This window comes from Pseudomonas sp. GW821-FHT12A04, from assembly GCF_058807755.1.
Genome location: NZ_JBXAQZ010000022.1, coordinates 1 through 56,361 on the forward strand (window position 1 = coordinate 1; position 56,361 = coordinate 56,361).

At 59.9% G+C, this 56,361-nt stretch carries 53 protein-coding genes and 1 riboswitch (1 of these 54 only partly in view); of the genes, 40 read left to right on the forward strand and 13 right to left on the reverse strand.

From position 1 onward, the window contains the following. The first annotated feature begins 221 nt into the window (after positions 1-221). Positions 222-533 (forward strand): DUF485 domain-containing protein, encoded by a 312-nt coding sequence (locus tag AC1RS8_RS26730; RefSeq protein ID WP_057715832.1) that lies wholly within the window; start codon positions 222-224, stop codon positions 531-533. Next, positions 530-2,188 (forward strand): cation acetate symporter, encoded by a 1,659-nt coding sequence (locus tag AC1RS8_RS26735; RefSeq protein WP_154909967.1) that lies wholly within the window; start codon positions 530-532, stop codon positions 2,186-2,188. Before AC1RS8_RS26730 ends, AC1RS8_RS26735 begins: the two co-directional genes overlap by 4 nt. 1,132 nt (positions 2,189-3,320) lie before the next feature. Here AC1RS8_RS26735 and gltA read toward each other — a convergent pair. Next, the gene (gltA, locus tag AC1RS8_RS26740; protein WP_493164071.1) at positions 3,321-4,610 is read right to left on the reverse strand and encodes a citrate synthase; all 1,290 of its coding nucleotides are present in this window, start codon (positions 4,608-4,610) and stop codon (positions 3,321-3,323) included. A 364-nt stretch (positions 4,611-4,974) separates the two neighbouring features. Here gltA and sdhC point away from each other — a divergent pair, with 364 nt between their 5' ends. The 12 genes from sdhC (at position 4,975) to AC1RS8_RS26800 (ending at position 19,457) form a co-directional block, all read left to right on the forward strand. Next, positions 4,975-5,349: a succinate dehydrogenase, cytochrome b556 subunit gene (gene sdhC, locus AC1RS8_RS26745; protein ID WP_057715829.1), complete on the forward strand. Its 375-nt coding sequence runs from the start codon at positions 4,975-4,977 to the stop codon at positions 5,347-5,349. Further along, positions 5,343-5,711, forward strand: coding sequence for a succinate dehydrogenase, hydrophobic membrane anchor protein (sdhD, locus tag AC1RS8_RS26750; RefSeq protein WP_008049683.1), 369 nt, complete (start codon positions 5,343-5,345; stop codon positions 5,709-5,711). Before sdhC ends, sdhD begins: the two co-directional genes overlap by 7 nt. A gap of 3 nt (positions 5,712-5,714) precedes the next feature. Beyond that, entirely contained in the window at positions 5,715-7,487 is a 1,773-nt protein-coding gene (gene sdhA / locus AC1RS8_RS26755; RefSeq protein ID WP_057715828.1) for a succinate dehydrogenase flavoprotein subunit, read from the forward strand. An 11-nt stretch (positions 7,488-7,498) separates the two neighbouring features. Beyond that, positions 7,499-8,203: a succinate dehydrogenase iron-sulfur subunit gene (locus AC1RS8_RS26760; RefSeq protein ID WP_008063297.1), complete on the forward strand. Its 705-nt coding sequence runs from the start codon at positions 7,499-7,501 to the stop codon at positions 8,201-8,203. Positions 8,204-8,456: 253 nt separating this feature from the next. Then, complete coding sequence (locus AC1RS8_RS26765) at positions 8,457-11,288, forward strand: 2-oxoglutarate dehydrogenase E1 component (RefSeq protein ID WP_090453893.1); 2,832 nt, start codon at positions 8,457-8,459, stop codon at positions 11,286-11,288. A 42-nt stretch (positions 11,289-11,330) separates the two neighbouring features. Further along, positions 11,331-12,551: a 2-oxoglutarate dehydrogenase complex dihydrolipoyllysine-residue succinyltransferase gene (gene odhB, locus AC1RS8_RS26770; protein WP_489340032.1), complete on the forward strand. Its 1,221-nt coding sequence runs from the start codon at positions 11,331-11,333 to the stop codon at positions 12,549-12,551. A 98-nt stretch (positions 12,552-12,649) separates the two neighbouring features. Next, the gene (gene lpdA / locus AC1RS8_RS26775) at positions 12,650-14,086 is read left to right on the forward strand and encodes a dihydrolipoyl dehydrogenase (protein ID WP_007998079.1); all 1,437 of its coding nucleotides are present in this window, start codon (positions 12,650-12,652) and stop codon (positions 14,084-14,086) included. Positions 14,087-14,282: 196 nt separating this feature from the next. Beyond that, a complete protein-coding gene (gene sucC / locus AC1RS8_RS26780; protein ID WP_007919879.1) occupies positions 14,283-15,449 on the forward strand; it encodes an ADP-forming succinate--CoA ligase subunit beta in 1,167 nt (388 codons plus the stop codon). Beyond that, a complete protein-coding gene (gene sucD / locus AC1RS8_RS26785; RefSeq protein WP_007919877.1) occupies positions 15,449-16,330 on the forward strand; it encodes a succinate--CoA ligase subunit alpha in 882 nt (293 codons plus the stop codon). The genes sucC and sucD overlap by 1 nt, the downstream gene beginning before the upstream one ends. A gap of 402 nt (positions 16,331-16,732) precedes the next feature. Beyond that, entirely contained in the window at positions 16,733-18,046 is a 1,314-nt protein-coding gene (gene brnQ / locus AC1RS8_RS26790) for a branched-chain amino acid transport system II carrier protein (RefSeq protein ID WP_057715825.1), read from the forward strand. A gap of 272 nt (positions 18,047-18,318) precedes the next feature. Then, positions 18,319-19,056: a DUF599 domain-containing protein gene (locus AC1RS8_RS26795; RefSeq protein WP_150814889.1), complete on the forward strand. Its 738-nt coding sequence runs from the start codon at positions 18,319-18,321 to the stop codon at positions 19,054-19,056. Next, the gene (locus AC1RS8_RS26800; protein WP_150814888.1) at positions 19,056-19,457 is read left to right on the forward strand and encodes an MAPEG family protein; all 402 of its coding nucleotides are present in this window, start codon (positions 19,056-19,058) and stop codon (positions 19,455-19,457) included. The genes AC1RS8_RS26795 and AC1RS8_RS26800 overlap by 1 nt, the downstream gene beginning before the upstream one ends. Positions 19,458-19,524: 67 nt before the next feature. Here the strand turns inward: AC1RS8_RS26800 and AC1RS8_RS26805 are convergent, their stop codons facing one another. Next, positions 19,525-19,788, reverse strand: coding sequence for a hypothetical protein (locus AC1RS8_RS26805; RefSeq protein ID WP_090457778.1), 264 nt, complete (start codon positions 19,786-19,788; stop codon positions 19,525-19,527). A gap of 158 nt (positions 19,789-19,946) precedes the next feature. On the opposite strand from AC1RS8_RS26805, the gene AC1RS8_RS26810 reads away from it, so the two are divergent. The 4 genes from AC1RS8_RS26810 (at position 19,947) to AC1RS8_RS26825 (ending at position 23,654) form a co-directional block, all read left to right on the forward strand. Beyond that, a complete protein-coding gene (locus AC1RS8_RS26810; RefSeq protein ID WP_057715822.1) occupies positions 19,947-20,423 on the forward strand; it encodes a PaaI family thioesterase in 477 nt (158 codons plus the stop codon). Beyond that, entirely contained in the window at positions 20,420-20,872 is a 453-nt protein-coding gene (locus tag AC1RS8_RS26815) for a PaaI family thioesterase (protein ID WP_090453899.1), read from the forward strand. Before AC1RS8_RS26810 ends, AC1RS8_RS26815 begins: the two co-directional genes overlap by 4 nt. Positions 20,873-20,953: 81 nt before the next feature. Beyond that, a complete protein-coding gene (gene htpG / locus AC1RS8_RS26820) occupies positions 20,954-22,858 on the forward strand; it encodes a molecular chaperone HtpG (protein WP_489340033.1) in 1,905 nt (634 codons plus the stop codon). A gap of 67 nt (positions 22,859-22,925) precedes the next feature. Then, positions 22,926-23,654: a dienelactone hydrolase family protein gene (locus AC1RS8_RS26825; protein ID WP_489340034.1), complete on the forward strand. Its 729-nt coding sequence runs from the start codon at positions 22,926-22,928 to the stop codon at positions 23,652-23,654. Between the two features lie 283 nt (positions 23,655-23,937). On the opposite strand, the gene AC1RS8_RS26830 is transcribed toward AC1RS8_RS26825, so the two are convergent. From AC1RS8_RS26830 to purM, 5 genes are all read right to left on the reverse strand, one after another. After that, the gene (locus AC1RS8_RS26830; RefSeq protein WP_057715819.1) at positions 23,938-24,798 is read right to left on the reverse strand and encodes a pirin family protein; all 861 of its coding nucleotides are present in this window, start codon (positions 24,796-24,798) and stop codon (positions 23,938-23,940) included. 62 nt (positions 24,799-24,860) lie between these two features. Next, positions 24,861-25,277, reverse strand: a complete 417-nt coding sequence (locus tag AC1RS8_RS26835; RefSeq protein WP_057715818.1) for an OsmC family protein — start codon at positions 25,275-25,277, stop codon at positions 24,861-24,863. A gap of 202 nt (positions 25,278-25,479) precedes the next feature. Then, the gene (locus AC1RS8_RS26840) at positions 25,480-26,193 is read right to left on the reverse strand and encodes a DUF3108 domain-containing protein (protein WP_057715817.1); all 714 of its coding nucleotides are present in this window, start codon (positions 26,191-26,193) and stop codon (positions 25,480-25,482) included. Between the two features lie 8 nt (positions 26,194-26,201). Next, positions 26,202-26,852 (reverse strand): phosphoribosylglycinamide formyltransferase, encoded by a 651-nt coding sequence (gene purN, locus AC1RS8_RS26845; RefSeq protein WP_489340035.1) that lies wholly within the window; start codon positions 26,850-26,852, stop codon positions 26,202-26,204. Next, positions 26,852-27,910 carry a phosphoribosylformylglycinamidine cyclo-ligase gene (gene purM / locus AC1RS8_RS26850; protein ID WP_057716649.1) on the reverse strand — a complete coding sequence of 353 codons (1,059 nt, stop codon included), beginning with the start codon at positions 27,908-27,910 and terminating at the stop codon, positions 26,852-26,854. The genes purN and purM overlap by 1 nt, the downstream gene beginning before the upstream one ends. A gap of 383 nt (positions 27,911-28,293) precedes the next feature. Between purM and AC1RS8_RS26855 the strand changes: the two genes are divergently transcribed. The 6 genes from AC1RS8_RS26855 (at position 28,294) to AC1RS8_RS26880 (ending at position 33,626) form a co-directional block, all read left to right on the forward strand. Then, positions 28,294-29,352: a DUF2066 domain-containing protein gene (locus AC1RS8_RS26855; protein ID WP_057715815.1), complete on the forward strand. Its 1,059-nt coding sequence runs from the start codon at positions 28,294-28,296 to the stop codon at positions 29,350-29,352. Positions 29,353-29,388: 36 nt separating this feature from the next. Then, complete coding sequence (locus tag AC1RS8_RS26860; RefSeq protein ID WP_090453906.1) at positions 29,389-30,462, forward strand: AI-2E family transporter; 1,074 nt, start codon at positions 29,389-29,391, stop codon at positions 30,460-30,462. A gap of 230 nt (positions 30,463-30,692) precedes the next feature. Then, entirely contained in the window at positions 30,693-31,397 is a 705-nt protein-coding gene (hda, locus tag AC1RS8_RS26865; RefSeq protein ID WP_007984552.1) for a DnaA regulatory inactivator Hda, read from the forward strand. Positions 31,398-31,619: 222 nt separating this feature from the next. Next, entirely contained in the window at positions 31,620-32,252 is a 633-nt protein-coding gene (locus AC1RS8_RS26870; protein ID WP_057715813.1) for a C40 family peptidase, read from the forward strand. 165 nt (positions 32,253-32,417) lie between these two features. Then, positions 32,418-32,954 (forward strand): C40 family peptidase, encoded by a 537-nt coding sequence (locus tag AC1RS8_RS26875; RefSeq protein WP_057715812.1) that lies wholly within the window; start codon positions 32,418-32,420, stop codon positions 32,952-32,954. 18 nt (positions 32,955-32,972) lie between these two features. After that, positions 32,973-33,626 carry an O-methyltransferase gene (locus tag AC1RS8_RS26880; RefSeq protein WP_489340036.1) on the forward strand — a complete coding sequence of 218 codons (654 nt, stop codon included), beginning with the start codon at positions 32,973-32,975 and terminating at the stop codon, positions 33,624-33,626. A 141-nt stretch (positions 33,627-33,767) separates the two neighbouring features. Here AC1RS8_RS26880 and AC1RS8_RS26885 read toward each other — a convergent pair whose 3' ends face one another. Together AC1RS8_RS26885 and AC1RS8_RS26890 are read right to left on the reverse strand one after the other, a co-directional pair. Then, complete coding sequence (locus tag AC1RS8_RS26885) at positions 33,768-35,081, reverse strand: PQQ-dependent sugar dehydrogenase (RefSeq protein WP_489340037.1); 1,314 nt, start codon at positions 35,079-35,081, stop codon at positions 33,768-33,770. A gap of 66 nt (positions 35,082-35,147) precedes the next feature. After that, the gene (locus AC1RS8_RS26890; protein ID WP_489340038.1) at positions 35,148-35,732 is read right to left on the reverse strand and encodes a hypothetical protein; all 585 of its coding nucleotides are present in this window, start codon (positions 35,730-35,732) and stop codon (positions 35,148-35,150) included. Between the two features lie 153 nt (positions 35,733-35,885). Then, positions 35,886-36,119, forward strand: a riboswitch (cobalamin riboswitch). A gap of 82 nt (positions 36,120-36,201) precedes the next feature. On the opposite strand from AC1RS8_RS26890, the gene cobO reads away from it, so the two are divergent. From cobO to AC1RS8_RS26960, 14 genes are all read left to right on the forward strand, one after another. Then, a complete protein-coding gene (gene cobO / locus AC1RS8_RS26895; RefSeq protein ID WP_057715808.1) occupies positions 36,202-36,813 on the forward strand; it encodes a cob(I)yrinic acid a,c-diamide adenosyltransferase in 612 nt (203 codons plus the stop codon). Further along, positions 36,810-38,192, forward strand: a complete 1,383-nt coding sequence (locus tag AC1RS8_RS26900; RefSeq protein ID WP_489340039.1) for a cobyrinic acid a,c-diamide synthase CobB — start codon at positions 36,810-36,812, stop codon at positions 38,190-38,192. Before cobO ends, AC1RS8_RS26900 begins: the two co-directional genes overlap by 4 nt. After that, positions 38,189-38,839: a 5,6-dimethylbenzimidazole synthase gene (gene bluB / locus AC1RS8_RS26905; RefSeq protein WP_489340040.1), complete on the forward strand. Its 651-nt coding sequence runs from the start codon at positions 38,189-38,191 to the stop codon at positions 38,837-38,839. Before AC1RS8_RS26900 ends, bluB begins: the two co-directional genes overlap by 4 nt. Further along, positions 38,836-39,744: an adenosylcobinamide-phosphate synthase CbiB gene (gene cbiB, locus AC1RS8_RS26910; RefSeq protein ID WP_154909977.1), complete on the forward strand. Its 909-nt coding sequence runs from the start codon at positions 38,836-38,838 to the stop codon at positions 39,742-39,744. The genes bluB and cbiB overlap by 4 nt, the downstream gene beginning before the upstream one ends. Further along, on the forward strand, positions 39,737-40,729 hold the full coding sequence (gene cobD, locus AC1RS8_RS26915) for a threonine-phosphate decarboxylase CobD (protein WP_057715804.1): 993 nt from the start codon (positions 39,737-39,739) through the stop codon (positions 40,727-40,729). Before cbiB ends, cobD begins: the two co-directional genes overlap by 8 nt. Then, on the forward strand, positions 40,726-42,177 hold the full coding sequence (locus AC1RS8_RS26920; protein WP_489340041.1) for a cobyric acid synthase: 1,452 nt from the start codon (positions 40,726-40,728) through the stop codon (positions 42,175-42,177). Before cobD ends, AC1RS8_RS26920 begins: the two co-directional genes overlap by 4 nt. 148 nt (positions 42,178-42,325) lie before the next feature. Beyond that, positions 42,326-42,847 carry a bifunctional adenosylcobinamide kinase/adenosylcobinamide-phosphate guanylyltransferase gene (gene cobU / locus AC1RS8_RS26925; RefSeq protein WP_489340042.1) on the forward strand — a complete coding sequence of 174 codons (522 nt, stop codon included), beginning with the start codon at positions 42,326-42,328 and terminating at the stop codon, positions 42,845-42,847. Then, positions 42,844-43,899, forward strand: a complete 1,056-nt coding sequence (gene cobT, locus AC1RS8_RS26930) for a nicotinate-nucleotide--dimethylbenzimidazole phosphoribosyltransferase (protein WP_489340043.1) — start codon at positions 42,844-42,846, stop codon at positions 43,897-43,899. The genes cobU and cobT overlap by 4 nt, the downstream gene beginning before the upstream one ends. After that, the gene (gene cobC, locus AC1RS8_RS26935) at positions 43,896-44,471 is read left to right on the forward strand and encodes an alpha-ribazole phosphatase family protein (protein ID WP_489340044.1); all 576 of its coding nucleotides are present in this window, start codon (positions 43,896-43,898) and stop codon (positions 44,469-44,471) included. Before cobT ends, cobC begins: the two co-directional genes overlap by 4 nt. A gap of 2 nt (positions 44,472-44,473) precedes the next feature. After that, positions 44,474-45,205, forward strand: a complete 732-nt coding sequence (locus tag AC1RS8_RS26940; protein ID WP_154860729.1) for an adenosylcobinamide-GDP ribazoletransferase — start codon at positions 44,474-44,476, stop codon at positions 45,203-45,205. A 173-nt stretch (positions 45,206-45,378) separates the two neighbouring features. Beyond that, positions 45,379-45,783 carry a MarR family winged helix-turn-helix transcriptional regulator gene (locus tag AC1RS8_RS26945; protein ID WP_046037619.1) on the forward strand — a complete coding sequence of 135 codons (405 nt, stop codon included), beginning with the start codon at positions 45,379-45,381 and terminating at the stop codon, positions 45,781-45,783. A gap of 52 nt (positions 45,784-45,835) precedes the next feature. Beyond that, positions 45,836-47,044: an MFS transporter gene (locus AC1RS8_RS26950; protein ID WP_057715797.1), complete on the forward strand. Its 1,209-nt coding sequence runs from the start codon at positions 45,836-45,838 to the stop codon at positions 47,042-47,044. Beyond that, the gene (locus AC1RS8_RS26955) at positions 47,041-47,163 is read left to right on the forward strand and encodes a hypothetical protein (RefSeq protein WP_008051054.1); all 123 of its coding nucleotides are present in this window, start codon (positions 47,041-47,043) and stop codon (positions 47,161-47,163) included. Before AC1RS8_RS26950 ends, AC1RS8_RS26955 begins: the two co-directional genes overlap by 4 nt. A 55-nt stretch (positions 47,164-47,218) precedes the next feature. After that, positions 47,219-47,785 (forward strand): glutathione peroxidase, encoded by a 567-nt coding sequence (locus tag AC1RS8_RS26960; protein ID WP_407515237.1) that lies wholly within the window; start codon positions 47,219-47,221, stop codon positions 47,783-47,785. A gap of 180 nt (positions 47,786-47,965) precedes the next feature. Here AC1RS8_RS26960 and AC1RS8_RS26965 read toward each other — a convergent pair whose 3' ends face one another. The 3 genes from AC1RS8_RS26965 to AC1RS8_RS26975 all read right to left on the reverse strand — a co-directional run bounded on the left by AC1RS8_RS26965 (position 47,966) and on the right by AC1RS8_RS26975 (position 50,376). Then, complete coding sequence (locus AC1RS8_RS26965) at positions 47,966-49,246, reverse strand: OmpP1/FadL family transporter (RefSeq protein ID WP_057715795.1); 1,281 nt, start codon at positions 49,244-49,246, stop codon at positions 47,966-47,968. Positions 49,247-49,392: 146 nt separating this feature from the next. After that, entirely contained in the window at positions 49,393-49,875 is a 483-nt protein-coding gene (locus tag AC1RS8_RS26970) for a hypothetical protein (RefSeq protein WP_057715794.1), read from the reverse strand. A 276-nt stretch (positions 49,876-50,151) separates the two neighbouring features. Continuing rightward, positions 50,152-50,376 (reverse strand): hypothetical protein, encoded by a 225-nt coding sequence (locus AC1RS8_RS26975; protein ID WP_008051046.1) that lies wholly within the window; start codon positions 50,374-50,376, stop codon positions 50,152-50,154. Positions 50,377-51,383: 1,007 nt separating this feature from the next. Here AC1RS8_RS26975 and AC1RS8_RS26980 point away from each other — a divergent pair. Beyond that, positions 51,384-51,707 carry an SEL1-like repeat protein gene (locus AC1RS8_RS26980; RefSeq protein ID WP_079246787.1) on the forward strand — a complete coding sequence of 108 codons (324 nt, stop codon included), beginning with the start codon at positions 51,384-51,386 and terminating at the stop codon, positions 51,705-51,707. A gap of 175 nt (positions 51,708-51,882) precedes the next feature. Beyond that, entirely contained in the window at positions 51,883-53,247 is a 1,365-nt protein-coding gene (locus tag AC1RS8_RS26985) for a DNA recombination protein RmuC (protein WP_162252406.1), read from the forward strand. 171 nt (positions 53,248-53,418) lie between these two features. Here the strand turns inward: AC1RS8_RS26985 and AC1RS8_RS26990 are convergent, their stop codons facing one another. Further along, positions 53,419-56,361 carry the 3' portion of a hybrid sensor histidine kinase/response regulator gene (locus AC1RS8_RS26990; RefSeq protein ID WP_489340045.1) on the reverse strand. Its footprint extends 528 nt past the window's final position, so the window shows 2,943 of its 3,471 coding nt (coding positions 529-3,471); its start codon lies off the right edge, out of view; its stop codon occupies positions 53,419-53,421.

The window sequence follows — 56,361 nt, forward strand, 5'->3', positions numbered from 1 at the left end:
GTGGAGAAGAGACAGTGCTCGCGAAGCGTTCTGCCAGTTGACTGAAATGTCGACTGGCATGACGCCTTCGCGAGCAGGCTCGCTCCCACAGTTGTTTGGTGCATGCTGGAAATTGGCGAATACGTCATGGGGTTCTAAGACTAAGGTCGTCTGGAACCTGCCCCGCAGCCGCATAGAGTGGATACCGTTCCAACTAAATCTGTGCTGCGAGGATAAAAACAATGAACGACAGCATTTACCTCTCGATTCAAAACAGCCCGCGCTTCAAGGAGCTGGTTAGCAAGAGGGAACGATTCGCCTGGATTCTTTCGGCGATCATGCTAGGGCTTTACTCCGGATTCATCCTTCTGATTGCCTACGGGCCGCAGGTGCTGGGGGCGAAAATCAGCCCTGAGTCCTCGATTACCTGGGGCATACCGATCGGTATCGGGCTGATCATTTCGGCTTTCATCCTGACCGGTATCTACGTACGACGCGCCAACGGCGAGTTCGACGACCTGAACAATGCGATTCTCAAGGAGGCTCAGCAATGATCCGCCGTCTAATGGCTCTTTTGAGCATCGCAGCTTTCGCACCTGGCGCCTGGGCGGCTGACGCCCTGACCGGTGCCGTGCAGAAGCAACCGCTTAACGTGTCCGCGATCGTGATGTTTGTCGCCTTCGTCGGTGCCACCCTGTGCATCACCTACTGGGCTTCCAAGCGTAATAATTCGGCAGCCGACTACTACGCCGCTGGCGGCAAGATCACCGGTTTCCAGAACGGTCTGGCGATTGCCGGTGACTACATGTCGGCTGCGTCCTTCCTGGGTATTTCCGCGCTGGTGTTCACCTCTGGCTACGACGGCCTGATCTACTCGATCGGCTTCCTGGTGGGCTGGCCGATCATTCTGTTCCTGATCGCCGAGCGTCTGCGTAACCTGGGCAAATACACCTTTGCCGACGTGGCGTCCTATCGCCTGGGGCAAACCCAGATCCGCTCGCTGTCCGCTTGCGGTTCGCTGGTGGTGGTGGCGTTTTACCTGATCGCGCAAATGGTCGGTGCCGGCAAGCTGATCCAACTGCTGTTCGGTCTCGATTACCACGTTGCGGTGATCCTGGTCGGTATTCTGATGTGCCTTTACGTGTTGTTCGGCGGCATGCTGGCGACCACCTGGGTGCAAATCATCAAGGCTGTCCTGCTGCTGTCCGGCGCTTCCTTCATGGCGCTGATGGTGATGAAGCACGTCAACTTCGACTTCAACATGCTGTTCTCCGAGGCGATCAAGGTCCACCCGAAAGCTGATGCGATCATGAGCCCTGGCGGCCTGGTGAAAGATCCGATCTCGGCGTTCTCCCTCGGTCTGGCGCTGATGTTCGGTACCGCTGGCCTGCCACACATCCTGATGCGCTTCTTCACCGTGAGTGACGCAAAGGAAGCTCGCAAGAGCGTGTTGTACGCAACCGGTTTCATTGGCTACTTCTACATCCTGACCTTCATCATCGGCTTCGGCGCGATCCTGCTGGTCAGCACCAACCCGGCTTTCAAAGACGCTGCTGGCGCCTTGCTGGGCGGTAACAACATGGCGGCGGTGCACCTGGCCAACGCGGTTGGCGGCAGTATCTTCCTGGGCTTCATCTCGGCAGTAGCGTTTGCGACCATTCTGGCAGTGGTTGCCGGTCTGACCCTGGCCGGTGCTTCGGCGGTGTCCCACGACCTGTATGCCAGCGTGATCAAGAAGGGCAAGGCCAATGAGAAGGACGAGATTCGCGTCTCGAAAATCACCACCATCGCGCTGGCGGTGTTGGCGATCGGTCTGGGCATTCTGTTCGAAAGCCAGAACATCGCGTTCATGGTGGGCCTGGCGTTCTCCATCGCGGCGAGCTGTAACTTCCCGGTGCTGCTGCTTTCCATGTACTGGAAAAAGCTGACCACTCGCGGTGCGATGATCGGTGGCTGGATGGGGCTGGTCAGTGCCGTGGGCCTGATGGTGCTTGGTCCGACCATCTGGGTGCAGATCCTGCATCACGAGAAAGCTATCTTCCCGTATGAGTACCCGGCGCTGTTCTCGATGATGATTGCCTTTGTCGGGATCTGGTTCTTCTCTATCACTGACAAGTCCACTGCTGCGGATAATGAGCGGGCGTTGTTCTTCCCGCAGTTTGTTCGTTCGCAGACGGGGTTGGGGGCGAGTGGGGCGGTTTCGCACTAAGCGTTTGGGTTTGACTGTTTAAGTTGTGTTGAATGGAAATGCCCCGGTCGAGAGATCGGGGCATTTTTTTATTGGGCGGTAATCGACCCGGTTTTTTGGATTTGCCCGTTTTACTGTAGGAGCGAGCCTGCTTGCGAAGACTTTGTGCCAGTTGGAGTGTTTTTTGAGGGTGTACATATCCATTCCTTCGGTAACGGCGACTTATGGTTTCGCCCTTACGGCGAGTCACTTTTTTTACAAACGCCTAAAAAAAGTAACCAAAAAAACGCTCGCCCCGAACGTACGGCCCCTCGCTAAGGCTCGGCGTTCCTTCGCTCCGGCATTCATCCGGGGGCATTGCCCTCCGGTCGGCTTCGCTTCGACCTACATGCAATGAGTTCGACTGCGTCGAACGGCGCTGCGCGCCAATCCCCGGATAAACACCTCCGCTCAGCCTGCCGAGGGGGCGGGTGGATCAAGATCAAGAGCTGCAGGCGAGCTAACGCTCGGCCTGATGAGTGGTGAAGAGCAGTGGTGTACGTCGATCTGCCTTTGTTCTTCTGTGGGAGCGAGCTTGCTCGCGATGGCGGTCTGCTAGCCAGCATCAATGTCGGATGTACTGGACTCTTCGCGGGCAAGCCCGCTCCCACAGGGTTGGTGTCATTCGAATAATTTATGTTCGACGCAAATACTGTGGGAGCGAGCCTGCTCGCGAAGGTGGCCTGCCGGCTGACCGAAATTTTGCAGTGAGCTACACCAGCAAACAGGCCGGCCGGTAGGCCGCCTCGGGTGCTGTTGCGGTGTACGCCCCCTCGTGAGGCCGAGTGCAGGTTCTGCGCAGTGGGCAACCCGGCATGGATGCCGGGTTAGCCGCCCCCGGCCATGGATGGCCGATGGCGGCGGGCCCACGGAGCAGGATCGGAGCGAGGGCATGCCGAGCCTAGGCGAGGCACCGAATGTCAGGGGCAAGAGCGTTTGGTTACTTTGCGCTTTTCAAAGTGACCCGCTGTAAGAGCGGAACCATAAGCCGCCGTTACCTAAATAATGGATACGTACCCGACCAAAGCGCATAAACAAAAACGGCCTCCTGCTCTTTATATAAAAAGCAGAGGCCGTTCCCGGTACAACTCAACACGCTACAGCAAGACAGATCTTACTTGCGGTCTTCCAGCTTGGTGATGTCACGCGACTCGTAGCCGGTGTACAACTGGCGCGGACGGCCGATCTTGTACGGGCTGGAGAGCATCTCTTTCCAGTGGGAGATCCAGCCGACGGTCCGCGCCAGGGCGAAGATCACGGTGAACATGCTGGTTGGAATGCCGATCGCCTTGAGGATGATCCCCGAGTAGAAATCGACGTTCGGGTACAGCGAGCGTTCGATGAAGTACGGGTCGGTCAGGGCGATCTCTTCCAGGTGCATGGCCAGTTCGAGTTGCGGATCGTTCTGGATGCCCAGTTCCTTCAATACTTCGTCGCAGGTCTGCTTCATGACCGTGGCGCGCGGGTCGCGGTTTTTGTAAACGCGGTGACCGAAGCCCATCAGTTTGAACGGATCGTTCTTGTCCTTGGCCTTGGCGATGAACTTGTCGATGTTCGAAACATCGCCGATTTCATCGAGCATGGTCAGTACGGCTTCGTTCGCACCGCCGTGGGCAGGGCCCCACAGTGCAGCGATACCGGCGGCGATACAGGCGAACGGGTTGGCGCCCGAAGAGCCTGCCAGGCGCACAGTGGACGTCGAGGCGTTCTGCTCGTGGTCGGCATGGAGGATGAAGATCCGGTCCATGGCCTTGGCGAGTACCGGGCTGATCGGTTTGATCTCGCACGGGGTGTTGAACATCATGTGCAGGAAGTTTTCCGCGTACGACAGGTCGTTGCGCGGGTACATCATGGGTTGGCCCATGGAGTACTTGTAAACCATCGCGGCCAGGGTCGGCATCTTGGCAACCAGGCGGATCGCGGAGATTTCGCGATGCTGCGGGTTATTGATGTCCAGGGAGTCGTGGTAGAACGCCGAGAGGGCGCCGACTACGCCGCACATGACGGCCATCGGGTGGGCGTCGCGACGGAAGCCGTTGAAGAAGGTCTTCAGCTGCTCGTGAACCATGGTGTGGTTCTTCACGGTGCTGACGAACTGGGCCTTCTGTTCTGCGGTCGGCAGTTCGCCGTTGAGCAGCAGATAGCAGGTTTCCAGGTAGTCCGACTTTTCAGCCAGCTGTTCGATCGGGTAGCCGCGGTGCAGCAGAATGCCGTTGTCGCCGTCGATATAGGTGATCTTCGACTCGCACGAGGCGGTCGACATGAAGCCTGGGTCAAAGGTGAAACGGCCCGTGGCCGTCAGGCCCCGAACATCGATAACATCGGGACCAACGGTGCCGGTTAAAATGGGCAGCTCGACGGGGGCTGCGCCCTCGATGATCAACTGCGCTTTTTTGTCAGCCATGTGGCCTCCTATTTATGCTTGAAATCATCAGACAGACCCCCCACGCAGGGCCCGCACCACTATAGTGAGATAAATTCGAATGTCAATTTGCCTAAAGTCTTGCTCCAGAAGGCTTTAACCGGACTTTTTTCTCGAAATTGGCTGCCATTTACGCCTTTTATGTCAGTTGCGCAATCAGCTGTTTGGGTTAGGTGTTTGCGTTGTCATTAGTAGCCTAACTGTCTATACTCGGCCACCGACCGCCAAGGGCTTTTGGGCTTGCTTTCATTGGGGGTCGCATCCCTGGGTGGTGGTTACCTGACCAGTGCACTCCCCAACAACTTTGCCCTGATTGTTAGGGGCTCTTCAGTGTGAAAAAAAAGCCGTGAAAAGCCAACGACCTGTAAACCTAGACCTAAGGACCATCAAACTCCCAGTCACTGCTTACACGTCCATCCTTCACCGAATCTCCGGTGTCATCCTCTTCGTGTGCCTTGCCATCATGCTTTACGCATTGGACAAGTCGCTGAGCTCCGAGGAAGGCTTCGGTCAGGTGAAAGCGTGTCTGACCAGTCCGCTAGCCAAGCTAGTGACATGGGGCATCCTGTCCGCTCTGCTTTATCACCTGGTAGCCGGTGTGCGCCATTTGATGATGGACATGGGCATCGGTGAGACGCTGGAAGGCGGCAAGCTGGGCTCGAAAATCGTTATCGCCGTTTCCGTGGTGGTAATCGTTCTGGCAGGAGTTTGGATATGGTAACTAACGTCACGAACCTGTCGCGTTCGGGCCTCTATGACTGGATGGCGCAACGTGTGTCTGCGGTCGTTCTCGCGGCTTACTTCATCTTCCTGATCGGATACATCGTGGCCAACCCTGGCCTCGAGTACGCCCAGTGGCATGAACTGTTCGCCCATAACGGAATGCGTATTTTCAGCCTCCTGGCCCTTGTTGCCCTCGGCGCTCACGCCTGGGTCGGCATGTGGACCATCGCGACCGACTACCTGACGCCAATGGCGTTCGGCAAGTCCGCGACCGCTATACGTTTCCTTTTCCAGGCAGTCTGCGGCGTTGCGATGTTCGCTTACTTCGTCTGGGGCGTGCAGATTCTCTGGGGTATCTGAGTCATGGCTAACATTCCAACGATTTCTTTCGACGCCATCATTATTGGTGGTGGCGGTGCCGGCATGCGCGCAGCGCTGCAACTGGCACAGGGCGGTCACAAGACTGCCGTGATCACCAAGGTTTTCCCGACCCGTTCGCACACTGTATCCGCCCAGGGCGGCATCACCTGCGCGATCGCGTCCGCTGACCCGAACGATGACTGGCGCTGGCACATGTACGATACCGTCAAGGGTTCCGACTACATCGGTGACCAGGACGCTATCGAATACATGTGTCAGGAAGGCCCGGCTGCCGTTTACGAGCTGGACCACATGGGTATGCCATTCTCGCGTACCGAGCAAGGTCGTATCTACCAGCGTCCATTCGGCGGTCAGTCCAAGGACTACGGTAAAGGCGGCCAGGCTGCGCGTACTTGCGCTGCGTCCGACCGTACCGGTCACGCTCTGCTGCACACCCTTTATCAGGGCAACCTGAAAGCCGGTACCGTGTTCCTGAACGAGTACTACGCTGTCGATCTGGTGAAGAACGGCGAAGGCGAGTTCGTCGGCGTGATCGCCATCTGCATCGAAACCGGCGAAACCACCTACATCCGCGCCAAGGCCACCGTACTGGCCACCGGCGGCGCAGGTCGTATCTACGCTTCGACCACCAACGCCCTGATCAACACCGGTGACGGCGTTGGCATGGCGCTGCGTGCTGGCGTACCGGTACAAGACATCGAAATGTGGCAGTTCCACCCGACCGGTATCGCCGGCGCGGGTGTACTGGTTACAGAAGGTTGCCGTGGTGAAGGTGGATACCTGATCAACAAGCACGGCGAGCGTTTCATGGAGCGTTATGCTCCGAACGCCAAAGACCTTGCCGGTCGTGACGTTGTTGCCCGTTCGATGGTTAAAGAGATCATCGCCGGCAACGGTTGCGGTCCGAACGGCGACCACGTGATGCTCAAGCTCGACCACCTGGGCGAAGAAGTGCTGCACAGCCGTCTGCCAGGCATCTGCGAACTGTCGAAGACTTTTGCGCACGTTGACCCGGTTGTTGCTCCGGTTCCGGTTGTTCCGACCTGCCACTATATGATGGGCGGCGTTGCCACCAACATTCATGGTCAGGCAATCACCCAGAACGCCGAAGGCGTGGACGAGATCATTCCTGGTCTGTTCGCTGTAGGTGAAGTGGCTTGCGTATCGGTTCACGGTGCCAACCGTCTGGGCGGCAACTCGCTGCTCGACCTGGTGGTATTCGGCCGTGCTGCCGGCCTGCACCTGGAAAAGGCACTGACCGACGGTATCGAATACGACGAGGCCACCGACGCCGACATCCAGGCTGCCCTGGCGCGCCTGTCCGCCCTGAACGAGCGTACCGAAGGCGAAGACGTGGCAACCCTGCGTCGCGAGCTGCAAAACTGCATGCAGAACTACTTCGGTGTATTCCGTACCGGCGAATACATGCAGAAGGGTATTGCCCAGCTGGCTGACCTGCGCAAGCGCATCGCCAACGTGAAGATCAACGATAAGTCGCAGGCGTTCAACACTGCACGTATCGAAGCTCTGGAACTGCAGAACCTGCTGGAAGTGGCCGAAGCCACCGCCATCGCTGCAGAAGTACGTAAAGAGTCCCGTGGTGCTCACGCCCGTGAAGACTTCGAAGATCGTGACGACGAAAACTGGCTGTGCCACACCCTTTACTTCCCGGGTGACAAGCGCGTGACCAAGCGCGCCGTGAACTTCTCGCCGAAGACTGTTCCGACTTTTGAACCTAAGATTCGGACTTATTAAGGGTGGCCGCCATGTTGCAAGTCAGCGTTTATCGTTACAACCCTGATCAGGACGCCGCGCCGTTCATGCAGGAATTCCAGGTTGATACCGGTGGTAAAGACCTGATGGTGCTGGACGTGCTGGCCCTGATCAAAGAGCAGGACGAGGGTTTCTCCTATCGTCGCTCTTGCCGTGAAGGTGTTTGCGGTTCCGACGGCATGAACATCAACGGCAAAAACGGCCTGGCGTGCGTCACGCCGCTGTCTGCGGTCGTAAAAGGTAACAAGTTGATCGTTCGTCCTCTGCCAGGTTTGCCGGTTATCCGTGACCTGGTCGTCGATATGAGCATCTTCTACAAGCAATACGAAAAGGTTAAGCCATACCTGCAGAACGACACGCCGGCTCCGGCCATCGAGCGCCTGCAGTCCCCTGAAGAGCGTGAAAAGCTGGACGGTCTGTACGAGTGCATCCTGTGCGCTTGCTGCTCGACTTCCTGCCCGTCCTTCTGGTGGAACCCGGACAAGTTCCTGGGTCCAGCTGCCCTGCTGCAAGCGTACCGCTTCCTGGCAGACAGCCGTGACACCAAGACGTCCGAGCGTCTGGCTTCGCTGGATGACCCGTTCAGCGTATTCCGCTGCCGCGGGATCATGAACTGCGTCAACGTATGTCCGAAAGGCCTGAACCCGACTAAGGCCATCGGTCACATCCGTAACATGTTGCTCTCAAGCGGCGTGTGATTCAGCTGCTGTACCCGCTGTACCCGTAGATGCTACGGCGCAGGCTTCAACCGGCGCCGTAGTTTTAACCTGAGCAGCAGCTTAAAAGGCTGCGGCTCTTATTTTGAAGAAATGAGACAAGCAGGGGCATCCGGGCTGGTACCCGGACTATCAGTGTGATCCTAGTGGCTTGTTTTGGTCGCTGCATTCGGACTTCTGCAAGTTTGCTCGGTGTCGACATCGATGGTGTTCCCCTAACCGAGGGTGACCAAGCATGCAAGAAAGCGTGATGCAGCGCATGTGGAACAGCGCCTACCTATCCGGTAGTAACGCTGCCTATGTGGAAGAGCTTTACGAGCTCTACCTGCACGACCCTAACGCTGTGCCAGAAGAGTGGCGCACCTACTTCCAGAAGTTGCCTGCTGACGGCAACTCTGCCACCGATGTTTCGCACTCCACAATTCGCGATCATTTCGTCTTGCTGGCAAAGAACCAGCGCCGCGCCCAACCGGTTTCCGCCGGCAGCGTGAGCAGTGAGCACGAGAAGAAGCAAGTTGAAGTGCTGCGATTGATCCAGGCCTACCGTATGCGTGGCCACCAGGCAGCCCAGCTTGACCCGCTGGGGCTGTGGCAGCGTCCTGCACCTGCAGACCTGTCGATCAATCATTACGGCTTGACCAATGCCGATCTTGATACGACCTTCCGTGCCGGCGACCTGTTCATCGGCAAAGAGGAAGCGAGCCTACGCGAAATTCACGAAGCGTTGCAGCAGACATATTGCCGCACCATCGGCGCTGAATTCACGCACATCACCGATTCCGAGCAGCGCCAGTGGTTCCAGCAGCGTCTGGAAAGCGTGCGCGGTCGTCCGACGTACTCCGCCGACATCAAGAGCCACCTGCTCGAGCGCGTGACCGCCGGCGAAGGCCTGGAAAAATACCTGGGCACCAAATACCCGGGTACCAAGCGTTTCGGTCTGGAAGGCGGCGAAAGCCTGATTCCGATGCTCGACGAGCTGATCCAGCGTTCCGGTTCCTACGGCACCAAGGAAATCGTCATCGGCATGGCCCACCGTGGTCGTCTGAACGTGCTGGTCAACACCTTCGGCAAGAACCCGCGCGAGCTGTTCGACGAGTTCGAAGGCAAGAAGAAGGTCGAGCTGGGTTCCGGTGACGTGAAATACCACCAGGGCTTCTCGTCCAACGTGATGACCACCGGCGGTGAAGTTCACCTGGCCATGGCGTTCAACCCGTCCCACCTGGAAATCGTTTCCCCGGTGGTCGAGGGTTCGGTTCGCGCCCGTCAGGATCGTCGCAACGACCCGACCGGTGAGAAGGTTCTGCCGATCTCCATCCACGGTGACGCTGCATTCGCAGGTCAAGGCGTGGTCATGGAAACCTTCCAGATGTCGCAGACCCGCGGTTTCAAGACCGGCGGTACCGTGCACATCGTGATCAACAACCAGGTCGGTTTCACCATCAGCAACCCGCTGGACTCGCGTTCCACCGAGTACGCGACCGACGTTGCGAAAATGATCCAGGCGCCGATCCTCCATGTGAATGGTGATGATCCGGAAGCCGTATTGTTCGTGACCCAGCTGGCCATCGACTACCGCATGCAGTTCAAGCGTGACGTGGTGATCGACCTGGTCTGCTACCGTCGTCGCGGCCACAACGAGGCCGACGAGCCAAGCGGTACCCAGCCTCTGATGTATCAGCAGATCACCAAGCAGCGCACCACCCGTGAGCTGTATGCCGATCGTCTGACTCAGGCCGGTGTGCTGGATGCTGAGCGTGTCAAGGCGAAAGTCGACGAGTACCGCAACGCGCTGGACAACGGTCTGCACGTGGTCAAAAGCCTGGTCAAAGAGCCGAACAAAGAGTTGTTCGTGGACTGGCGTCCGTATCTGGGCCACGCCTGGACCGCGCGTCACGACACTCGCTTCGACCTCAAGACCTTGCAGGAACTGTCCGCCAAGCTGCTGGAAATCCCGGAAGGCTTCGTGGTTCAGCGCCAGGTTGCCAAGATCTACGAAGACCGCCAGAAGATGCAAGCCGGCGGCCTGCCGATCAACTGGGGTTACGCCGAAACCATGGCGTACGCGACCCTGGCGTTCGAAGGTCACCCGATTCGCATGACTGGCCAGGACATCGGCCGCGGCACGTTCTCGCACCGCCATGCTGTCCTGCACAACCAGAAGGACGCGGGCACCTACATCCCGCTGCAGAACCTGTACGACGGTCAGCCACGCTTCGACCTGTACGACTCGTTCCTGTCCGAAGAAGCGGTATTGGCGTTCGAGTACGGTTACTCGACCACCACGCCGAATGCCCTGGTTATCTGGGAAGCCCAGTTCGGCGACTTCGCCAACGGCGCCCAGGTAGTTATCGACCAGTTCATCACCAGTGGCGAGCACAAGTGGGGCCGCCTGTGCGGTCTGACCATGCTGCTGCCGCACGGTTATGAAGGTCAGGGTCCGGAGCACTCCTCGGCTCGTCTGGAGCGTTACCTGCAGTTGTGCGCCGAGCACAACATTCAGGTGTGCATGCCGACGACGCCGGCTCAGATCTACCACTTGCTGCGCCGTCAGGTGATCCGCCCGCTGCGCAAGCCACTGGTAGTCCTGACTCCGAAGTCGCTGTTGCGCCACAAGCTGGCCATCTCGACGCTGGAAGATCTGGCCGAAGGTTCGTTCCAGACCGTTATCCCGGAAATCGATGCCCAAGACCCGAAAAAGGTCGAGCGCGTTGTTCTGTGTAGCGGCAAGGTCTACTACGACCTGCTGGAAAAACGCCGTGCCGAAGGTCGTGACGACATCGCTGTCGTGCGTATCGAGCAGCTGTACCCATTCCCTGAGGACGACTTGAAAGAAGTCCTGGCTCCTTATACCAACGTCAAGCATGCCGTCTGGTGTCAGGAAGAGCCGATGAACCAGGGTGCGTGGTACTGCAGCCAACACCACATGCGTCGCAGCATCAGCAACCTCAACAAGTCTCTCGTACTCGAGTACGCGGGCCGTGAGGCTTCTGCTGCACCTGCATGCGGTTACGCATCGATGCACGCCGAACAGCAGGAACAACTGCTGCAAGACGCCTTTACTGTTTAACGCCTTCGCGCACCTGAAACCGAATTTAAGGAACCACAGACAATGGCTATCGAGATCAAAGCCCCCACTTTCCCGGAATCGGTTGCCGATGGCACCGTTGCCACCTGGCACAAACAACCGGGCGACGCGGTCAAGCGCGACGAACTGATCGTCGACATCGAAACCGACAAAGTCGTGCTGGAAGTGCTGGCTACCGCTGACGGCGTGCTGGGCGCTATCGTCAAGAACGAAGGCGAAACCGTTCTGTCCGACGAAGTTCTGGGCTCCATCGTTGAAGGCGGCGCTGCTGCTGCCGCTCCGGCTGCCGCTGCTGCTCCGGCCGCTGCTGCCGCTGCTCCAGCTGCCGGCGCTGACGAAGACGCTATCGCGGCTCCAGCTGCTCGCAAGCTGGCCGAAGAAAACGGCATCAACCTGGCTTCCGTCAAAGGCACCGGCAAAGATGGTCGTGTAACCAAGGAAGACGTGGTTGCCGCTGTCGAAGCCAAGAAAGCCGCTCCGGCTGCCGCGCCTGCCAAGGCTGCTGCACCTGCCGCTGCTGCTCCGGTATTCGCTGCAGGCGATCGCATCGAGAAGCGCGTACCGATGACCCGCGTACGTGCCACCGTGGCCAAGCGTCTGGTTGAAGCTCAATCGAACATGGCGATGCTGACCACCTTCAACGAAGTCGACATGACCGAAGTCATGGCGCTGCGTTCGAAGTACAAGGACCTGTTCGAGAAGTCCCACAACGGCGTGCGCCTGGGCTTCATGTCGTTCTTCGTGAAAGCAGCCACCGAAGCGCTGAAACGCTTCCCGGCTGTCAACGCGTCGATCGACGGCGGCGACATCGTTTACCACGGCTACGCTGACGTCGGCGTTGCAGTTTCCAGCGATCGCGGCCTGGTTGTACCGGTTCTGCGTAACGCCGAACTGATGAGCCTGGCTGAAATCGAAGGCAGCATCGCCACCTTCGGCAAGAAAGCCCGCGACGGCAAACTGTCGATGGACGAAATGACCGGTGGTACTTTCACCATCACCAACGGTGGTACTTTCGGTTCGATGATGTCGACCCCGATCGTCAACCCGCCACAAGCAGCCATCCTGGGCATGCACAACATCATCCAGCGTCCGATGGCCATCAACGGCCAGGTCGTTATCCGTCCGATGATGTACCTGGCACTGTCCTACGATCACCGTCTGATCGATGGCAAAGAAGCTGTGACCTTCCTGGTGACCATCAAGAACCTGCTGGAAGATCCGGCTCGTCTGTTGCTGGATATCTGATAGAAGCAGCCATGAGCTGCAAGCCCGGGCTGTCGGAAAACCCGCAGCCTGGCTTGCCGCTCGCGGCTTGAAGCTTTTCGCTAAAGAGGATTTTTTGAATGTCGCAGAAATTTGACGTAGTAGTGATCGGCGCTGGCCCTGGCGGCTATGTGGCTGCCATCAAGGCCGCTCAGCTTGGTCTTTCGACTGCCTGCATCGAGAAGTACACCGACAAGGAAGGCAAACTGGCTCTGGGCGGTACCTGCCTGAACGTCGGCTGCATTCCATCCAAGGCCCTGCTGGACAGTTCGTGGAAATTCCACGAAGCCCAGGACGGTTTCGCGATCCACGGTATCAATCACGCTGGCGTGACCATGGACGTGCCAGCGATGGTCGGCCGTAAAGCCAACATCGTCAAAGGCCTGACCTCCGGCGTTGCGACCCTGTTCAAAGCCAACGGTGTGACCTCGATCCAGGGTCACGGCAAGCTGCTGGCCGGCAAGAAAGTTGAAGTCACCAAGCCTGATGGCTCGGTAGAAATCATCGAAGCCGAAAACGTCATCCTGGCTCCAGGTTCGCGTCCGATCGACATTCCGCCAGCTCCGGTTGACCAGAATGTGATCGTCGATTCGACTGGCGCTCTGGAATTCCAATCCGTACCTAAGCGTCTGGGCGTGATCGGCGCTGGCGTGATCGGTCTGGAACTGGGTTCGGTCTGGTCGCGTCTGGGTGCAGAAGTGACTGTCCTGGAAGCCCTGGACACCTTCCTGATGGCAGCGGACACCGCTGTTTCCAAGGAAGCGCTGAAAACCCTGACCAAACAGGGTCTGGACATCAAGCTGGGCGCTCGCGTCACCGGTTCCAAAGTGAACGGCGACGAAGTCGTGGTGAACTACACCGATGCCAAGGGCGAACAGAACATCACTTTCGACAAGCTGATCGTAGCCGTTGGTCGCCGTCCGGTGACCACTGATCTGTTGGCTGCCGACTGCGGCGTGACCCTGGACGAGCGCGGTTTCGTGCACGTTGACGATCACTGCGCCACCACCGTACCGGGCGTTTACGCCATCGGCGACGTGGTTCGCGGCATGATGCTGGCGCACAAGGCCTCGGAAGAGGGCATCATGGTTGTCGAGCGCATCAAGGGCCACAAGGCCCAGATGAACTATGATCTGATCCCTTCGGTTATTTATACTCACCCGGAAATCGCGTGGGTCGGTAAAACCGAGCAGGCCTTGAAAGCTGAAGGCGTTGAAGTTAACGTCGGCACCTTCCCGTTCGCAGCCTCTGGCCGTGCCATGGCTGCCAACGACACCGGTGGTTTCGTCAAGGTCATCGCAGATGCCAAGACAGACCGCGTATTGGGCGTCCACGTGATTGGCCCGAGCGCTGCAGAACTGGTTCAGCAGGGCGCGATCGGTATGGAATTCGGCACCAGCGCTGAAGACCTGGGCATGATGGTTTTCTCCCATCCGACCCTGTCTGAAGCCTTGCACGAAGCTGCTTTGGCTGTGAATGGCGGCGCCATCCACATCGCCAACCGCAAGAAGCGTTAAGACAATAAGAAACCACGGCGGAATGGCCCGTCGTGAGCCTTGCATGCAAGACTCACCGCGGAATATCCGCTGGACGCAGTCTTGCATAGCTGCACCGGGTATCCGGAAAGGCTATGCAAGCAGCAGTCACAGGTGGTGCGGCACTTGAATGAGTGCAGCACCGAATGCGCAGTACCTAACGAAGACGGTAATAAGCATGAATCTTCACGAGTATCAGGGTAAGCAGCTGTTCGCTGAGTACGGCCTGCCAGTTTCCACCGGTTACGCGGTAGACACCCCGGAAGCAGCAGCAGAAGCTTGCGACAAAATCGGCGGCAGCGAGTGGGTTGTCAAAGCCCAGGTCCACGCCGGTGGTCGCGGTAAAGCGGGCGGCGTAAAGCTGGTTCGCAGCAAAGAAGACGCCAAAGCCTTCGCACAGCAGTGGCTGGGCAAGCGTCTGGTGACTTACCAGACTGACGCCAATGGTCAGCCAGTCACCAAGATCCTGGTTGAATCGTGCACTGATATCGCTAAAGAGCTGTACCTGGGCGCTGTCGTTGACCGTTCGAGCCGTCGTATCGTGTTCATGGCTTCCACCGAAGGTGGCGTGGACATCGAGAAAATCGCTCACGACACTCCAGAAAAAATTCTGAAAGCCACTATCGATCCACTGGTTGGCGCTCAGCCATTCCAGGGTCGCGAGCTGGCATTCCAGTTGGGTCTGGAAGGCAAGCAAGTTGCCCAGTTCGCCAAGATCTTCGTAGGTCTGGCCAAACTGTTCAAGGATCACGACCTGGCCCTGCTGGAAGTGAACCCGCTGGTGATCAAGGCTGACGGCGATCTGCACTGCCTGGACGCCAAGATCAACATCGACGCCAACGCCATGTACCGTCAGCCTAAGCTGAAGACTTTCCACGATCCGTCGCAAGACGATCCGCGCGAAGCGCACGCTGCCAAGTTCGAACTGAACTACGTAGCGCTGGAAGGCAACATCGGTTGCATGGTCAACGGTGCTGGCCTGGCCATGGGTACCATGGACATCGTCAACCTGCATGGCGGCAAACCAGCCAACTTCCTCGACGTGGGCGGTGGTGCTACCAAGGAACGCGTTACCGAAGCGTTCAAGATCATTCTGTCCGACACCAACGTCGCTGCAGTACTGGTCAACATCTTCGGCGGCATCGTTCGCTGCGACATGATTGCCGAAGGCATCATCGGTGCAGTGAAAGAAGTCGGCGTGAAAATCCCGGTTGTTGTTCGCCTTGAAGGCAACAACGCTGAGCTGGGCGCTAAAGTACTGGCAGAAAGCGGTTTGAACATCATCGCTGCTACCAGCCTGACCGACGCTGCTCAACAAGTTGTCAAAGCTGCGGAGGGCAAATAATGAGCGTCCTGATCAATAAAGACACCAAAGTTATCTGCCAGGGTATTACCGGTTCGCAAGGTAGTTTCCACACCCAGCAAGCCATCGAGTACGGCACCAAGATGGTTGGTGGTGTAACTCCAGGCAAAGGCGGCACCGAGCACCTGGGTCTGCCAGTGTTCAACACCGTTAAAGACGCTGTAGCTGCCACTGGCGCCACCGCCAGCGTGATCTACGTTCCGGCTCCTTTCTGCAAGGATTCGATCCTGGAAGCTGCTTTCGGCGGCATCAAGCTGATCGTGTGCATCACCGAAGGCATTCCTACCCTGGACATGCTGGACGCTAAAGTTAAGTGCGACGAGCTGGGCGTAGTCCTGATCGGCCCTAACTGCCCTGGCGTGATCACCCCAGGCGAATGCAAGATCGGCATCATGCCAGGTCACATTCACTTGCCAGGCAAGGTCGGTATCGTTTCCCGTTCCGGCACCCTGACCTACGAAGCTGTGAAGCAGACTACTGACGCCGGTTTCGGTCAGTCGACTTGCGTCGGCATCGGTGGTGACCCGATCCCGGGTTCGAACTTCATCGACATCCTGAAGCTGTTCCAGGAAGACCCGAAGACCGAAGCGATCGTGATGATCGGTGAGATCGGCGGTTCGGCTGAAGAAGAAGCGGCTGCCTACATCAAGGCACACGTGACCAAGCCGGTTGTTTCCTACATCGCTGGTGTGACTGCTCCTCCGGGCAAGCGCATGGGCCATGCTGGCGCAATCATCTCTGGCGGCAAAGGCACTGCAGACGAGAAATTCGCTGCTCTGCAAGACGCAGGCGTTAAAACCGTGCGTTCGCTGGCAGACATCGGCAAGGCCCTGGCCGAGCTGACTGGTTGGGCTGTCAAGTAAGCCTCGCGCTTAGCTGACGCTTCACCAAACAAAGGCCACCTTCGGGTGGCCTTTGTCGTTTCCGGGGTTTGCGTTGACAGTGCGGACGCCATCGCGAGCAAGCTCGCTCCCACATTGGAACGCGGTCAACTGTGGGAGCGAGCTTGCTCGCGATGGCGGACTGACAGGCGACATCTATCAACATGCAGAAACGCGACACAAAGATGTCGTATATCGGATAGTTCGCCCTCTAACAGTGCGTTTATCGGTCAAATTCGTTAGTCTATGCGCCATTTTTGCGTCTGCGGCCCACAAGGCGCGCAACGCGCTAAAAGGGTCGGTCTTATACGGACTGACAGCATTTCCCTCACCCATAGGGAAATCCCTCTCTAAATTCCGATTCAGTAGTGTGGTATTTCCTTAATGAAAGTGTTGAAAGGCCAGGACATCCTGGCACTTGGTTTTATGACGTTTGCCCTGTTCGTCGGGGCTGGCAACATCATCTTCCCACCTATCGTCGGTTTACAGTCCGGGCCCAATGTCTGGATGGCGGCGCTGGGTTTCCTGGTCACCGCAGTTGGTCTGCCGGTGATCACTGTTGTGGCGCTGGCCAAGGTCGGCGGAGCTATGGATGCCTTGAGCAGCCCGATCGGTAAAGTGGCCGGTGGCCTGCTGGCAGCGGCTTGCTACCTCGCTGTTGGCCCGCTGTTCGCGACGCCACGTACCGCGACGGTATCCTTCGAGGTGGGCCTGGCGCCCCTGACCGGCGAGAGCCCGCTGGCACTGTTCCTCTACAGCTCGGTTTACTTCCTGCTGGTGTTCTTCATCTCACTGTATCCGGGCCGTTTGCTGGATACCGTAGGGCGCTTCCTCGCGCCGCTGAAGATCATCGCCCTGGCCGTGCTGGGCATTGCAGCATTCGCCTTGCCGGCCGGTGACATTGGCCATGCAACCCCTGAATACGTTGCAGCACCGTTTTCCCAAGGCTTCATCAATGGTTACCTGACCATGGATACCCTGGGCGCCCTGGTGTTCGGCATCGTCATCGTCAACGCCATCCGTTCCCGCGGCGTCGAGTCGCCAGCACTGATCACCCGATATGCGATCATCGCCGGGCTCATCGCCGGCGTGGGTCTGGCGCTGGTGTATGTCAGCCTGTTCCGTCTCGGTTCGGGCAGCCATGAAGTGGCCGCGGGCGCTACCAATGGCGCGGCGGTATTGCACGCTTACGTGCAGCACACCTTCGGTTCGCTGGGCAGTGGTTTCCTTGCCGTGCTGATCTCCCTGGCGTGCCTGGTGACCGCGGTCGGCCTGACCTGTGCCTGCGCCGAGTACTTCAGCCGTGTGGTGCCGTTGTCTTACAAGACACTGGTGATCATCCTGGCGGCGTTCTCGCTGCTGGTGTCCAACCTGGGCCTGACCAAGCTGATCGCCTTCTCGATCCCGGTACTGACCGCGATCTACCCGCCGTGCATCGTTCTGGTGGCGTTGAGCTTCTGCAAGGACTTCTGGCATGAGCAGGGTCGTATCCTCGGCCCGGTGATGCTGGTGTCGTTCATCTTCGGCCTGATCGATGCCCTGAAGGGGGCCGGCCTGGCGGACTGGATGCCGACACAAATGGCCCACCTGCCGCTTAGCGAGCAGGGCCTGGCGTGGTTGGTGCCGTCGGTGATGACGCTGGTGGTCGCAGTGGTCTGCGACCGTATGCTGGGCAAGCGCGAAGAAGCGCTGGCTTAAGCTTTACCGGCCCGTCACAAGCGGGCCTGTGAACAAAGCAGAAATGCCCCGTATCAATCGATACGGGGCATTTTTTTATGGGGTGATGCGGTGTCTTTTCTTCTGCGCTAACGTCGAAATACTGCCATGGCCCTTGTAGGAGCGAGCTTGCTCGCGAAGGTCGTGAACTATAGCGCGTGATTTCTGGATAAACGCGTTGCTTTCAGGTTCTTCGCGAGCAAGCTCGCTCCTACAGGGTTTATGTACACCGCAAATACTTCACAAGGACCTGCATGTCGTTCATCCAAGCCAACCTGATCCACATTCTTGCCGCCGTCTGGTTCGTTATCTGCTGGGGCGGGTACACCCGCTATGCCACATGGAAAGGCCGTGACACCGCGTGCCTGGCCAGTGTGCTGCACCTGTATCGTGAAGACTGGATGCGCCGCATGCTGCTGCGCGACAACCGCATCGCCGATGCCAGCGTGATCGGCAATCTGGAGCGCAATGCGTCGTTCTTCGCCTCCAGTACATTGATTATCCTGGCCGGTATTCTCACGGTATTGGGGGCTTCGGAACGGGCGGTATCCTTGCTGGCGGATATTCCAATGGTGCAACAGGCGTCCCAGGGCATGTCGGAAATCAAGTTGCTGTGCCTGGCGCTGGTGTTTGTCTATGCGTTCTTCACGTTCAGCTGGTGCATGCGCCAGTACAACTTTGCGGCGGTACTGGTGGGTTCGGCGCCGATGGTCGGTGAGCGCCATGTATCGGAGCAAGAGCGCAAAGCATTCGCTTCACGCGCCGCCCGCGTCATCTCCATGGCCGCCAACCAGTTCAACTTCGGGCTGCGTTCCTACTACTTCGGCATGACCATGCTGGCCTGGTTTGTCAGCCCGTGGCTGTTCATGTCGATGAGTGCCGGCGTCGTGTTTGTGTTGTACCGCCGCGAGTTTCATTCCGACGTTCTTGACGTGATGGTCTATACCCCTACAGAGGCGCCGTTGCCGGAGGCAATTAAAGAGGCAGCTTGATGAGTATTCCATTCTGGTGCGTGTTTATCAGTGCGGTGTTGATTTATCTGGCGCGAATGCCCGTGACCAGGGCCATGAAAGAGCAGGGTGGTTACGATAACCACCTGCCGCGCCAACAGCAGATGCAACTCACAGGTCTGGGAGCCCGGGCGCTGGCGGCGCATCAGAACAGTTTCGAAGCGTTCATATTGTTCGCGGTGGGTGTGCTGATGGCGCATACCACGCAGACGGCGGGCTGGCTGATCGACTGCCTGGCGATCATATTCGTGATCACGCGGGTTATTTACCTGGTGTGTTACTGGAAGGATCTTGCCTGGCAGCGCAGTTTGGTTTGGCTGGTGGGATTGATCTGTTCGCTGTTGTTGATGATTAGTCCGACTTTTCGAACGATTTTGCTCTAACCATTTTTTTCAAGGCAAAAGAAAACCCGCACTTGGCGGGTTTTCTTTTGCCACTCTAAAAACCGTATTAGTTCTTAGGTGCTTCTGGAGCGGCCGGAGCGGCTGGAGCGGCCTCTTTTGCCGCTTCTGCGTTCGATTCGGCCTGAGCTTTGGCAGCTTCGGCGTTTTCTTTCGCCGCGTCGTTCACTTTATCCTGAGCTTTGTTCATGTCCTGCTGAGCTTGCTCGGCATGTTTGGTCGCATCTTGAGCTTTGTCCTCGGATTTTTTATCGCAGGCAGCGAGACCGAGGGAAGCGGTCAACATCAAGGCAATAGCTAAAGTCTTACGCATGGGGTGTTTCTCCTGATGAAAAGCATCTACTGGCATTAAGAGCCCACGCATCAGGGTTAAGTTCCTTAATTTTTTCAGATATATAAGTTTGTTCTAGTGTGGAACTTTTACCCGGACCGCCACCGCACTGTACAGACATAAACAAGAGTTTTTATCAAATGACTGAAAACCCCGTTTTTGAGCGTGCAAAGCGCTTTCTGTCGGCGCTGCGACATTGCCAAGTACTTGGACTAAGCGTTCACAGCGCCAGCAACGAAGGGCTGACGATTGTGCTGCCGTACAGCCCGCAGATCGTCGGCAATCCCGAAACCGGCGTGATTCATGGCGGAGCGCTGACTTCGCTGATGGACACCGCCTGTGGCATGGCGACCCTCTGCGTGCTCCCGGAATTCGAAGTCTGCCCGACCCTGGACCTGCGCATCGACTACATGCACGCCGCCGAACCACATAAGGATGTCTACGGCTTTGCCCAGTGCTATCGGGTCACCACCGACGTGATTTTTGCCCGTGGCTTCGCCTATCAGGATGACCCCGGGCAACCCATTGCCCATGTGATGGGCACTTTCATGCGCATGGGAAAGAACATCAAAGGCACCAAGGGCTTTGGTGGCGCGGTTGCCGGAGGTGCGCAATGAGCGAGTCGCTGAAAGAGCAATTGCAAAAGGCCCATGAGCAGGGCGATTACGCCTCGTTGCTGGATTTGATTCCCTATGCCCGGCTGATCGGCGTCGAATGTTCCCGGGTGGGAGATGAGTTGTTGTTCAAGCTGCCAGCGAACCAGGACAACATCGGTAACCCCTTGTTGCCGGCGATTCATGGCGGTGTGATCGCCGGTTTCATGGAATTGGCCGCGGCGCTGCACCTGTTGGTGTTTACCGGAACGCCCGGGGTGCCGAAGATCATCGACTTCTCCCTGGATTACCTGCGAGCCGGACAGTTTCGCGATACCTGGGCCCGATGCCAGGTTTGGCGCCAGGGTCGCCGGGTCGCCAATGTGGCGATTACCGCCTGGCAAAGCACCGAAGCCGAGCCCATTGCCACGGCTCGTGCACATTTCAAACTCGAAGAGCCCTTGAAATCCTGAACTCAGCCCCAAACTCTGAGGACAACCCGCCGTCGATCCTCAAGGTCGCGGCTTATGCCATCTGATTGGAGTTTGATGACCATGAGTGTGGAAACTCAAAAGGAAACCCTGGGCTTCCAGACCGAGGTGAAGCAGCTGCTGCATCTCATGATCCATTCGCTGTATTCCAACAAGGAAATTTTCCTTCGCGAATTGATCTCGAACGCCTCTGACGCTGTCGACAAGTTACGTTTCGAAGCCCTGGCCAAGCCAGAGCTGCTGGAAGGTGGCGCCGAACTGAAAATCCGCGTGAGCTTCGACAAGGACGCTAAAACCGTCACCCTCGAAGACAACGGTATTGGCATGAGCCGCGAAGACGCGATCACCCACCTGGGTACCATCGCCAAGTCCGGCACTGCCGATTTCATGAAGCACCTGACCGGCGACCAGAAGAAAGACTCGCACCTGATCGGCCAGTTTGGCGTTGGTTTCTACTCCGCCTTCATCGTCGCCGACAAAGTCGATGTGTTCAGCCGTCGCGCCGGCAGCCCGGCCAGCGAAGGCGTGCATTGGTCGTCCAAAGGCGAAGGCGATTTCGAAGTCGCAACCGTCGACAAGGCTGAGCGCGGCACTCGCATCGTCCTGCACCTGAAGTCCGGTGAGGACGAGTTCGCCGATGGCTGGCGTCTGCGCAACATCATCAAGAAGTACTCCGATCACATCGCCTTGCCGATCGAGCTGCCGAAAGAAGTGGCCGCTGCCGAAGGTGAAGAGCAGCCGGCCGTTGAGTGGGAAACCGTCAACCGCGCCAGCGCCCTGTGGACCCGTCCGCGTACCGAGATCAAGGACGAGGAATACCAGGAGTTCTACAAGCACATCGCTCACGATTTCGAAAATCCGCTGAGCTGGAGCCACAACAAGGTCGAAGGCAAGCTCGAATACAGCTCATTGCTGTACGTGCCGACCCGTGCGCCGTTCGACCTGTACCAGCGTGAGGCGCCGAAAGGCCTGAAGCTGTACGTGCAGCGCGTGTTCGTCATGGATCAGGCCGAGTCCTTCCTGCCGCTGTACCTGCGCTTCATCAAGGGCGTGGTCGACTCCAACGACCTGTCGCTGAACGTGTCGCGGGAAATCCTGCAGAAAGACCCGATCATCGACTCGATGAAGTCGGCGCTGACCAAGCGCGTCCTGGACATGCTGGAAAAACTGGCGAAGAACGAGCCTGAGCAATACAAGGGCTTCTGGAAAAACTTCGGTCAGGTCATGAAAGAGGGCCCGGCAGAAGATTTCGCCAACAAGGAGAAAATCGCCGGCCTGCTGCGTTTCGCATCGACCCACGGCGATGATGGCGAGCAGGTTGTCGGCCTGGCCGAGTACCTGGCGCGCGCCAAGGAAGGTCAGGACAAGATCTACTACCTGACCGGCGAAACCTACGCCCAGGTCAAGAGCAGCCCGCACCTGGAAGTCTTCCGCAAGAAAGGCATCGAAGTGCTGCTGCTGACCGACCGTATCGACGAGTGGCTGATGAGCTACCTCAGCGACTTCGACGGCAAGAGCTTTGTCGACGTAGCGCGCGGTGACCTGGACCTGGGCAACCTGGACTCGGAAGAGGACAAGAAGGCAGCGGAAGAAGTCGCCAAGGCCAAAGAAGGTCTGGTCGAGCGTCTGAAAACCGCATTGGGCGAGTCCGTTGCTGAAGTGCGGGTTTCCCATCGCCTGACCGACTCCCCGGCAATCCTGGCCATCGGTGAGCAGGACCTGGGCTTGCAGATGCGCCAGATCCTGGAAGCCAGCGGTCAGAAGGTTCCGGATTCGAAGCCGATCTTCGAATTCAACCCGGCTCACCCGCTGATCGAGAAGCTCGACAACGAGCAGAGCGACGAGCGCTTCGGCGACCTGTCGCACATCCTCTTCGATCAGGCGGCCCTGGCGGCCGGCGACAGCTTGAAAGACCCGGCGGCCTATGTGCGCCGTCTGAACAAGCTGTTGGTCGAGCTATCGGCCTGACGGTGTTGTAGAAAAACCCGCTTCGGCGGGTTTTTTCATTTCGGTGCTAAAACATCAGGAGTCAGAAATGAGCCAAATCACTGTACGTTCCGTTGCCTATCAGATTGACGGCCAGGCTTACGAAAGCCGTCTGGCCTTCGATGCCGACCATAAAGGCCCGCGCCCGGGCTTGTTGATGGCGCCGAACTGGATGGGCGTCAGCGCCGGTGCCGAGGAGATCGCCAAGTCGGTGGCATCCAAGGGTTATGTGGTACTGATCGCAGACCTTTACGGTCAATCGGTTCGACCGACGAACAATGACGAGGCCGGCGCGGCCATGATGCCGTTGAAGAATGACCGCCCATTGCTGCGCAAGCGCATGCAGGTGGCGTTCGAGCAGCTACAAAGCCAGGGTGAAGTGGCTGTCGATACTTCGAAACTGGCCACTTTCGGTTTCTGCTTCGGCGGTTGCTGTGCCCTGGAGTTTGCCCGTACCGGCGCGCCGGTGAAGGCCGCGGTGTCGTTCCACGGCACGCTGGACACACCGAATCCGGCTGATGCGAAAAACATCAAGGGTAAGGTCCTGGTGCTGCATGGCGCATCCGATCCATTGGTGCCGAAGGAGCAGTTGCCGGCGTTCGAAGACGAAATGAACGCGGCGGGTGTGGATTGGCAGTTGCTGAGCTACGGCGGTGCGTTCCACTCGTTCACCGACCCGCACGCCAATGTGCCGGGCATGATGATGTATGACGCCAAGGTGGCTGCCCGGGCGTTCACGTCGATGCATAACTTGCTGGATGAAGTGTTCAAGGGCTGATAGCTGTTTTCAGCCTGGATTGGCCGGTGTCTTCGCCGGCCCCATCGCGAGCAAGCTCGCTCCCACAGGGGAATGGTGTCGTACACAATTCTTGCGGCCGACACGGTCAACTGTGGGAGCGAGCTTGCTCGCGATGGCGGCATAACTGGCGCTGAAGTTTTCAGGGCAATTCGAACCTCTCACTCCCACAGGGGAAATGTGTCGTACACAATTCTTGCGGCCGGCACGGTCAACTGTGGGAGCGAGCTTGCTCGCGATGGCGGCATAACGGGTGCTGAAAGTTTCAGGGCAGTTCGATCCTCTCAACTTCCCCGGGCACCGTCGGCCAATCCCCGGCCGCCCAACGCCGGCGTGCTTCATCAATCGCCGCCGGATCGCTCGCGACAAAATTCCAGTTGATCCGCCGTGGCCCGTCCAGCGGAGCACCGCCGAACAACACGGCGTGACTGTCGCTTTCGGCAAACAGTGTCATCTCTTCCCCCGCAGGCAGTACCACCAGCGAGTACGGCTCTATTGGCTCGCCATCGAGTTGCACTTCGCCGCTCAACACATACAGCGCGCGTTCTTCATGCTCGGTGGGAATCAGCAATGTCGTCGCCGTTTGCAGGTGCAGTTCCGCGTACAGCGTAGGAGAAAGCACTGGCACTGGCGATTCCAGGCAAAAGCCTGACCCGGCAATCATGCGAATCTTCACCCCCAGGTTTTCGCTGACCGGCAATGTGGACGCAGGATGGTGGCTGTAATGTCCCGGACCTTGTTCTTTATCCTTGGGTGAAGCCAGCCAGATCTGCAAGCCGTGCATCGTGAAGCCGCTTTCCTTCAGGGCCTCGGGCGTGCGTTCGACGTGGGCGATGGCGCTGCCGGCCGTCATCCAGCTGACGTCGCCAGTCCCGACCACTTGATCGGAACCAAGGCTGTCCTTGTGCTGGATCTGCCCCTGGAACAAGTAGGTGAGGGTGGATAGGCCAATGTGTGGATGCTGGCGAATGTTCATGCCTTTGCCCGGTGGATAACGGGTTTCCAGCATGTGGTCGAAAAACACGAATGGCCCGACGCTGCGGCACTTGGCCGATGGCAGCGGGCGGAGAATCGGCTGGCCCTCGACATCTTCGGTGCGGGGGCGGATCACGAGCGGAGTGTTCATGGTGCGTTCCAGGCTGAGCGGGTAATGCGTTCGAGCATAACCCGCTTGGGCAGCCCTTGCCGCTATTGGCTGAACGCGCCTTCGGACAAATGCGTTTCGATGCTGACTTCAGACGTGGTCATCAGCTTGTGGATCGGGCAGCGATCGGCCACACGGTGCAGTTCATCGCGCTGGGCGTCGGTGAGTACGCCCTTGAGGGTCAGTTTGACGTGCAGCGCGTACTGGCCTTTCTGTTCCAGGCTGTTGTCGCGCTTGACCTCAACGCCGACACCGGTCAGCGGGATGTCTTTCTTCCTGGCATACAGCTTCAGGGTCAGGGCTTTGCAGGCACCCAGCGCGGCATCGAAATAATCGTGTGGCTCCGGCGCCGAACCCTCTCCGCCAGCCGTGGCGGGCGCGTCGGCGAAGAGTTCGTGGTCATCGATCTGGACGCTGTGGCGCAAACCTTCGGCAGAAACGGTATTGACGGTAACAGTCATGGCAAACCTCGCAGGCGACAGGAAAACTCATTCGATCAAAAAATGACCTTGAGGGTATAGAGCCATCGCGTTTGTCGGGTGTTCCAATCTGTAGGAGCGAGCTTGCTCGCGATGATCTCACTGGCACTGTGTGTATCCGCCAGGGCGAGTCATCGTTAAAGTCCATCGCGAGCAAGCTCGCTCCTACTGGTCTCGATCCGGATCAGCTGCCTTTGACTGGCTTGCCGTTGACCGTGCCGTCCAGGAGCATGATGTTGTATTCCTTGCCGTCGGTTTCGACCTGTTGCAGGCGGACCAGCAGGTAGTCCCAATCCTTGGCGAACCACAGCACGGTGATGCGCTTGCTTTGCGTCGGATCGCGTACGCGCTCGACCTTGATCGCATCGATCTGGCCAGCCTTGGTGTCGACTTTTTCCGAGCCCAGCACACGGAAGTCATAGGTGTCGACTTCGCCATCATCGACAACCTGATAGCTCATGCTCTTTTTGCCGGCAGCCACGTCATGTTGCAGCGCCAGTTGATAGGTGGATTTGTCGACCATGCCGCGGTTCAGCGGAATATCGACCGCGTCACCACGATCGGTGCCGGTGACCTTTTTCGCGGCCCAGTCGAAATCCAGGTCGGCCTTCTTGGCTTTGCCCAGGCCGCCACGCTCGAAGTGGTAGGACTGGGGCAGCAAGGTGTCCTTGTCCACGGTCAGGGTGCTTTCTTCGGACAGGCTGGCGATCATCATCGAAGCCTTGAAGCTGAGTTTCCAGACGCCGTTCGCTTCCTTGGTCAGGCTGCGTTCGGCAGTGCCACTCATGGGCAGCTGTTTCCAGTCGGCGGTGTAGCTGGCGGAGAAAGGTTGAAGGTCTGCCGCCTGGGCGAAGGGCAAGGCGAGCAGAGCGCAAGCGAAGAGCAGGGCGCGACGCATAAAATCTCCTAGTTTCGAATCAAGTGGCCGCTGGCCGCGAGTAACTGTCCATCCAGTAAAGCACCTTGCTCGCCGAGGGCTAGACGACCTTCGGCAAACCAGCGTACGGCCATCGGGTAGATCAGGTGTTCCTGAACATGGACCCGCTGCGCCAGACTCTGCGGCGAATCCTGTAACTCTACCGGTATTACAGCTTGTACGACCAGTGGTCCGCCATCGAGTTCCTCGGTGACGAAGTGCACGGAGCAGCCGTGCTCGGTGTCGCCAGCCTCCAGCGCGCGCTCATGGGTGTGTAACCCTTTGTATTTGGGTAGCAGCGAGGGATGGATATTGAGCAGGCGACCCTGATAGTGGCGTACGAAACCAGCGCTGAGAATGCGCATGAATCCGGCGAGTACCACGAGTTTGGGATTGAAGGCGTCGATCAGTTCGATCAGCGCGGCGTCGAAGGCCTCGCGACCTTCGAAAGCCTTGTGATCCAGGGCGCGGGTGTCGATACCCGCGTCCCCGGCGCGTTGCAGGCCGTAGGCGTCGGCGCGGTTGGAAATCACCGCAGCGATGCGGACCGGGCTGTCGCCGGTCCGCGTGCTGTCGATCAGGGCCTGCAAGTTACTGCCGGTGCCGGACAACAGCACCACGACATCACAGGTCTTAGGCATCAGTGAGCCTTGAGGTTCTTCAGTTCAACCTGAGCTGCGCCTTCGGCAGCGGTGGAGATCTGGCCGATGACCCAAGGCTGCTCGCCCGCTTCGCGCAGAACGTTCAGGGCGGTTTCAACGTGCTCCTGAGCCACGCAGATGACCATGCCTACGCCGCAGTTCAGCACGCGGTGCATTTCGTTCTCGTCAACGTTGCCTTTCTCTTGCAGCCAGTCGAACACTGCCGGGCGGTTCCAGCTTGCCACGTCAACCACGGCTTGAGCGCCTTTTGGCAGAACGCGCGGGATGTTGTCCAGCAGACCGCCGCCAGTGATGTGGGCCATGGCTTTGACAGCGCCGGTTTCCTTGATCAGCTTGAGCAGCGGCTTCACGTAGATACGGGTCGGGGCCATCAGCAGGTCGGTCAGCGGCTTGCCGTCGAGCTGGATGTTCTCGATGTCGGCGCCGGATACTTCGATGATCTTGCGGATCAGCGAGTAGCCGTTGGAGTGCGGGCCGGAAGACGGCAGGGCGAGCAGGGCATCGCCGGCAGCAACCTTGGAACCGTCGATGATTTCGGATTTTTCCACGACGCCGACGCAGAAACCGGCCAGGTCGTAGTCTTCACCTTCGTACATGCCCGGCATTTCAGCGGTTTCGCCGCCAACCAGCGAGCAGCCCGACAGTTCGCAGCCTGCGCCGATGCCGGTCACAACCTGGGCAGCGGTGTCGACGTTCAGTTTGCCGGTAGCGTAGTAGTCCAGGAAGAACAGCGGCTCGGCGCCGCACACCACCAGGTCGTTGACGCACATGGCAACCAGGTCGATGCCGATGCTGTCGTGCTTGTTCAGATTCAGTGCCAGGCGCAGCTTGGTGCCGACGCCGTCAGTACCGGAAACCAGCACAGGCTGCTTGTAGCCGGCCGGGATTTCGCAGAGGGCGCCGAAACCGCCCAGGCCGCCCATGACTTCCGGGCGCGCAGTGCGCTTGGCGACGCTCTTGATGCGTTCGACCAATGCTTCACCGGCGTCGATGTCTACACCGGCGTCCTTGTAGCTCAGGGAGGGTTGCTTGCTCATGATCCAGGCCTTTAGGGGGGGATTTCTGGGTAACGACCGAGTCCATCGGGACCGCCGAAACAGGCGAAGGCGAGGGCCATGCACGAATTTCAGGGTGCCCGGCTGTTGCCGGTCTGCGAAGGCGCGCGATTTTATCAGGCTTGAGCCGCAGCGGCCATCCTCAGGCCGACAGCAGGGCCATATCCGTTCAAAAAAACCGTTAATGCGCGGTGTCGGTGGCATCCTGCATGGCTGTATAAGGTATCGCATTAACCGTCTATCGTTATGACAGTGCGAAAACTTACCCGGAACGTGTGAATGTTTTGCGTCGGGCAACGGTCACAGTCTTGCTCGATCGTCTTCATGCGGTCTGTTCCAGCCGCTCTTGTCGTCAGGAATCCTCCATGCGTTTCTGTAAATTCTTGCTTGTGAGTTGTTTGTCAGTGGTCAGCCTGGTCAGTCAAGCCGAAACCGTCAAAGGCCTTTACCTGGTGCGCGAGCCGGTGAATGGCCAGTCGCCCGAGGAGCGCGACCAGGCGACTCAGCGTGCGTTGGACACATTGGTACTGCGCCTGACCGGCGACCCCAAAGCCGCTCAAAGTCCGGGGTTGGCAGCGATTCGCAAAGACCCGCAACAGATCATCAGCCAATACGGCTTTGAGGCCGGGCCCCCGGAAGTCCTGAAGGTCGATTTCGATCCGGGTACCACCGAGCAGGCCTTGCGCCGCGCCGGCCTGGCCATGTGGGGGGCTAATCGGCCGTCGATCCTCGGCTGGTGGTTGAATGATTCCACCGAGGGTTCGAGCCTGGTGGGCGACGGCCAGGCCAGCGCGGCGCCGCTGCGTCGGGCTGCCCAGCATCGGGGCTTGCCATTGCGCTTGCCATTGGCGGACCTGAACGAACAGATCGTCGCAACCGCGCCGAATCTGGAGGGCGCAGATCCCGCACCTTTGCATGCGGCATCGGAACGCTACAATGCCGACGCCCTGCTTGCGGTACACGCCAGGGAAGAGGGCGGGCAATGGCAAGCCAAGTGGCAATTGTGGCTGGGGGATAAAAAAGAGGCCGGCAGTGTGCAGGGCGCCGATCAGGCCGCCGTGGCCGATGCGGTGATGCTGGCCGTCAACGAGCGCCTGGCGCCGCGGTTTGTCGCCAGGCCGGGTGCTTCGAGCGAGCAATTGCTGGAAGTGCAAGGCATGAATCTTGAGCGCTACGCGTCGCTCGGACGATTGCTGGAACCGTTTGGCGGGCGTGTGCGCAGTGTCGACGGTGACCGGATTCTTTATCGGGTCAATGGCAGCGTCGATCAGTTGCGTGCGCAACTGTCGCTGGCCAGACTGCAGGAGGCGCCAGCGGGGCAGGCCCCGGTCCCGGCCCCGGTAGCGCCCGTTCAGCCAACCACCGGCAGCCCGGTGCCAGCCGCCGCACCGGCCCCGATCCCGCAGCTACGTTTTCGCTGGTAGTTTTTCTTTCTTTATATAGAAGCAATGGAGTGGTTCATGGCCGATACGCGGCGTTGGTTCTGGCTCGGCGGGGTGGTCCTGCTGTGTGTGTTTGTCTGGTTGTTGCATCCGATCCTGACGCCGTTCCTGGTGGCGCTGCTGCTGGCCTACCTGTTCGACCCGCTGGTGGATCGGCTGGAGAAGGCAGGCTTGTCCAGAACCTGGGGTGTCGTGGCGGTGTTTACCCTGTTTACATTGATCTTCACCGCGCTGCTGTTGGTGTTGGTGCCCTTGCTCGCCAGGCAGTTGTTTCGTTTGTATGAGCTGGCCCCGCAAATGCTCGACTGGCTGCAGCACACGGCGTTGCCCTGGGCGCAATCGAAGTTCGGCCTGTCGGACGGTTTCTGGAAGTTCGACAAGCTCAAGGCCGCCATCAGCGAGCATATGAGTCAGACCACTGATGTTGTCGGTGTGGTGTTGAGTCATGCCACGGCCTCGGGACTGGCGTTGATCGGCTGGCTGGCGAACCTGGTGTTGATTCCGGTGGTGAGCTTCTACCTGTTGCGGGATTGGGACCTGATGATGGCCAAGGTCCGCAGCCTGCTGCCCCGTGATCGTGAAGCGCGCGCGGTGTCGCTGGCGGGTGAATGCCATGAAGTGCTCGGAGCGTTCGTGCGCGGACAGTTGCTGGTGATGGTGGCCTTGGGTGTGATCTACGCAGCAGGCCTGATGCTGGTCGGGTTGGAACTGGGTCTGCTGATTGGCCTGATTGCCGGTCTGGCGGCGATCGTGCCGTACATGGGGTTTATCATCGGCATTGGCGCGGCGCTGCTTGCGGGGCTGTTCCAGTTCGGTGGTGATCTTTATCCAATGCTCGGCATTGTCGCGGTGTTCATGGTCGGCCAGGCGCTGGAGGGTATGGTGCTGACGCCGTTGCTGGTCGGTGACCGGATTGGTCTGCACCCGGTGGCGGTGATTTTCTCGATCCTGGCCGGTGGTGAGCTGTTTGGTTTTACCGGTGTGCTGCTGGCATTGCCGGTCGCCGCGGTGATCATGGTGCTGGTGCGTCATGTGCATGATTTGTATAAGGATTCTGATATCTACGGGAGGGCCGACGAGCCGCAGGTGTAAGGGCCGTCGATAGCTGATGGCGGGCTGCCCGGGTTCGTACCGGATCAGCCTGCTGGCGTCGCCCGGCTGTCACATGCACCGCCAAAGAATCTGTCACAAAACCAATGCATTAACGCAAACCTTTGATTTTGCTTGTGGTCTGTCGCATTGTGCGGTCCGCTTCACGGGTATAAACTTCGCAAACTTTACACAGAGGCCACTAACGGTTCCTTTGGAACTGTTCAGTCAGCATGAAACCGATTCAGCTGCCCCTAGGTGTGCGTCTGCGTGACGACGCCACCTTTATCAACTACTACCCAGGCGCCAATGCCGCTGCACTCGGCTATGTCGAGCGGCTGTGCGAAGCCGACGCCGGCTGGACCGAAAGCCTGATCTACCTTTGGGGCAAGGACGGGGTAGGGCGTACGCACCTGTTGCAGGCCGCCTGCCTGCGCTTCGAGCAATTGGGCGAGCCGGCGGTGTATCTGCCGTTGGCCGAGCTGCTCGATCGCGGCATTGAAATCCTCGACAACCTCGAACAGTACGAGCTGGTCTGCCTGGATGATTTGCAGGTGGTTGCCGGACGAGCGGATTGGGAGGAGGCGCTGTTTCATCTGTTCAATCGCTTGCGCGACAGCGGTCGGCGCTTGCTGATTGCCGCGTCGACATCCCCTCGGGAGTTGCCGGTGAAGCTGGCGGATCTCAAATCCCGCCTGACCCTGGCCTTGATCTTCCAGATGCGTCCGCTGTCCGATGAGGACAAACTGCGTGCCCTGCAATTGCGCGCATCCCGTCGCGGTCTGCATCTGACCGATGAAGTCGGGCATTTCATTCTGACTCGCGGTACCCGCAGCATGAGTGCGCTGTTCGAGTTGCTCGAGCGCCTCGACCAGGCCTCCCTCCAGGCTCAGCGCAAGCTGACAATCCCGTTTTTGAAAGAAACCCTCGGCTGGTAAACCCGCTGAAACCGGGGTGTTTAGCCGTTTCGGCATATTTCAGGCGCCAGAAATCCCGCTTTCCTGCAAGGTTGCAGGCCGCGTGTGTGTTTAAAATGGGCTTAAGCGCTTAGATGTAAACGAGAAACGGATAAGTCACAAAAAGATCGATTGAATTTGCAAATGAGGTTGATAGCGGGCATAGTCTCGGCTTCTTTACAACTTTCAGCCACGGTCGTGCCCATGCTAAATCGCTTCGCACCCCTCGTGCCTCTCGCACTCGTTACCCTGTTGTTCGGTTGCGCTGCCCACACTCCAGTGGCCCAGCAGGCTCCGCAACAGCAGGTTCAAAACTCGGCTACCGCCCAGTCTTCCGCTCTCTTCCAGGAAGAACTGGCTACCGAAAAAGAACTCGCAGACTTCGCTGGCGGCAAGTCCTACCAGCTTCCGGTCCTGGCCGACAGCATCCTCGAACGTGGCATGTCCCTGATCGGTACCCGCTACCGTTTCGGCGGTACTTCTGAAGCCGGCTTCGATTGCAGTGGTTTCATCGGTTACCTGTTCCGCGAAGAAGCGGGCATGAACCTGCCGCGCTCCACCCGCGAAATGATCAACGTGGACGCTCCGCTGGTCTCGCGCAGCAAGCTTGAACCGGGCGACCTGCTGTTCTTCGCAACCAACGGTCGTCGTGGTCGCGTCAGTCACGCCGGGATCTACCTGGGTGACAACCAGTTCATCCACTCCAGCAGCCGCCGCAGCGGCGGTGTGCGCATCGATAGCCTGGGCGACAGCTACTGGAGCAAGACCTTCATCGAAGCCAAGCGCGCCCTGGCAATGGCACCTAACGCGTCGCCAATCGTCACTGCACGCAAATAAGCGGACAATTTGTAAGGCGAACTTAAAGTCTTACTTGAAGTTTGTCGTGTAGCCGCTAGAATCTTGATCTACAAATGATGGCAAACCGCCTGCGTCCCACGCAGGCGGTTTTCTTTTCTGCGCTCCCCGCAGAAAAAGCCGCAGCCAGATCAGGATGTTCTGCTTATGACGACGTCGGCCCGCCTCGCAATCATGTTCTTCGCAGCGCTGCTCAGTGCCTGCGCCAGCCGCACACCGCCTCCTGCGCCGGTGGTTCGCGCTCCCATCGTATTTGGTTCCTCACAGGCTTTTTCGCCCGAAGCGGAAGACGTGCTGTTTCGCGCGCTCGGTCTGGTCGGCACGCCTTATCGCTGGGGTGGCAATACGCCAGATTCCGGATTTGATTGCAGCGGCCTGATCGCTTATGTGTACCGCGATGTCGCCGGTATTGCCTTGCCGCGTACCACGCGCGAGATGATCTCCATGCAAGCGGCGAATGTGGGCAAGGACGGCTTGCAGACCGGCGACCTGCTTTTCTTTGCCACCAATGGCGGTTCCCAGGTCAGTCATGCTGGCATCTATGTGGGAGAGGGGCGTTTCGTCCATGCGCCGGCCACCGGCGGCACTGTGAAGCTCGACAGTCTGTCCAAGGCCTATTGGCAAAAAGCTTACCTGAGCGCCAAGCGTGTTCTGCAGCCTGAACATTTGGCGCGCAATCCGTAACCTCCGGAGCTGGTGGTCATGACTGCTCGCACGCTCAATCTCGACGACGCCCTGTACCAATATCTGCTTGATGTTTCCCTGCGCGAAACGCCTCTGCTCAAGCGCTTGCGCGATGAGACCCAGGCGCTGCCGATGGCACGCTGGCAGGTGGCGCCTGAGCAGGGGCAGTTTCTTGCTTTGCTGGTGAAACTGACGGGGGCCAGGCGTTTGCTCGAAGTCGGCACCTTTACCGGTTACAGCGCACTGTGCATGGCGGCGGCATTGCCCGCTGAGGGTTCGCTGATTTGCTGTGATATCCCCGGCGACTACAACGCCACGGCCCTGCGTTACTGGCAGGAAGCCGGGCTGGCCGGACGCATCGATCTGCGTCTGGCACCTGCGCTGGAAACCCTCGGCAAGCTGGACCAGCCAGGCCAGTTCGATCTGATTTTCATCGATGCCGACAAGGCCAACTACCCGGCTTATCTGGAGCACGCCCTGCGATTGCTGCGGGTCGGCGGGCTGGCGGTGTTCGATAACACGCTATGGAGCGGGCGCGTGCTCGAGACCAGTCCCGAGAGCGCGGACACCCGGGCGATCCAGGCGCTCAACCGGGCGTTGAAGGACGATGCGCGGGTGGATCTGTCGTTGTTGCCGTTGGGGGATGGGTTGACTCTCTGCCGCAAACGCTGAGCTGGAAATCCTGTGGGAGCGAGCTTGCTCCGGGCGGCGTTCCGACGATGGCGGTAGGTCAGTCAACATCGATGTTGAATGTGCCGGCCTCATCGCGAGCAAGCTCGCTCCCACAGGGTTCTGAGTTCATCCGGGATGGTGTTATCTGGCAGCCGACACCCGCCACACCTTGTTCCCCACATCATCGGCCACCAACAGGTCACCCTGTCGGTCGATCACCACGCCCACCGGGCGGCCCATGGCTTCTTCCTTGCCATTGAGAAACCCGCTGAGCACATCAACCGGATTCCCGACCGGCTTGCCGGCGCGGAAGGGCACGAAAATCACTTTGTAGCCGCTGTGCGGCCTGCGGTTCCAGGAGCCGTGCTGCCCGATGAATGCCCCTTGGGTGAAGGGCGGCGGCAGTTTGCTGTTTTCAGCGAAGGTCAGGCCCAGTGATGCCGTGTGCGGGCCGACGGCGTAGTCCGGGGCGATAGCCTTGGCCACCAGGTCCGGGTTTTGCGGCTCGACGCGAATATCGACATGCTGGCCGAAGTAACTGTACGGCCAGCCATAGAATGCGCCGTCTTTCACCGAGGTGATGTAGTCGGGTACCAGGTCGCTGCCGATTTCATCCCGTTCGTTGACCGCGGTCCACAGCGCGCCACTGTGCGGTTCCCAGGCCATACCGTTGGGGTTGCGCAGGCCGGACGCGAAGATCCGCTGCTGGCCGGTGGCGCGATCCACTTCCCAGATCGCCGCACGACCTTCTTCCTTGTCCATGCCGTGTTCCGCAACGTTGCTGTTGGAACCCACGGTGACGTACAGCTTGCTGCCGTCCTTGCTGGCGATGACGTTTTTGGTCCAGTGGTGATTCAGCAGGCCGCCCGGCAGGTCGACCACTTTCGCCGGCGGTGACTTGATCTGCGTATCGCCACTTTCATAGTGAAAGCGCAGCAGGCGATCAGTGTCGGCCACATACAGGTCATTGCCGACCAGGGTCATGCCGAAGGGCGAGTTGAGGTTTTGCAGAAACACCGTGCGGGTTTCCGCGACCCCATCGTGGTCCTTGTCGCGCAGCAAGGTGATGCGGTTGGCGCTGGGCACCCTGGCTCCGGCACGCCCCATGAATTTCTTCATGATCCAGCCGCGAATGCCTTTGCCGTCTTCGGGTTTGGGGGGTGCATTGGTTTCCGCGACCAGCACATCGCCATTGGGCAGTACATAAAGCCAGCGTGGGTGATCCAGGTCTTCGGCAAAAGCGGCCACTTGGGTGCCATTGGCGGCGATGGGCTTCGCACCCTGCGGCCAGCCGATGGCCGGGGCGATGTTCACGGTCGGGATCAGGGTTTTGTCGGGTTCTGGCAGTTGAGGCGAAGGACCCGTGCCGTCGGAGACTTGCAGGCGGGCGGTCCCGCCACAAGCAGCGAGCCCTCCGCAGAACGCGATAACGAGAACGAGCGGGGGCGTGCGCATGCGGGTCTTCCCTATGAGTGCCTTGTTCTAATCATAGAGGCGCGTTGTCGTCCGATGGTTCAACCCTTAGCCACGTGCTTCCTTGAACAGCACTGCAATGCCGGGGTGATAGTTGCCGGCTTCGTTGCGCAACTTGCGGTAGGCATAGGGGAAATACCAGGCGACAGCGCAGCTGAGTTCTTTTTGCAGGTCATCGACCATGTCCTGGAGCTCTTCCGGTGTGGCGCCCTGCTGGGCTTTTTGCGGGGCGACGAACAGGCAGCCGAGTTTCAGGTCGCTGGCGTGGCTCAGGCGCTTGGCATCGCTGGCGATGTCGAGCAGGGCCTGGGTCAGGTTGAGGCTGTTGACCCGTGGCCAGCGCTGGCTGGTCTGGATGTAGGCGCGGGTTTCGGGTGAAGCCAGGAGCAGGTCGGCGCGGCTGTTGCGTTCGCCTTCTTCGGTCTGCTTGCGGGTGGGCGTCTGTTGCAGCGTGACCATCTCGGCCATCCAGGCGGCGGCAGACAGCAGTCCGAGATTGGCCTTCTCGTCGTGCCAGTACGGTGTGTCGCCATCACCGCGGACGGCGTTGTAACGGTCGATGCATTCGAACCAGCGTTCGAGCACCGGGCGCAGGAATTCCAGCTTTGGATTGCTGATGATCATGCCTTGCATGGGCTCACCCTTGTTGTTGTGTTGTGAGTTTGTGGCTCTTTGATATCACCGCTGGGAGCGTGGCACAAGATTGACGTCAGTTTATTGATTGATGGCAGTTATTCGGTCGATGGCCTCCCGGCTTTAATTGACGCTCCACCCCCAACCCTCTAACCTTCGCGGCTTGTTTCAGGTGCTCTGTGGCTTGGGTCGACAGAGTGAAACAGGGAAGCCGGTGAGTGAGTCCTTCTGTTGGTCGAAGGCCCGCAATTCCGGCGCTGCCCCCGCAACGGTAAATGAGTGAAAACTGTGTGTGATGCCACTGTGTCGATTTGATGCGGGAAGGCGCACGGTCTGGCCCCGCGGCCACTCATGAGCCCGGAGACCGGCCTGATTCATCCAGCGGCATCACGGTGGGCGATGCCAGGCTTGTTGCCTTCTATTCTTGTGCCCGCCCGCCGTTATTCCTGCCTAAACGGAGAGCTCCCCCATGACTGATACCCCCGATCGTGACGAACGCCACCTGGCGCGCATGCAGCGCAAAAAAGCCGTGATCGACGAGCGCATCGCCAATTCCCCGAACGAGTGTGGCCTGCTGCTGGTGCTGACCGGCAACGGCAAGGGCAAGAGCAGTTCGGCCTTCGGCATGCTTGCCCGCGCCATGGGGCACGGCATGCAATGCGGCGTGGTGCAGTTCATCAAGGGCCGCAACAGTACGGGGGAGGAGTTGTTCTTCCGGCGCTTTCCCGAGCAGGTGCGTTTTCATGTGATGGGCGAAGGCTTTACCTGGGAAACCCAGGACCGCCAGCGCGACATCGCCGCCGCCGAAGCCGCCTGGGCGGTGTCGCAGCAACTGCTGCGCGATCCATCCATCGGTCTGGTGGTGCTCGATGAGCTGAACATCGCCCTCAAGCACGGCTACCTCGATCTCGATCAGGTGCTCAGCGACTTGCAGGCCCGACCGCCGATGCAACACGTGGTGGTCACCGGTCGTGCCGCCAAGCCGGAGATGATCGAGATGGCTGACACCGTCACCGAAATGGGCGTGATCAAGCACGCCTTTCAAGCCGGGATCAAAGCGCAGAAAGGCGTCGAATTGTGAGTCAGCCTCGGCACTGTCCGGCGGTACTGATTGCCGCGCCGGCCTCTGGCCAGGGCAAGACCACCGTCACCGCGGCACTGGCCCGATTGCATCGCAATCAGGGGCGCAAGGTCCGAGTGTTCAAGTGCGGGCCCGACTTTCTCGATCCGATGATCCTCGAGCGCGCCAGCGGTGCGCCAGTGTATCAGCTGGACATGTGGATGGTCGGCGAGCAGGAGAGTCGCCGGTTGCTGTGGGAAGCCGCCGCTGAAGCCGACCTGATCCTGATCGAAGGCGTCATGGGGTTGTTCGACGGTACGCCGTCGAGCGCCGATTTGGCGCGGCATTTCGGTGTGCCGGTGCTGGGGGTGATCGATGGCACCGCCATGGCCCAGACCTTTGGCGCATTGGCCCTGGGGCTGGCGCGTTATCAGCCGGACTTGCCATTCGCCGGCGTGCTGGCCAATCGTGTCGGCACGCTGCGCCACGCGCAACTGCTTGAAGGCAGCCTGACTGAAGGTTTGCGCTGGTACGGCGCGCTGTCCCGGGAAACCGGGATCGAACTGCCGAGCCGGCACCTGGGGCTGGTGCAGGCCAGTGAGTTGAACGATCTCGACCTGCGCCTCGACGCGGCAGCCGATGCCCTGGCCAGCAGTTGCGAGGTCGCGCTGCCACCGGCAGTCGAATTCGCCGCCCCTGATGTCATCGCGGCCGAACCGCTGCTGGCCGGTGTACGCATTGCCGTCGCCCGCGATGAAGCCTTTGCGTTCACCTATGGCGCGAGCCTGGATCTGCTGCGGGCGATGGGCGCCGAGTTGTCATTCTTCTCGCCGATCCGCGACCGTGCGTTGCCGCAGGCGGACAGCCTGTATCTGCCGGGCGGCTACCCGGAACTGCATCATGTTGCGCTGGCGCAAAACACCGCGATGCTCGATGCGATCCGCGCCCACCACCAGGCAGGCAAACCGTTGCTCGCCGAGTGTGGCGGCATGCTGTATCTGCTCGACTCCCTGACCGATGTCGAAGGCACTCGCGCCGAACTGGTTGGCTTGCTGGCCGGTGATGCAGTCATGCAAAAGCGCCTCGCAGCGCTGGCTTTGCAAGCGGTGGAACTGCCGGAAGGCTCGCTGCGCGGGCACACCTACCACCATTCGCTGACCACCACTGAACTGGCGCCGATTGCCCGTGGCTTGAGCCCTAACGGCGGGCGCGGAGCGGAGGCGGTCTACCGTGAGGGGCGGATGACTGCCTCTTACGTGCACTTTTATTTTCCGTCGAACCCCTCGGCGATTGCCGCGCTGTTTGCGCCTGACCTTGAAGCCGCCTTCGCGAGCAAGCCCGCTCCCACAGGGGATTGCGTTTCAAATGTGGGAGCGGGCTTGCTCGCGAAGAGGCCATGAGCGACAACGCATTCTCCGAAGACGAGCGCGCGGCGGTGTACCGCGCCATCGCCGAACGCCGCGACATGCGCCACTTCAGCGGCGGCACCGTCGAGCCCGAATTGCTCCGTCGTCTGCTCGAAGCCGCGCATCAGGCCCCCAGTGTCGGCCTGATGCAGCCCTGGCGCTTCATTCGCATCAGCGATCGCGCCTTGCGCGGGCAAATCCAGGCCCTGGTAGAAGAAGAACGCATCCGCACCGCCGAAGCCCTTGGCGAGCGCAGCGATGAGTTCATGAAGCTCAAGGTGGAAGGCATCAACGATTGCGCCGAGCTGCTGGTCGCCGCACTGATGGACGACCGCGAGCAGCATATCTTCGGCCGCCGCACCTTGCCGGAAATGGACATGGCTTCGTTGTCCTGCGCGATCCAGAACCTGTGGCTGGCGTCCCGTGCCGAAGGGCTGGGCATGGGGTGGGTGTCGCTGTTCGAACCACAGGCACTGGCGGACCTGTTGAGGTTGCCGCCGGGTGCCAAGCCGTTGGCCGTGCTGTGCCTGGGGCCGGTCAAAGAGTTCTATCCGGCGCCGATGCTGGTGCTCGAAGGCTGGGCGCAGGCGCGTCCGCTACATGAATTGCTGTATGAAAATTATTGGGGAGTGAGTCAATGAGTGTGGCGTTGTTGAGTGTCGCCGCGGTTGCGCTGGATGCGCTGCTGGGTGAACCCAAACGCTGGCATCCGCTGGTGGCGTTCGGCCGTTTTGCCGAGCGCATCGAGCAACGTTTCAACGGCGGCGGTCGCGGCTGGCGCAGCCATGGCGTCACCGCGTGGGTGATTGCCGTGTTGCCACTGACGCTACTGGCCACGGCATTCTCCTGGGCGCCTTATGTCGGCTGGATCGTCGAGATTCTCGCGCTCTATTGCGCCCTCGGCATGCGCAGCCTCGGTGAGCACGTCACGCCTGTGGCCAAGGCCCTGCGCAGTAATGACCTGGAAGCGGCGCGCACGCGGGTGGGCTATCTGGTCAGTCGCCAGACCAGCGAACTGGATGAAACCGAAGTCGCCCGTGCCGCTACCGAGTCGGTGCTGGAAAACGGCAGCGATGCGGTGTTCGCAGCGTTGTTCTGGTTTGCCGTGGCGGGCGCGCCGGGCGTGGTGCTCTACCGCCTGAGCAATACGCTGGATGCGATGTGGGGTTATCGCAATGAGCGCTTCGAACGGTTCGGCTGGGCGGCGGCGAAGGTCGATGATGTGCTCAATTACATTCCTGCGCGCCTGGTGGCACTGACATACGCGCTGCTGGGCAAAACCCGGCTGGCATTGAAATGCTGGCGCACCCAGGCCCCGACCTGGGATAGCCCGAACGCCGGCCCGGTGATGGCGGCAGGGGCGGGTGCCCTTGGTGTCGAATTGGGTGGGGCGGCGATTTATCACGGCGAACTGCATCAGCGTCCACAGTTGGGCGAAGGTGTGCCGGCGGATGCCGACTCGATTGACCGGGGCTGGCAATTGGTCCAGCGCGGGGTATGGTTATGGCTGCTGATTCTCTGCCTGGGGGCCGAATTTTATGCTTGAGCACGGTGGGCGACTGCGCAAGGCGGCGCTCGAATACGGCATAGATGAAGCCGACTGGCTGGACCTGTCCACCGGCCTTGCTCCCTGGCCGTTTCCGGTGCCGGATATTCCGCTGCGGGCCTGGGCCCGTTTGCCGGAGACGGACGACGGTCTGGAGCAGGCCGCCTGTGATTACTACGGCACCTTGCAGGCATTGCCGGTGGCCGGCTCGCAAATGGCGATTCAACTGCTGCCGCGATTGCGTCGGGCGGGCAAGGTCGGCGTACTGTCGCCGTGTTATGCCGAGCACGCCGAAGCGTGGCGTCGCAACGGCTACATCGTGCGTGAAGTGCTGGAGCAGGAAGTCGACTTCTTTATCGACAGTTTCGACGTGCTGGTGGTGGTCAATCCGAATAACCCCACGGGCCTGAGCCTCACCCCCAGTCGGCTGCTCGACTGGCACACGCGACTGGCGCAGCGCGGTGGCTGGCTGGTGGTGGACGAAGCGTTCATGGATAACACGCCGCAACTGAGCCTGGCGCCGTTTGCCCATCAAGTCGGATTGATCGTCTTGCGTTCCTTTGGCAAATTTTTCGGCCTGGCCGGTGTGCGCCTGGGGTTTGTGCTGGCCGAGCGCAAGTTGCTCAAGTTGCTGGCAGAACAAGTGGGGCCGTGGGCCGTGAGCGGGGCAACCCGGGTAGTGGGCCAGGCCTGTCTGCGCGATACCGAGGGACAAACGCGGCAACGGGTACGCACCGAAGAGGCCAGCGAGCGCCTTGCGTCGTTGCTGGAACAGCACGGCTTCGAGCCCCAGGGCGGTTGTGCGCTGTTCCAGTGGCTGATCACCGAGCGCGCCGAAGAGCTGCATGAATTCATGGCCCGGCGCGGCATTCTCCTGCGGTTGTTCACGCACAACAGCAGCCTGCGATTCGGCTTGCCCGGTGACGAAATCGCCTGGGTACGACTGGCGCTGGCGTTCGACGATTTCGCCAAGGAAAACCAATGACCACGCTGATGGTGCAAGGCACCACATCGGATGCCGGTAAAAGCACGCTGGTAACCGCGTTGTGCCGCTGGGTCACGCGTCAGGGCGTCAGGGTGGTGCCGTTCAAGCCACAGAACATGGCCCTCAACAGTGCGGTGACCGCCGACGGTGGCGAGATCGGCCGCGCCCAGGCGGTACAGGCCCAGGCCGCGAACCTCGAACCGCACACCGACATGAACCCGGTGTTGCTCAAGCCCAACAGTGACACCGGTGCCCAGGTGATCATCCATGGCCGCGCTGTCACGACCATGAATGCGGTCGCCTATCACGACTACAAAACCATCGCCATGCAAGCGGTGCTGGCCTCCCACGAGCGCTTGAACGCGGCGTATCCGCTGGTGATGGTCGAGGGTGCGGGCTCGCCGGCGGAAATCAATCTGCGGGCCGGGGACATCGCCAACATGGGCTTCGCCGAAGCGGTGGATTGCCCGGTGCTGCTGATCGCCGATATCAATCGCGGCGGGGTTTTTGCCCATCTGGTAGGCACTCTCGAACTGTTGTCGCCGAGTGAGCAGGCGCGGGTCAAAGGCTTCATCATCAATCGTTTTCGTGGCGATATCGCGTTGCTGCAACCCGGTCTCGACTGGCTTGAAGAGCGCACCGGCAAACCGGTGATCGGCGTGCTGCCCTACGTGATGGATCTGCACCTGGAGGCCGAGGACGGCATCGATCAACGCCAGACCGATAAAGCCGAACAGGTGCTCAAGGTGGTGGTGCCGGTGCTGCCGCGCATCAGCAATCACACCGATTTCGATCCGCTGCGCCTGCATCCGCAAGTGGACCTGCAATTCATCGGCCCCGGCCAGGCGATTCCGCCCGCCGACCTGATTATCCTTCCCGGCTCGAAAAGTGTGCGCAGCGACCTCGCGTACCTGCGGGCCAACGGCTGGGACACCGCCATCGCCCGGCATCTGCGTTACGGCGGGAAACTGCTGGGGATCTGTGGCGGCCTGCAGATGCTCGGTGAGCAGGTGCATGACCCGCTGGGCCTCGAAGGTGCGCCGGGTTCCAGTGCCGGTTTGGGGCTGCTGGCGTTCCAGACCCAGCTCGAACAAGAGAAGCAGTTGCGCAATGTGCGTGGTCGCCTGGCGCTGGAAGATGCGCCGGTGGCGGGCTATGAAATTCATGCCGGCGTGACCACCGGATCGGCCCTGGAACATGCCGCCGTGCATCTGGATGACGGCCGCTGTGATGGCGCGCAAAGTGCTGACGGGCAGATTTTCGGCACCTACCTGCACGGGCTGTTCGAATCGCCGGCGGCGTGCAGTGCTCTGCTGCGCTGGGCCGGGTTGCAGGATGTGCAGGCCGTGGATTACCACGCCTTGCGCGAGCGTGATATCGAGCGGCTGGCGGATCTGGTGGAGAAGCATCTGGATACTTCTCTGCTGCGTCAGCTCTGTGGGTTCTGAGGTGGCTGTTGCGGCCCCATCGCGAGCAAGCTCGCTCCCACAGGTTACGAGGTGTAATCAAAATGTATGTTCAGCCTGGATCAATTGTGGGAGCGAGCTTGCTCGCGATGAGGGCCGTCGCCTCCCCGAAGATTTTAAGGAATAAGCAATGCTCCAACTGATCCTCGGCGGCGCCCGTTCCGGCAAGAGTCGCCTGGCTGAAAAGCTCGCCATCGACAGCGCCCTGGCCGTGACCTACATCGCCACCAGCCAGCCACTGGACGGAGAAATGAGCGAGCGGGTGGCCCATCACCGCGCCCGTCGTCCTGCCGAATGGGCCTTGATCGAAGAACCGGTGGAACTGGCCCGGGTGCTGCGTGAGTCCGCCCGTGTCGACCGTTGCCTGCTGGTGGATTGCCTGACCCTGTGGCTGACCAATCTGCTGATGCTCGACGATACCGAGCGCTTGCACGCCGAGCGTGATGCCTTGCTGGACTGCCTGGCGTCGCTGCCGGGTGAAATCATTTTTGTCAGCAACGAGACCGGCATGGGTGTCGTGCCGCTGGGCGAATTGACTCGCCGCTATGTCGATGAAGCCGGTTGGCTGCATCAAGCTCTGGCTGAGCGTTGTCAGCGTGTCGTCCTGACCGTCGCCGGCCTGCCCCTGACTCTGAAAGGAACTGCGTTATGACTCAATCCTGGTGGCTGAACCCGTGCAAGCCGGTCGATACCCAAGCGGTCGAACAGGCCCAGGCACGGCAACAGCAACTGACCAAGCCGGCCGGCTCCCTCGGTCAGCTGGAAGCGCTGGCGGTGCAGCTGGCGGGATTGCAGGGGCGGGTCAAGCCAAGCCTGGAGCAGGTGTGGATCGCGATTTTTGCCGGCGACCATGGCGTCGTCGCCGAGGGCGTGTCGGCGTTTCCCCAGGAAGTCACCGGGCAGATGCTGCTCAACTTCGTCAGCGGTGGCGCGGCGATCAGCGTGCTGGCGCGGCAACTGGGCGCTTCCCTTGAGGTGGTGGATCTTGGCACGGTGACGCCGTCGCTAAACCTGCCGGGCGTGCGCCATCTGAATGTCGGCCCGGGCACCGCGAATTTTGTACAGGGACCGGCCATGACCCAGGCCCAGGGGCAACTCGCTTTGCAGGCCGGTCGTGACAGCGTGCAGCGGGCAATTGCCGCCGGTGCGCAGTTGTTTATCGGTGGCGAAATGGGCATCGGTAACACCACCGCTGCCAGTGCATTGGCGTGTGCGCTACTCGATTGCCCGGTGGTGCATCTGACCGGTCCTGGCACCGGGCTCAATGCCGAAGGTGTCAGCCACAAGGCCCAGGTCATCGAGCGCGCCCTGGCATTGCATGGCGCGCAGCGTGGCGATGCCTTGCAGACCCTGTTCAACCTCGGCGGTTTTGAGATCGCTGCGCTGGTCGGTGCCTATCTTGCGTGTGCCCAGGAAGGTGTCGCGGTGCTGGTGGACGGCTTCATTTGCAGCGTCGCGGCACTGGTTGCGGTGCGCTTGAATCCAGAGTGTCGTCAGTGGCTGTTGTTCGGTCATCGCGGCGCCGAGCCGGGGCATCGTCATGTGCTGGAAACCCTGGATGCGCAACCCTTGCTCGATCTCGGCCTGCGGCTTGGTGAAGGCAGTGGTGCGGCGTTGGCTGTGCCGCTGCTGCGCCTGGCTTGCGACCTGCACGGGCAAATGGCGACCTTTGCCGAAGCCGCCGTGGCAGATCGTCCGGCATGACCTTGCGCGTGGATCTGTTGCGTCACGGTGAAACCGAACTCGGCGGCGGCCTGCGCGGCAGTATCGATGATGCGTTGACCGACACGGGCTGGGCGCAGATGCGCGCCGCCGTGGTCGGGCAAGGGCCGTGGGATCGGCTGGTCAGTTCGCCGTTGCAGCGTTGTGCGCTGTTTGCCGAGGAACTCGCTGCGCAACTGGGTGTGCCGTTGCAACTGGACAAAGACCTGCAAGAGTTGCATTTCGGCGCTTGGGAAGGACAGAGCGCGGCGGCGTTGATGGAGACCGACGCGCAGGCCCTGGGTTTGTTCTGGGCCGATCCCTATTCGTTCACGCCGCCTCAGGGTGAGCCGGTTGCAGACTTTTCGGCACGGGTGCTGGCAGCGCTGGAGCGTTTGCACGCGACCTGTGCCGGTGAGCGCATTCTGCTGATCAGCCATGGCGGTGTGATGCGTCTGTTGCTGGCACAGGCGCGCGGGCTGCCACGGGAGCAACTGCTCAACGTTGAGGTCGGGCATGGCGCGCTGTTTTCGCTGACGGTGGAGCCTGCGGGCGTGTTGAAGGAAGTGCCCTGACCATGCTGCCATTCTGGATCGCCCTGCAATTTCTCAGCAGCCTGCCGATTCGCCTGCCCGGAATGCCTGAGCCCCGGGAACTGGGGCGGTCGTTGCTGTTTTATCCGCTGGTGGGATTGCTCTTTGGCGCGATTCTGTGGGCAGTCAACTGGCTGTTGCTGGGTACACCAACCTTGCTGCACGCGGCGCTGTTGCTGAGCCTTTGGGTGCTGCTCAGCGGCGGCTTGCATCTCGATGGCCTGGCGGACAGCGCCGATGCCTGGCTCGGCGGTTTTGGCGACCGTGAGCGCACGCTGACCATCATGAAAGACCCGCGCAGCGGGCCGATCGCCGTGGTGACGCTGGTCCTGGTGTTGTTGCTTAAATTCACCGCACTGCTGGCGTTGATCGAGCAGCCGCATTCGCTGGCCTTGATCATCGTGCCGTTGATCGGTCGCAGCGCATTGCTCGGCTTGTTCCTGACTACGCCCTATGTGCGTGCCGGTGGCCTGGGCCAGGCATTGGCCGATCATCTTCCGCGTTCGCCGGGCAAGCAGGTGTTGGCGGTCAGCGCATTGGCTTGTGTGTTGATCGCCGGCGTCAGTGGAGCGCTGGCGGTGGTGTTGGCGGCGCTGGGGTTTGTCTGGCTGCGCCAGGTAATGCTTCGGCGTCTGGGTGGCACGACAGGGGACACGGCGGGCGCGATGCTGGAGTTGCTGGAAGTTGCAGTGCTGGTAGGCTTGGCGTTGGCCTGATCGGGTTGTGTTGAATGTTCCGGCCTCTTCGCGGGCAAGCCCGCTCCCACATTGGAATGCGATCAACTGTGGGAGCGAGCTTGCTCGCGATGGCGATCTACAGGACACCGCCCAATCACTGAACAAACCCCATGCCACTTGATTTAACCGACTCGCGGGTATATACACGCACCATGCTCGATTCCCAATGTTTATGCATCAACCTGCGTCGCGCCGCCCGTGGCGTCAGCAGGCACTACGACGGCGCTCTCGACGGCTTCGGGATCAACGTTGCGCAGTATTCTTTGCTGTGCAATCTGCAGCGTCTGGATCAGCCGAGCATCTCGACCCTGGCCGAGGCCATGGGCCTGGACCGCAGCACCCTGGGGCGCAATTTGCGGGTGCTGGAGGGTGATGGCCTGGTGACGCTGGTCGAGGGCGAGGACATGCGCAATCGCATCGTCCTGCTGACCGAGGCCGGGGCAGAGCGTCTCAAGGCGGCCTTGCCGGCCTGGGAAGCCGCACAGCAACGCTTGATCGATCGCTTGGGCGCCGAGAAGCGTGAAACCTTATTGAAGCTGCTGGACGAACTGGCATGATGCCGGTTTTTTCGATCTTAAGCGGGTATATACCCGCTATTGGAGAATAACAATGACATCGATGTGGCGTACTTGCGGCTGGGTTCTGTTGGGGAGTGCGCTGATCCTTGCGTTGTCTCTGGGGGTTCGACATGGCTTCGGGCTGTTTCTGGCGCCGATGAGTGCCGAGTTCGGCTGGGGCCGTGAAGTCTTTGCCTTCGCCATCGCCCTGCAAAACCTGATCTGGGGCCTCGCCCAGCCATTCACCGGTGCCCTGGCCGACCGCTTCGGCGCAGCGAAAGTGGTGCTGATCGGTGGCGTCCTGTACGCGGCCGGGCTGATTTGCATGGGGCTCTCCGACTCGGCGATGACCCTGTCCCTGAGCGCCGGCCTGCTGATCGGCATCGGACTGTCGGGTACGTCGTTCTCGGTGATCCTGGGGGTGGTCGGCCGCGCGGTGCCACCGGAAAAACGCAGCATGGGCATGGGGATCGCGAGTGCGGCCGGTTCGTTCGGCCAGTTCGCGATGTTGCCCGGCACGCTCGGTTTGATCGGATGGCTTGGCTGGTCCGCGGCGCTGCTGGCGCTGGGCTTGCTGGTGGCGTTGATCGTGCCGCTGGTTGGCATGCTCAAGGACAAGCCGCTGCCCGTCCTGGGCCACGAACAGACCCTTGGCGAAGCGCTGCGCGAAGCCTGCTCCCATTCCGGCTTCTGGTTGCTGGCGTTCGGCTTTTTCGTGTGCGGATTCCAGGTGGTGTTCATCGGTGTGCACCTGCCGGCCTATCTGGTGGATCAACACCTTCCGGCGACGGTCGGCACCACGGTGCTGGCACTGATCGGCCTGTTCAACATCTTCGGCACCTATACCGCGGGATGGCTCGGCGGGCGCATGTCCAAGCCGCGTTTGCTCACCGGGTTGTACTTGCTGCGGGCGGTGGTCATTGCTTTGTTCCTGTGGGCACCGGTGACCACCACCACGGCTTATCTTTTCGGCATGGCCATGGGTTTTTTGTGGCTGTCGACGGTGCCATTGACCAACGGTACGGTGGCGACCTTGTTTGGTGTGCGAAACCTGTCCATGCTCGGCGGGATTGTTTTCCTGTTTCACCAACTCGGTTCGTTCCTGGGCGGCTGGTTGGGTGGCGTGGTGTATGACCGAACCGGGAGTTATGACTTGATCTGGCAAGTGGCGATTCTCTTGAGCCTGTTGGCCGCTGCCCTCAACTGGCCGGTGCGTGAGCGGCCGGTAGAGCGTCTGCAATCACAAATGAGTGCGATATGAACAACCTTTGGCCACGGATCGCTGTAGCCGCCGTCTGCGCCTTATTGCTGGCGTTGTCGTGGTGGGGCTGGCATCAGGGCGGGCTGGCGCTGATGCAGTTGGGCATGGGTGCTTGCTAGCGAGCGGCGAGGGCGAGTAACGTCGCTTTTGACGAATTATCAAGGGTGCACCGACATGCTGATGCGCTGGATTGCAGTCCCCGCGTTGCTGGTGGCGTTTACCGGGCTGGCCTACGCGGCCGAGTGCCCGGAGCTGTTGCAAGGATCACTGCAAAAGCTGCGCGCCAAGGAATCCATCGATTTGTGCCAGCGCTTCGCCGGTAAACCGTTGGTGGTGGTCAATACCGCAAGCTTCTGTGGCTTTGCTCCGCAGTTCAAAGGCCTTGAGGCGCTGAACCAGCGCTTCAAGGATCAAGGGCTGGAGGTAATTGGCGTTCCGTCCAATGACTTCAAGCAGGAGTCAAAGGATGGTGCCGAGACTGCCAAGGTCTGCTACGTCAACTATGGTGTGACCTTCACCATGACCGAGCCGCAAAGGGTTCGCGGCGAGGATGCGACGCACTTGTTCAAGGTCCTCGCCAGTCAAAGCAGCGCGCCGAAGTGGAATTTCTACAAGTATGTGGTGGACCGCCAAGGCAAGGTGATCGCCAATTTCTCCAGCCTGACCAAGCCGGACGATCCCGAGTTCATTGCGGCGGTGGAAAAGGCCCTGGCTTCGCCACCACTTGTTTCGACCCCCTGACCTGTAGGAGCGAGCTTGCTCGCGAAAATCTCAAGGCGCCTCGTTCATCCAGTAAACACACGTCATCGTTCGCGTCCATCGCGAGCAGGCTCGCTCCTACAAATGAAAAGCCCCGCCTCCGTGAGGAGAGCGGGGCTTTTTTGATTCCGATGGCGAGCGGTTCAGGCTCGCCGGGAATCATCAGAAGCGGTAGGTCGCACCTAGACCGAAACCGTTCGCGTAGTTGTCATACTTGGCGTTGTAGGTCTGGCCATGGTCGTCGCCGTTGACCTTGACCGATTCCTCGCGCAGGTACGAGTACGCCAGGTCGATGGTCAGGTCGTCGGTCGGGCTCCAGCCGGCGCCCACGCTGAAAATCGTGCGATCGCCAGTCGGGATGCGTGGGGAACGGTCGACGTTGTTGGTCGGTGCCTGGTCAACGGACAGGCCGGTACGCAGTACCCATTGCTTGTTCAACTGGTAGGACGCGCCGATGGCGTGAGCCCAGGTGTCGTGCCAGTTCTGTTCTTCGGTGATGGTGCCGAACTGGCCGTTCAGAACCGCCGGAACACCTGTGTTTTCAACGGTGATTTCTTTCAGGCGGCTCCAGCGGGTCCAGGTGCTGCCTGCGTAAAGAGTCCACTTGTCGTCGAGCTGGTGAGTGACCGAAAAGTCCACCGATTCAGGCGTGGTCACATCCAGCGAAGCGTCGTATTTCTGGCTCGGGTTCTGGCCGACCAGGCCGAGCAGGTTGTAGTTGACCTTGGTGTCACCCTCGAGCTTGTACTTCACTTTCGAGTGGTAGGTCAGGCCGACACGGGTGCTGTCGGTGGCTTGGACCAGCACGCCGATGTTGTAGCCCAGGGCGGTGTCGTCACCCTTGATCTTGACATGACCATCGGGCAAATTCGTTAAGGTCGGCAAGGCCGTTATGTTCGATTCCAGGCTGCCGTCGATGCGGTTGATGGTCGGGCCGAAACCGATGGAAACCTTGTCGTTGAAGGCGTAGCTGACAGTCGGTTGCACGGTGACGATCTTGACTTCGCTCTTGCTGCCGAAGTAACGACCCTCAAAGCCGTTTTCGTAGTCGGTTACCAGGCCGAACGGGGCGTATATGCCAATACCGAAGGCCCAATGGTCGTCGATTGGCTTGACGTAGTAACCCATGGGCACGGCGATGAACGGAACCATGTCGCCGTCATTGCTGCCACGGTTGTTCGGGGAGGAGCTTGCGTGGCTGATGTCAGTGTGTGCGTCGATCATCGCAACACCGCCGGTAACTTGTTCGCGCTTGATGCGCGACATGCCGGCAGGGTTGCCAAAAATGGTGGATGCGTCGTCGGCAGAGGAAGATCGCCCGGCAAAACCTGACCCCATCCCGCTGATGCTTTGTTCGTTGAGGGCAAAGCCACTTGCAAAGATCTGGGTGGATGCCATGGCAACGGCGAGACTAATGGTGGTTTTGAGCATTACTTTTTTCATTATTAGAACTCCTGGTGATCACCGGGGCGAAAATTACCAACATTTTCGTTCCGGCGCCATAGGCTGTATGCCTTGATTTAGAGCGGTTTTGTAGGACAATCCGACCAGAATCGCGGCGTGTTACGCGATCTTTGGATCCAAGGGTGTCAGCAGGCTACCTGATTCAGGGGTGAAACACAGGTTTGCCAGGCGCAGGTGAAATCACGCAGACGTCCCTGGGGCTGAAATGTCTGGCGCCAGATTCTGGCCATACCCAGCAAATCATCAGGGGCGGGGAGGGGGGTGTTCTGTTCTTCCACCAGCAGCCAGGCGATGGCTGTGGCGTAACGCAGGTTGACGGTCAACTCGAGGTGCGGGCCACTCAGGAACGCATGCTGGCTGGCCAGGCCGCGGACCAGGCTCGCACGCTCCGGATCAAGGGCCAGGTAATGGTCCCAAAGGGCCTGGTGACGGGGCTCGGCGATGCGGTACAGGCCGTGCCCACGGCGGTCATGCAGGGCGGAACCAAGGGCGGACTGGCTGGCGGCAATGCCCAGCAGCAGGGATTCGGCCGTAGCGCTATGTTGTCCGAGATAGATTAATGTCGGACGAATCACATAACGGCACAGTTCGCTGGCAGCGATACCCATAAAACCCTCGAAACCTGAAATGGACGGCGACACCTGAAGGGGGGCTTGGCAGCTGTGAATCGGCTCAGGCTCGCCGCAAGCGGGTCAAGCCGCTTGAGTTGAAGTGTAGTGTCATATTCGCGCTGTAAAGGCCTGTTTTTAAAATATTTCCAGCGATCAGTTATAACCGTTATATCGGATCGTGCTTAGTCGTGATTCGAGGAAAGGGAAATATCGGGCAATAAAAAGCCCCGCTTTTCGGGCAGGGCTTTTGGGTTTTTCAGCCTTTCTGGCGTTTCAGGCAACCAGTGCCTGACGGGTACGCTCGATCACGGCCTGCAGCGGCTCGGCGCTGGAGTATTGATCGGGGTACAGGCGTTCGCTGTGACGAGCGATACCGTGTTCGTTGACCAAGGTGAAGCTGAAGCAGCCTTTGCGAGCGGCCATGATCAGGCAGTTCATTGGTGCAAAAGCGTTGGTTAGGGTGCGAATGGCATCCTGAGTCTGGATTTGAGTAGACATTATTGGGTGTTCCTACAAATGACACGGATAAGAACCGTGCAACGTTAAAACGTTCCAGTAACGTCGATCACCATTGATCGAACGAAGAACCCGACTGGAACAAAGCAGCCAGTTTGAAGCGCTGATAAGTTGGCGCGCTTGGGCTGGCAGGTAGGTACTTAGGAGGGCAGGCAACACATCGAGGGCAAAGGTTCTGGGCCCGGGGTGAAGATCCTGATCAATTTGCAGGTTGGTTCGAGCAGAGTAGGCAGGCGGAGCAACATCCTTTGCTTTCGATTCAAAGGTTGTGTTGGCGCAAGATTTACCTGGAAACCATCGAGGTGGTCGATCCCGCTTGTTCGGTGGAGGCTTCCGTCGGGAAGGCTGACCGGGGGGATTTGTTCGACCAGAATTGACTTTCAGCTTGGTACTAACGCCGCGGATACTAACGGATTGAACTGGTCAATGGAAGTGTGGTAGCGAAAAAAGTTTCCTGGCCGGTGCCTGATCGGGCTGTTTTGTCTTGTGGAGGCGCGCATAAAGCTGCAAGGCCTGGGATTCATGCGCCCTGTTTCGGGACAAAATCCGACCATCGGTCATCGACGTTTGTAGCCGCGCAGCCGTCTGGACACCGGGTTTGCCAGGGCTTATCCCCAGGCATGACAAAAAAATGCGCCGAAAAAGTGCATGGATATAACCATCGTAAAGGCACTTGTGCACATTAGTTGCGCGGTCTGTCACCCCGCTGTCATCTCACGTTCAAGCGTAATGGCTGCCTGTAACCAAAATTTAAGTCAATGAAAAACATCGCTTTTTTTTACTGGTGAAAAAATCGTCAGTTTGACTGCGAGCCCCATTCCACAGGGCTTTGAGCGAGTTCAAGGGCGGTTGTCCACTGAGTTATCCACAGCTTCTGTGGATTGTCCCGAGCGCTTGCTCTAGGACGGGCGTGCCGGGATATTTTCAGCTTTACCTGTAAGAAAAAGAGAGTAAAGTTGCGCGCCTTCTGATCTGCCCCACAGTGCTTTATGAAGTTTCGCTCAGCCCCTGTTTCCTCTTCCTCCACACCGCCCTCTGTTGCCCCTACCAAGCGCTTTTCCATGCGCGTGGCGGAGTGGCTGTTGGACAGTCCGCATCTGGGCGAAAACCGTAACGTCAAACACATCGCCGGACGTTTGCTCAAGCAACCGGCCCGTGAAGGCGTGGTGGCTGCGCAAAGTCGCCTTGGCCAGTTGATGTGCCGCGAATGCGGGAATGCCCGGGACCGCCGGATCGGTCAGGACCTGCTGCGTCAGGCCGCTCGGGCAGGCGATCACCGCGCTCAACAGGAACTGGGGCTGATCGAAGACTGAGCTGTCCAAGACCGGACGCCTTGGTTAACCTTCAGGCTTTATCCGAATGGCAGGAGTGGCTATGGCAATGGACTTGACCAGCGTATTGCTGGGGCTGGCAGCGGCTGCGTTGCCGTTGCTGGTATTGGCCTGGCAACTTCAGCGTCGGGCCAGCACCACGCAAGCCGATGTCGCGCTGCTGCAAGAACGCCTGGCCATGGCGCAACTGGCGCAGGACGGATTGAATGCACAACTCGAATCCAGCCGCGATGAAGCGGCTGATCTGACCCAGGCCAACGCCGCCAAACAGGCCGATCTGGCTGCGCTGCGTCGTGAAGTCGAATTGCTGCAGATCGAGCGCGACGACGCCCGGGACGCCGCCCATGCGTGGAATATCGAACGCGCCGGCAAAGAAGCCGAATTGCGCCGTCTGGATGCCCAGGCCGCGTCGCTCAATGCCGAATTGCGCGAGCAACAGGACAGCCATCAGCAACGCCTCAACGACCTGCAAGGTTCGCGAGACGAGTTGCGCGCGCAGTTTGCCGAGCTGGCGGGGAAAATTTTCGATGAGCGCGAGCAGCGTTTTGCCGAAACCAGCCAGCAGCGCCTGGGGCAGTTGCTCGATCCACTCAAGGAACGCATCCAGTCCTTCGAAAAACGTGTCGAGGAAAGCTATCAGAACGAGGCCCGTGAGCGTTTCTCCCTGGCCAAGGAGCTGGAGCGCTTGCAACAGCTGAATTTGCGCTTGAGCGATGAAGCCACCAACCTGACCCGTGCCTTGAAAGGGCAGAAGACCCAGGGCAATTGGGGCGAGCTGATTCTTGAGCGCGTGCTCGAGCATGCGGGGCTGGAGAAGGGCCGCGAGTACCAGACTCAGGTCAATCTCAAGGGGCCGGACGGCGAGCGCTTCCAGCCGGACGTGATCATTTATCTGCCGGGCGACAAGCAGGTGGTGGTCGACTCCAAGGTCAGCCTGACGGCCTATCAGCAATACGTCGCGGCTGAGGACGAGGCCATCGGCCAGATCGCCATCAAGCAGCACGTCCTGTCGTTGCGCAATCACGTCAAAGGCCTGGCCGGCAAGGATTACAAGCGCCTCGATGGCTTGCACAGCCTGGATTTCGTGTTGCTCTTCGTGCCGATCGAGGCGGCGTTTTCTGCCGCGTTGCAGGCTGAGCCGACGCTGTTTCAGGAGGCATTCGACCGCAATATCGTGATCGTCAGCCCCACTACGTTGCTGGCGACCCTGCGGGTCATCGACAGCCTGTGGAAACAGGAGCGCCAGAGCCAGAATGCCCGGGAAATCGCCGAGCGGGCCGGGTGGCTGTACGACAAGTTCGTGCTGTTCATCCAGGATCTGGACGAGGTCGGCAATCGCCTGCAGCAACTGGACAAGGCCTACAGTTCGGCACGCAACAAGCTGACAGAGGGTCGCGGCAACCTGGTCAGTCGCAGTGAACAACTCAAGCTGCTGGGCGCGCGGGCGAGCAAGAGTCTGCCGGCGGACTTGCTGGAGCGGGCGATGACCGATGTGGATGGATTGGTCGAGTTGCCGGAGTAGCCCCGGGTGAGCGTGGACCTTGTGGCGAGGGGGCTTGCCCCCGTTCGGCTGCGCAGCAGTCGTCAGTCCGGCAACGCGTTTTATCTGAAGAGGCTCATTGAATGGTTTGGGGCCGCTACGCAGCCCAACGGGGGCGAGCCCCCTCGCCACAGGAGGCTGTGTTGAACCTCGTTACAACGGTATGTACCTGCTCAACAACGCCCGCAACGCCGCCGGTTTCACCGGTTTGGCCAAGTAATCCAGCCCCGCGGCATGCACCAGGTCGACCGTCTCCGGCCGGCCATCGGCGCTGATCACCACGCCAGGGACCGGCTCGCCCATTTGCGTGCGCAACCAGGCCATCAAATCGGTTCCGGTCTCGCCATGATCGAGGTGGTAGTCCACCAGCGCCAATTGCGGGCGCATGCCTTCGCCCAGCAACGCGGCGCATTCCTCGCGATTGCGCGCGGTCCAGACCTGGCAACCCCAGCGGCTGAGCAGGCTGTTCATGCCGATCAGGATGCTGTCTTCATTGTCGATACACAGCACCTGCGCGCCATTGAGCAATTTGCCATTGAGCTCGGCGACCTTGACCGGCGCGGCGGTTTGCGCCCGGGCCAGCGGCACACTGACGCTGAACACGCTACCGCGTCCCGGCCAGGAGCGTACGCGCAAGGTATGACCGAGCACGCGACATAGCCCGTCGGCAATCGCCAGCCCCAGGCCGAGGCCTTTTTCGGCTCGGGTCTGGTGGCTGTCGAGGCGCTTGAACTCTTCGAAAATCACCTGCAATTTATCTTCCGGAATACCTGGCCCGCGGTCCCAGACTTCCAGGCACAGTTGCTCCTTGTGCCGGCGAACCCCCAGTAGTACCGGCCCTTTGCCGTAGCGGAAAGCGTTGGTCAGGAAGTTCTGCAAAATCCGTCGCAGCAATTTGATGTCGCTGTCGACCCGTAACGTGCTTGCGCGAACCCGGAACTCCAGTTTTTGCTCTCGCGCCAGCACCTTGAACTCTGTACCGAGGGTATCGAACAGTTCGTTGAGGGCGAATGGCTGGCGATTCGGATTGATCTTGCCGTTTTCCAGGCGGGAAATGTCCAGCAAGTCGCTGATCAAGTCCTCGGCCGAGCGCAGCGAGCTGTCCAGGTGTTCGACCAGTTTCTGCGCTTCGCCGGACAAACCATCTTCCTGATGGGAGAGGGCGGCGGAGAACAGCCGCGCCGCATTCAACGGTTGCATCAAGTCATGGCTGACGGCCGCGAGGAAACGGGTCTTGGACTGGTTGGCCGCCTCGGCGGTGCCTTTGGCTTCGGTCAGGGCAACGTTGAGCTGCGACAATTCGTGGGTCCGTTCGGTGACCCGTTGCTCCAGGCCTTCGTTGGCTTCGGTCAGTGCCTGTTCGGCTTCGCGGAACGCGGTGATGTCGGTGAAACTCATGACGAAGCCGCCGCCGGGCATCGGGTTGCCGATCAGTTCGATCACCCGGCCATTGGGGAACATCCGCTCGGAAGTATGCGCGCGGCCCTGACGCATCCAGTGCAGGCGGCGGGCAACGTGCACTTCGGCTTCGCCGGGGCCGCACAATCCGCGCTCGGCGTTGTAGCGAATGATGTCGGCAATGGGGCGGCCGATACTGATCAAGCCGTCCGGGTAATTGAACAGTTCAAGATAGCGACGGTTCCAGGCCACCAGTTTCAACGACTGGTCGACCACGCTGATGCCCTGGGTGATGTTCTCGATGGCGCCTTGCAGCAAGGCGCGGTTGAATTGCAGCACCTCCGAGGCTTCGTCGGCGATGCGCACGACGTCCTCCAGTTGCATCTCGCGGCCTTCAATGGCGGCTTTTACCACCGCGCGGGTCGAAGAGGCACCAAGCACACCGGCCAGCAAGCGTTCGGTGTGGGAGATCCATTCACTGTCGGCGTTCTGGTTCGGGTTGAAGCCCTTGCCCTGGCGATAGGCAAAACGGATGAAGCTTTGACGGGCGCGTTCTTCGCCGACGAAGCGCGCCGCCAGTTGCAGCAGGTCATTGATCTGCACTGCCAGCATCGAGCGTGCGCTGGGGCGGGCGCTGATTTCCTGGCCGATGAAGCGGCCTGCCTGCCAGTGCTCGGAAACCCGGGTGCGGGACAGCACCGAGACCCAGGCGAACAATGTGAAGTTGCCTGCCAGCGACAGCACCACGCCCTGGGTCAGCGGGGTGATCGGCAGGTTCAGTGGATTGCTGTGCAACCAGGCCAGCCCCGGGAACGTGTTCAAGGACAGGCCGAGGCTGAGGGCGGCAATCGGCAGGATCAAGGTGTAGAACCACAGGAAGGTGCCTGCGGCGAGGCCAGCGAAAACGCCGCGGCGGTTGGCCTGTTTCCAGTACAGGGCACCGAGCATGGCGGGGGCCAGCTGGGTCACGGCAGCGAAGGCGATCTGGCCGATGGTCGCCAGGCTGGCGGTCGAGCCCAGCAGGCGATAACTGACATAGGCCAGCAGCAGAATCACCACGATGCTGACGCGTCGCACCGACAGCATCCACTGGCGGAACACTTCGAACGGGCGCTCGGCGTTGTTGCGACGCAGCAGCCAAGGCAGCAGCATGTCGTTGGACACCATGGTCGACAGCGCCACGCTGGCCACGATCACCATGCCGGTGGCGGCCGATGCGCCACCGATAAACGCCAGCAGAGCCAACGCCGGATGCGCCTGGGCCAGGGGCAGGCTGATGACGAACGAGTCGGGCAACACCGAACTGGGCAGCATCATCTGGCCGGCCAGGGCGATCGGCACGACAAACAAGGCGGCGAGGGCAAGGTAGGCCGGGAATACCCACTTGGCCAGGCGCAGATCCTGGGGATCGATGTTCTCGACAACGGTCACGTGGAACTGCCGTGGCAGGCAAATGATCGCCATCATCGCCACACCGGTCTGCACCACCATCGACGGCCAGTTGATGGTTTCCTTCCAGTACTGTTCAAGGCGCGGCGCAAGCATGGCCTGGTCGAACAGGTCGTCGAAACCGTCGTACAGGCCATAGGTCACGAAGGCGCCGACGGCGAGAAACGCGAACAGCTTCACCAATGATTCGAAGGCGATGGCCAGCACCATGCCGCGGTGGTGCTCCGTGGCGTCGAGGTTGCGGGTACC

Excerpts from the sequence above, each read along its gene's own strand:
- AC1RS8_RS26730 (WP_057715832.1), top strand. The coding sequence starts at position 222 with ATGAACGACAGCATTTACCTCTCGATTCAAAACAGCCCGCGCTTCAAG.
- AC1RS8_RS26735 (WP_154909967.1), top strand. The coding sequence starts at position 530 with ATGATCCGCCGTCTAATGGCTCTTTTGAGCATCGCAGCTTTCGCACCT.
- gltA (WP_493164071.1), bottom strand. The coding sequence starts at position 4,610 with ATGGCTGACAAAAAAGCGCAGTTGATCATCGAGGGCGCAGCCCCCGTC.
- sdhD (WP_008049683.1), top strand. The coding sequence starts at position 5,343 with ATGGTAACTAACGTCACGAACCTGTCGCGTTCGGGCCTCTATGACTGG.
- sdhA (WP_057715828.1), top strand. The coding sequence starts at position 5,715 with ATGGCTAACATTCCAACGATTTCTTTCGACGCCATCATTATTGGTGGT.
- AC1RS8_RS26760 (WP_008063297.1), top strand. The coding sequence starts at position 7,499 with ATGTTGCAAGTCAGCGTTTATCGTTACAACCCTGATCAGGACGCCGCG.
- AC1RS8_RS26765 (WP_090453893.1), top strand. The coding sequence starts at position 8,457 with ATGCAAGAAAGCGTGATGCAGCGCATGTGGAACAGCGCCTACCTATCC.
- odhB (WP_489340032.1), top strand. The coding sequence starts at position 11,331 with ATGGCTATCGAGATCAAAGCCCCCACTTTCCCGGAATCGGTTGCCGAT.
- lpdA (WP_007998079.1), top strand. The coding sequence starts at position 12,650 with ATGTCGCAGAAATTTGACGTAGTAGTGATCGGCGCTGGCCCTGGCGGC.
- sucC (WP_007919879.1), top strand. The coding sequence starts at position 14,283 with ATGAATCTTCACGAGTATCAGGGTAAGCAGCTGTTCGCTGAGTACGGC.
- sucD (WP_007919877.1), top strand. The coding sequence starts at position 15,449 with ATGAGCGTCCTGATCAATAAAGACACCAAAGTTATCTGCCAGGGTATT.
- brnQ (WP_057715825.1), top strand. The coding sequence starts at position 16,733 with ATGAAAGTGTTGAAAGGCCAGGACATCCTGGCACTTGGTTTTATGACG.
- AC1RS8_RS26795 (WP_150814889.1), top strand. The coding sequence starts at position 18,319 with ATGTCGTTCATCCAAGCCAACCTGATCCACATTCTTGCCGCCGTCTGG.
- AC1RS8_RS26800 (WP_150814888.1), top strand. The coding sequence starts at position 19,056 with ATGAGTATTCCATTCTGGTGCGTGTTTATCAGTGCGGTGTTGATTTAT.
- AC1RS8_RS26805 (WP_090457778.1), bottom strand. The coding sequence starts at position 19,788 with ATGCGTAAGACTTTAGCTATTGCCTTGATGTTGACCGCTTCCCTCGGT.
- AC1RS8_RS26810 (WP_057715822.1), top strand. The coding sequence starts at position 19,947 with ATGACTGAAAACCCCGTTTTTGAGCGTGCAAAGCGCTTTCTGTCGGCG.
- AC1RS8_RS26815 (WP_090453899.1), top strand. The coding sequence starts at position 20,420 with ATGAGCGAGTCGCTGAAAGAGCAATTGCAAAAGGCCCATGAGCAGGGC.
- htpG (WP_489340033.1), top strand. The coding sequence starts at position 20,954 with ATGAGTGTGGAAACTCAAAAGGAAACCCTGGGCTTCCAGACCGAGGTG.
- AC1RS8_RS26825 (WP_489340034.1), top strand. The coding sequence starts at position 22,926 with ATGAGCCAAATCACTGTACGTTCCGTTGCCTATCAGATTGACGGCCAG.
- AC1RS8_RS26830 (WP_057715819.1), bottom strand. The coding sequence starts at position 24,798 with ATGAACACTCCGCTCGTGATCCGCCCCCGCACCGAAGATGTCGAGGGC.
- AC1RS8_RS26835 (WP_057715818.1), bottom strand. The coding sequence starts at position 25,277 with ATGACTGTTACCGTCAATACCGTTTCTGCCGAAGGTTTGCGCCACAGC.
- AC1RS8_RS26840 (WP_057715817.1), bottom strand. The coding sequence starts at position 26,193 with ATGCGTCGCGCCCTGCTCTTCGCTTGCGCTCTGCTCGCCTTGCCCTTC.
- purN (WP_489340035.1), bottom strand. The coding sequence starts at position 26,852 with ATGCCTAAGACCTGTGATGTCGTGGTGCTGTTGTCCGGCACCGGCAGT.
- purM (WP_057716649.1), bottom strand. The coding sequence starts at position 27,910 with ATGAGCAAGCAACCCTCCCTGAGCTACAAGGACGCCGGTGTAGACATC.
- AC1RS8_RS26855 (WP_057715815.1), top strand. The coding sequence starts at position 28,294 with ATGCGTTTCTGTAAATTCTTGCTTGTGAGTTGTTTGTCAGTGGTCAGC.
- AC1RS8_RS26860 (WP_090453906.1), top strand. The coding sequence starts at position 29,389 with ATGGCCGATACGCGGCGTTGGTTCTGGCTCGGCGGGGTGGTCCTGCTG.
- hda (WP_007984552.1), top strand. The coding sequence starts at position 30,693 with ATGAAACCGATTCAGCTGCCCCTAGGTGTGCGTCTGCGTGACGACGCC.
- AC1RS8_RS26870 (WP_057715813.1), top strand. The coding sequence starts at position 31,620 with ATGCTAAATCGCTTCGCACCCCTCGTGCCTCTCGCACTCGTTACCCTG.
- AC1RS8_RS26875 (WP_057715812.1), top strand. The coding sequence starts at position 32,418 with ATGACGACGTCGGCCCGCCTCGCAATCATGTTCTTCGCAGCGCTGCTC.
- AC1RS8_RS26880 (WP_489340036.1), top strand. The coding sequence starts at position 32,973 with ATGACTGCTCGCACGCTCAATCTCGACGACGCCCTGTACCAATATCTG.
- AC1RS8_RS26885 (WP_489340037.1), bottom strand. The coding sequence starts at position 35,081 with ATGCGCACGCCCCCGCTCGTTCTCGTTATCGCGTTCTGCGGAGGGCTC.
- AC1RS8_RS26890 (WP_489340038.1), bottom strand. The coding sequence starts at position 35,732 with ATGCAAGGCATGATCATCAGCAATCCAAAGCTGGAATTCCTGCGCCCG.
- cobO (WP_057715808.1), top strand. The coding sequence starts at position 36,202 with ATGACTGATACCCCCGATCGTGACGAACGCCACCTGGCGCGCATGCAG.
- bluB (WP_489340040.1), top strand. The coding sequence starts at position 38,189 with ATGAGCGACAACGCATTCTCCGAAGACGAGCGCGCGGCGGTGTACCGC.
- cbiB (WP_154909977.1), top strand. The coding sequence starts at position 38,836 with ATGAGTGTGGCGTTGTTGAGTGTCGCCGCGGTTGCGCTGGATGCGCTG.
- cobD (WP_057715804.1), top strand. The coding sequence starts at position 39,737 with ATGCTTGAGCACGGTGGGCGACTGCGCAAGGCGGCGCTCGAATACGGC.
- AC1RS8_RS26920 (WP_489340041.1), top strand. The coding sequence starts at position 40,726 with ATGACCACGCTGATGGTGCAAGGCACCACATCGGATGCCGGTAAAAGC.
- cobU (WP_489340042.1), top strand. The coding sequence starts at position 42,326 with ATGCTCCAACTGATCCTCGGCGGCGCCCGTTCCGGCAAGAGTCGCCTG.
- cobT (WP_489340043.1), top strand. The coding sequence starts at position 42,844 with ATGACTCAATCCTGGTGGCTGAACCCGTGCAAGCCGGTCGATACCCAA.
- cobC (WP_489340044.1), top strand. The coding sequence starts at position 43,896 with ATGACCTTGCGCGTGGATCTGTTGCGTCACGGTGAAACCGAACTCGGC.
- AC1RS8_RS26940 (WP_154860729.1), top strand. The coding sequence starts at position 44,474 with ATGCTGCCATTCTGGATCGCCCTGCAATTTCTCAGCAGCCTGCCGATT.
- AC1RS8_RS26945 (WP_046037619.1), top strand. The coding sequence starts at position 45,379 with ATGCTCGATTCCCAATGTTTATGCATCAACCTGCGTCGCGCCGCCCGT.
- AC1RS8_RS26950 (WP_057715797.1), top strand. The coding sequence starts at position 45,836 with ATGACATCGATGTGGCGTACTTGCGGCTGGGTTCTGTTGGGGAGTGCG.
- AC1RS8_RS26955 (WP_008051054.1), top strand. The coding sequence starts at position 47,041 with ATGAACAACCTTTGGCCACGGATCGCTGTAGCCGCCGTCTGCGCCTTA.
- AC1RS8_RS26960 (WP_407515237.1), top strand. The coding sequence starts at position 47,219 with ATGCTGATGCGCTGGATTGCAGTCCCCGCGTTGCTGGTGGCGTTTACC.
- AC1RS8_RS26965 (WP_057715795.1), bottom strand. The coding sequence starts at position 49,246 with ATGAAAAAAGTAATGCTCAAAACCACCATTAGTCTCGCCGTTGCCATG.
- AC1RS8_RS26970 (WP_057715794.1), bottom strand. The coding sequence starts at position 49,875 with ATGGGTATCGCTGCCAGCGAACTGTGCCGTTATGTGATTCGTCCGACA.
- AC1RS8_RS26975 (WP_008051046.1), bottom strand. The coding sequence starts at position 50,376 with ATGTCTACTCAAATCCAGACTCAGGATGCCATTCGCACCCTAACCAAC.
- AC1RS8_RS26980 (WP_079246787.1), top strand. The coding sequence starts at position 51,384 with ATGAAGTTTCGCTCAGCCCCTGTTTCCTCTTCCTCCACACCGCCCTCT.